Annotated in this window: 56 protein-coding genes and 1 tRNA gene (2 of these 57 cut by a window edge); 49 read left to right on the top strand and 8 right to left on the bottom strand. The window is 69.0% G+C overall.

The window, feature by feature from the left end; genetic code table 11:
- On the bottom strand, positions 1-957 hold the 5' portion of the coding sequence (locus J2W21_RS11265; RefSeq protein ID WP_307114608.1) for a pyridoxal phosphate-dependent aminotransferase. Its footprint begins 249 nt before the window's first position; 957 of the gene's 1,206 nt are visible here — the first part of the coding sequence; its start codon is at positions 955-957; the stop codon falls past the left edge of the window.
- Between the two features lie 232 nt (positions 958-1,189).
- Between J2W21_RS11265 and J2W21_RS11270 the strand changes: the two genes are divergently transcribed.
- The 15 genes from J2W21_RS11270 to rplL all read left to right on the top strand — a co-directional run bounded on the left by J2W21_RS11270 (position 1,190) and on the right by rplL (position 17,615).
- Positions 1,190-1,262, top strand: a tRNA-Trp gene (locus J2W21_RS11270).
- Between the two features lie 99 nt (positions 1,263-1,361).
- On the top strand, positions 1,362-1,622 hold the full coding sequence (gene secE, locus J2W21_RS11275) for a preprotein translocase subunit SecE (protein ID WP_307114609.1): 261 nt from the start codon (positions 1,362-1,364) through the stop codon (positions 1,620-1,622).
- 113 nt (positions 1,623-1,735) lie between these two features.
- Positions 1,736-2,668 (top strand): transcription termination/antitermination protein NusG, encoded by a 933-nt coding sequence (nusG, locus tag J2W21_RS11280; RefSeq protein ID WP_307114610.1) that lies wholly within the window; start codon positions 1,736-1,738, stop codon positions 2,666-2,668.
- 156 nt (positions 2,669-2,824) lie between these two features.
- Positions 2,825-3,256, top strand: a complete 432-nt coding sequence (gene rplK, locus J2W21_RS11285) for a 50S ribosomal protein L11 (RefSeq protein WP_066499596.1) — start codon at positions 2,825-2,827, stop codon at positions 3,254-3,256.
- Positions 3,257-3,380: 124 nt separating this feature from the next.
- Positions 3,381-4,088 (top strand): 50S ribosomal protein L1, encoded by a 708-nt coding sequence (gene rplA, locus J2W21_RS11290; RefSeq protein ID WP_307114611.1) that lies wholly within the window; start codon positions 3,381-3,383, stop codon positions 4,086-4,088.
- A gap of 102 nt (positions 4,089-4,190) precedes the next feature.
- Complete coding sequence (locus J2W21_RS11295) at positions 4,191-5,303, top strand: GNAT family N-acetyltransferase (RefSeq protein ID WP_307114612.1); 1,113 nt, start codon at positions 4,191-4,193, stop codon at positions 5,301-5,303.
- Positions 5,300-6,421, top strand: a complete 1,122-nt coding sequence (locus J2W21_RS11300) for a hypothetical protein (protein ID WP_307114613.1) — start codon at positions 5,300-5,302, stop codon at positions 6,419-6,421. The genes J2W21_RS11295 and J2W21_RS11300 overlap by 4 nt, the downstream gene beginning before the upstream one ends.
- A gap of 85 nt (positions 6,422-6,506) precedes the next feature.
- Positions 6,507-10,262 (top strand): nitrate reductase subunit alpha, encoded by a 3,756-nt coding sequence (locus tag J2W21_RS11305; protein WP_307114614.1) that lies wholly within the window; start codon positions 6,507-6,509, stop codon positions 10,260-10,262.
- Positions 10,263-10,290: 28 nt separating this feature from the next.
- Positions 10,291-11,982, top strand: a complete 1,692-nt coding sequence (gene narH, locus J2W21_RS11310; protein WP_307114615.1) for a nitrate reductase subunit beta — start codon at positions 10,291-10,293, stop codon at positions 11,980-11,982.
- A complete protein-coding gene (gene narJ / locus J2W21_RS11315; RefSeq protein ID WP_307114616.1) occupies positions 11,969-12,661 on the top strand; it encodes a nitrate reductase molybdenum cofactor assembly chaperone in 693 nt (230 codons plus the stop codon). Before narH ends, narJ begins: the two co-directional genes overlap by 14 nt.
- Entirely contained in the window at positions 12,661-13,410 is a 750-nt protein-coding gene (gene narI, locus J2W21_RS11320) for a respiratory nitrate reductase subunit gamma (RefSeq protein WP_307114617.1), read from the top strand. The genes narJ and narI overlap by 1 nt, the downstream gene beginning before the upstream one ends.
- Positions 13,411-13,426: 16 nt before the next feature.
- A complete protein-coding gene (locus tag J2W21_RS11325) occupies positions 13,427-14,674 on the top strand; it encodes a nitrate/nitrite transporter (RefSeq protein ID WP_373423102.1) in 1,248 nt (415 codons plus the stop codon).
- A gap of 61 nt (positions 14,675-14,735) precedes the next feature.
- Positions 14,736-16,271 (top strand): ATP-dependent DNA ligase, encoded by a 1,536-nt coding sequence (locus tag J2W21_RS11330; RefSeq protein WP_307114618.1) that lies wholly within the window; start codon positions 14,736-14,738, stop codon positions 16,269-16,271.
- Positions 16,272-16,566: 295 nt separating this feature from the next.
- Positions 16,567-17,160, top strand: a complete 594-nt coding sequence (rplJ, locus tag J2W21_RS11335) for a 50S ribosomal protein L10 (RefSeq protein ID WP_307114619.1) — start codon at positions 16,567-16,569, stop codon at positions 17,158-17,160.
- Between the two features lie 77 nt (positions 17,161-17,237).
- Positions 17,238-17,615: a 50S ribosomal protein L7/L12 gene (rplL, locus tag J2W21_RS11340; RefSeq protein ID WP_307114620.1), complete on the top strand. Its 378-nt coding sequence runs from the start codon at positions 17,238-17,240 to the stop codon at positions 17,613-17,615.
- A 141-nt stretch (positions 17,616-17,756) separates the two neighbouring features.
- Here the strand turns inward: rplL and J2W21_RS11345 are convergent, their stop codons facing one another.
- On the bottom strand, positions 17,757-18,176 hold the full coding sequence (locus J2W21_RS11345; RefSeq protein ID WP_307114704.1) for an aminoacyl-tRNA deacylase: 420 nt from the start codon (positions 18,174-18,176) through the stop codon (positions 17,757-17,759).
- Positions 18,177-18,294: 118 nt separating this feature from the next.
- Entirely contained in the window at positions 18,295-19,482 is a 1,188-nt protein-coding gene (locus tag J2W21_RS11350) for an acetyl-CoA C-acetyltransferase (RefSeq protein WP_307114621.1), read from the bottom strand.
- A gap of 410 nt (positions 19,483-19,892) precedes the next feature.
- Here J2W21_RS11350 and rpoB point away from each other — a divergent pair, with 410 nt between their 5' ends.
- The 6 genes from rpoB to tuf all read left to right on the top strand — a co-directional run bounded on the left by rpoB (position 19,893) and on the right by tuf (position 32,416).
- The gene (gene rpoB, locus J2W21_RS11355; RefSeq protein ID WP_307114622.1) at positions 19,893-23,393 is read left to right on the top strand and encodes a DNA-directed RNA polymerase subunit beta; all 3,501 of its coding nucleotides are present in this window, start codon (positions 19,893-19,895) and stop codon (positions 23,391-23,393) included.
- Between the two features lie 56 nt (positions 23,394-23,449).
- The gene (locus J2W21_RS11360; protein ID WP_307114623.1) at positions 23,450-27,349 is read left to right on the top strand and encodes a DNA-directed RNA polymerase subunit beta'; all 3,900 of its coding nucleotides are present in this window, start codon (positions 23,450-23,452) and stop codon (positions 27,347-27,349) included.
- A 643-nt stretch (positions 27,350-27,992) separates the two neighbouring features.
- Positions 27,993-28,367, top strand: coding sequence for a 30S ribosomal protein S12 (rpsL, locus tag J2W21_RS11365; RefSeq protein WP_043119407.1), 375 nt, complete (start codon positions 27,993-27,995; stop codon positions 28,365-28,367).
- Positions 28,367-28,837 carry a 30S ribosomal protein S7 gene (rpsG, locus tag J2W21_RS11370; protein ID WP_066499554.1) on the top strand — a complete coding sequence of 157 codons (471 nt, stop codon included), beginning with the start codon at positions 28,367-28,369 and terminating at the stop codon, positions 28,835-28,837. Before rpsL ends, rpsG begins: the two co-directional genes overlap by 1 nt.
- A gap of 74 nt (positions 28,838-28,911) precedes the next feature.
- Positions 28,912-31,026 (top strand): elongation factor G, encoded by a 2,115-nt coding sequence (fusA, locus tag J2W21_RS11375; RefSeq protein WP_307114624.1) that lies wholly within the window; start codon positions 28,912-28,914, stop codon positions 31,024-31,026.
- Between the two features lie 199 nt (positions 31,027-31,225).
- Positions 31,226-32,416, top strand: coding sequence for an elongation factor Tu (gene tuf / locus J2W21_RS11380; RefSeq protein WP_066499550.1), 1,191 nt, complete (start codon positions 31,226-31,228; stop codon positions 32,414-32,416).
- Between the two features lie 110 nt (positions 32,417-32,526).
- Here the strand turns inward: tuf and J2W21_RS11385 are convergent, their stop codons facing one another.
- The gene (locus J2W21_RS11385; RefSeq protein WP_307114625.1) at positions 32,527-33,945 is read right to left on the bottom strand and encodes a GH1 family beta-glucosidase; all 1,419 of its coding nucleotides are present in this window, start codon (positions 33,943-33,945) and stop codon (positions 32,527-32,529) included.
- Positions 33,946-34,407: 462 nt separating this feature from the next.
- Between J2W21_RS11385 and rpsJ the strand changes: the two genes are divergently transcribed.
- The 25 genes from rpsJ to J2W21_RS11510 all read left to right on the top strand — a co-directional run bounded on the left by rpsJ (position 34,408) and on the right by J2W21_RS11510 (position 49,902).
- Positions 34,408-34,716: a 30S ribosomal protein S10 gene (rpsJ, locus tag J2W21_RS11390; RefSeq protein ID WP_043119398.1), complete on the top strand. Its 309-nt coding sequence runs from the start codon at positions 34,408-34,410 to the stop codon at positions 34,714-34,716.
- Between the two features lie 21 nt (positions 34,717-34,737).
- Positions 34,738-35,388 (top strand): 50S ribosomal protein L3, encoded by a 651-nt coding sequence (gene rplC / locus J2W21_RS11395; protein ID WP_307004519.1) that lies wholly within the window; start codon positions 34,738-34,740, stop codon positions 35,386-35,388.
- A gap of 4 nt (positions 35,389-35,392) precedes the next feature.
- Positions 35,393-36,013 carry a 50S ribosomal protein L4 gene (gene rplD / locus J2W21_RS11400; RefSeq protein WP_307114626.1) on the top strand — a complete coding sequence of 207 codons (621 nt, stop codon included), beginning with the start codon at positions 35,393-35,395 and terminating at the stop codon, positions 36,011-36,013.
- Positions 36,010-36,318 carry a 50S ribosomal protein L23 gene (gene rplW / locus J2W21_RS11405; RefSeq protein ID WP_307114627.1) on the top strand — a complete coding sequence of 103 codons (309 nt, stop codon included), beginning with the start codon at positions 36,010-36,012 and terminating at the stop codon, positions 36,316-36,318. Before rplD ends, rplW begins: the two co-directional genes overlap by 4 nt.
- 30 nt (positions 36,319-36,348) lie before the next feature.
- Complete coding sequence (gene rplB, locus J2W21_RS11410) at positions 36,349-37,188, top strand: 50S ribosomal protein L2 (RefSeq protein WP_307004514.1); 840 nt, start codon at positions 36,349-36,351, stop codon at positions 37,186-37,188.
- Positions 37,189-37,200: 12 nt separating this feature from the next.
- Positions 37,201-37,482: a 30S ribosomal protein S19 gene (gene rpsS, locus J2W21_RS11415; protein WP_307114628.1), complete on the top strand. Its 282-nt coding sequence runs from the start codon at positions 37,201-37,203 to the stop codon at positions 37,480-37,482.
- A gap of 53 nt (positions 37,483-37,535) precedes the next feature.
- Positions 37,536-37,901, top strand: a complete 366-nt coding sequence (rplV, locus tag J2W21_RS11420; protein ID WP_066499533.1) for a 50S ribosomal protein L22 — start codon at positions 37,536-37,538, stop codon at positions 37,899-37,901.
- A complete protein-coding gene (gene rpsC, locus J2W21_RS11425) occupies positions 37,902-38,732 on the top strand; it encodes a 30S ribosomal protein S3 (RefSeq protein ID WP_307114629.1) in 831 nt (276 codons plus the stop codon).
- A complete protein-coding gene (rplP, locus tag J2W21_RS11430) occupies positions 38,733-39,149 on the top strand; it encodes a 50S ribosomal protein L16 (RefSeq protein WP_307114630.1) in 417 nt (138 codons plus the stop codon).
- 2 nt (positions 39,150-39,151) lie between these two features.
- Positions 39,152-39,472, top strand: coding sequence for a 50S ribosomal protein L29 (gene rpmC / locus J2W21_RS11435; RefSeq protein WP_307114631.1), 321 nt, complete (start codon positions 39,152-39,154; stop codon positions 39,470-39,472).
- Entirely contained in the window at positions 39,469-39,759 is a 291-nt protein-coding gene (gene rpsQ / locus J2W21_RS11440; protein WP_066499517.1) for a 30S ribosomal protein S17, read from the top strand. The genes rpmC and rpsQ overlap by 4 nt, the downstream gene beginning before the upstream one ends.
- Positions 39,760-40,265: 506 nt before the next feature.
- Entirely contained in the window at positions 40,266-41,297 is a 1,032-nt protein-coding gene (locus J2W21_RS11445) for a hypothetical protein (RefSeq protein ID WP_307114632.1), read from the top strand.
- 419 nt (positions 41,298-41,716) lie between these two features.
- Positions 41,717-42,085, top strand: a complete 369-nt coding sequence (gene rplN, locus J2W21_RS11450) for a 50S ribosomal protein L14 (RefSeq protein WP_003803789.1) — start codon at positions 41,717-41,719, stop codon at positions 42,083-42,085.
- 3 nt (positions 42,086-42,088) lie between these two features.
- Positions 42,089-42,451 carry a 50S ribosomal protein L24 gene (rplX, locus tag J2W21_RS11455; RefSeq protein WP_307114633.1) on the top strand — a complete coding sequence of 121 codons (363 nt, stop codon included), beginning with the start codon at positions 42,089-42,091 and terminating at the stop codon, positions 42,449-42,451.
- The gene (gene rplE, locus J2W21_RS11460; protein ID WP_307114634.1) at positions 42,451-43,029 is read left to right on the top strand and encodes a 50S ribosomal protein L5; all 579 of its coding nucleotides are present in this window, start codon (positions 42,451-42,453) and stop codon (positions 43,027-43,029) included. The genes rplX and rplE overlap by 1 nt, the downstream gene beginning before the upstream one ends.
- Before the next feature lie 73 nt (positions 43,030-43,102).
- On the top strand, positions 43,103-43,501 hold the full coding sequence (gene rpsH, locus J2W21_RS11465) for a 30S ribosomal protein S8 (protein ID WP_066499502.1): 399 nt from the start codon (positions 43,103-43,105) through the stop codon (positions 43,499-43,501).
- A gap of 18 nt (positions 43,502-43,519) precedes the next feature.
- A complete protein-coding gene (rplF, locus tag J2W21_RS11470; protein ID WP_307114635.1) occupies positions 43,520-44,056 on the top strand; it encodes a 50S ribosomal protein L6 in 537 nt (178 codons plus the stop codon).
- A gap of 2 nt (positions 44,057-44,058) precedes the next feature.
- A complete protein-coding gene (rplR, locus tag J2W21_RS11475) occupies positions 44,059-44,442 on the top strand; it encodes a 50S ribosomal protein L18 (RefSeq protein ID WP_066499495.1) in 384 nt (127 codons plus the stop codon).
- Between the two features lie 26 nt (positions 44,443-44,468).
- Positions 44,469-45,131 carry a 30S ribosomal protein S5 gene (gene rpsE / locus J2W21_RS11480; RefSeq protein WP_307114636.1) on the top strand — a complete coding sequence of 221 codons (663 nt, stop codon included), beginning with the start codon at positions 44,469-44,471 and terminating at the stop codon, positions 45,129-45,131.
- 3 nt (positions 45,132-45,134) lie between these two features.
- Entirely contained in the window at positions 45,135-45,341 is a 207-nt protein-coding gene (gene rpmD / locus J2W21_RS11485; RefSeq protein ID WP_307114637.1) for a 50S ribosomal protein L30, read from the top strand.
- Entirely contained in the window at positions 45,341-45,820 is a 480-nt protein-coding gene (rplO, locus tag J2W21_RS11490) for a 50S ribosomal protein L15 (protein WP_307114638.1), read from the top strand. The genes rpmD and rplO overlap by 1 nt, the downstream gene beginning before the upstream one ends.
- 301 nt (positions 45,821-46,121) lie before the next feature.
- Positions 46,122-47,438 (top strand): preprotein translocase subunit SecY, encoded by a 1,317-nt coding sequence (gene secY, locus J2W21_RS11495; RefSeq protein ID WP_307114639.1) that lies wholly within the window; start codon positions 46,122-46,124, stop codon positions 47,436-47,438.
- Complete coding sequence (locus J2W21_RS11500) at positions 47,435-48,016, top strand: adenylate kinase (protein ID WP_307114640.1); 582 nt, start codon at positions 47,435-47,437, stop codon at positions 48,014-48,016. The genes secY and J2W21_RS11500 overlap by 4 nt, the downstream gene beginning before the upstream one ends.
- Before the next feature lie 82 nt (positions 48,017-48,098).
- A complete protein-coding gene (map, locus tag J2W21_RS11505; protein ID WP_307114705.1) occupies positions 48,099-48,929 on the top strand; it encodes a type I methionyl aminopeptidase in 831 nt (276 codons plus the stop codon).
- A gap of 49 nt (positions 48,930-48,978) precedes the next feature.
- Positions 48,979-49,902: an NADP-dependent oxidoreductase gene (locus tag J2W21_RS11510; protein WP_307114641.1), complete on the top strand. Its 924-nt coding sequence runs from the start codon at positions 48,979-48,981 to the stop codon at positions 49,900-49,902.
- An 80-nt stretch (positions 49,903-49,982) separates the two neighbouring features.
- Here the strand turns inward: J2W21_RS11510 and J2W21_RS11515 are convergent, their stop codons facing one another.
- The 3 genes from J2W21_RS11515 to J2W21_RS11525 are packed head-to-tail and all read right to left on the bottom strand — an operon-like array spanning position 49,983 to position 53,219.
- Positions 49,983-51,329 (bottom strand): ABC transporter substrate-binding protein, encoded by a 1,347-nt coding sequence (locus tag J2W21_RS11515; RefSeq protein ID WP_307114642.1) that lies wholly within the window; start codon positions 51,327-51,329, stop codon positions 49,983-49,985.
- 43 nt (positions 51,330-51,372) lie between these two features.
- Entirely contained in the window at positions 51,373-52,272 is a 900-nt protein-coding gene (locus tag J2W21_RS11520) for a carbohydrate ABC transporter permease (protein WP_307114643.1), read from the bottom strand.
- Positions 52,269-53,219, bottom strand: coding sequence for a carbohydrate ABC transporter permease (locus tag J2W21_RS11525; RefSeq protein ID WP_307114644.1), 951 nt, complete (start codon positions 53,217-53,219; stop codon positions 52,269-52,271). The genes J2W21_RS11520 and J2W21_RS11525 overlap by 4 nt, the downstream gene beginning before the upstream one ends.
- A 267-nt stretch (positions 53,220-53,486) precedes the next feature.
- Here J2W21_RS11525 and J2W21_RS11530 point away from each other — a divergent pair, with 267 nt between their 5' ends.
- Together J2W21_RS11530 and J2W21_RS11535 are read left to right on the top strand one after the other, a co-directional pair.
- Entirely contained in the window at positions 53,487-54,545 is a 1,059-nt protein-coding gene (locus J2W21_RS11530) for a P1 family peptidase (RefSeq protein ID WP_307114645.1), read from the top strand.
- A 76-nt stretch (positions 54,546-54,621) separates the two neighbouring features.
- The gene (locus J2W21_RS11535; protein ID WP_307114646.1) at positions 54,622-55,521 is read left to right on the top strand and encodes an SRPBCC family protein; all 900 of its coding nucleotides are present in this window, start codon (positions 54,622-54,624) and stop codon (positions 55,519-55,521) included.
- Positions 55,522-55,525: 4 nt separating this feature from the next.
- On the opposite strand, the gene J2W21_RS11540 is transcribed toward J2W21_RS11535, so the two are convergent.
- Positions 55,526-56,371 (bottom strand): type IV toxin-antitoxin system AbiEi family antitoxin domain-containing protein, encoded by an 846-nt coding sequence (locus J2W21_RS11540; RefSeq protein WP_307114647.1) that lies wholly within the window; start codon positions 56,369-56,371, stop codon positions 55,526-55,528.
- A 455-nt stretch (positions 56,372-56,826) separates the two neighbouring features.
- Here J2W21_RS11540 and infA point away from each other — a divergent pair, with 455 nt between their 5' ends.
- Positions 56,827-56,857, top strand: partial view of a translation initiation factor IF-1 gene (gene infA / locus J2W21_RS11545; protein WP_011775571.1) — the beginning only. It continues 191 nt past the right edge of the window; only the first 31 of its 222 coding nucleotides appear in the window; its start codon is at positions 56,827-56,829; the stop codon falls past the right edge of the window.

The raw sequence follows: 56,857 nt of genomic DNA on the forward strand, positions 1-56,857 counted from the left end.
GCAGTTCACGCCCTCGATGGCGGAGAGCATGCCCACCATCGTCTTGCGCCGGCGGTCGAACGCGACCTTCATCTCCTCGACCGCGTCGAGGGGGCCCGAGACAGCGGCGAGGGCCGCCATCTGCGAGACGTTGGCCACGTTGCTGGTCGCGTGCGACTGCAGGTTCGTGGCGGCCTTGATGACATCGGCGGGGCCGATCATCCAGCCCACACGCCAGCCGGTCATCGCGTAGGTCTTGGCGACGCCGTTGAGGACCACGACCTTGTCCCCGAGCTCCGGGGCCGCGGTCGCGATCGAGGTGAACGGCACACCGTCGTACGTGAGGTGCTCGTAGATCTCGTCGGTAACCACCCACAGGCCCTTGGACGCGGCCCACTGGCCGATCTCCTTGACCTGCTCGGGGGAGTACACGGCCCCGGTGGGGTTGGACGGCGAGACGAACAGCAGGATCTTGGTGCGCTCGGTGAGCGCGGCCTCGAGCTGGTCCACGGTGACGAGGTACCCCTGCTCGGGCCCGGCGAAGACCTCGACCGGGACGCCGCCGGCGAGGCGGATGGCCTCAGGGTAGGTGGTCCAGTACGGGGTGGGGAGCAGCACCTCGTCGCCCGGGTCGAGCAGCGTCGCGAACGTGTTGTAGACGGCCTGCTTGCCGCCGTTGGTGACGAGCACCTGGGACGGCTCGGCCTCGTAGCCGGAATCCCGCTTGGTCTTGGCGGCGATGGCCGCCTTGAGCTCGGGCAGGCCCCCGGCGGGGGAGTACCGGTGGAACCGCGGCTGGCGGGCCGCCTCGATGGCGGCGTCGACGATGTACTGCGGCGTCGGGAAGTCGGGCTCGCCGGCTCCGAACCCGATCACAGGGCGCCCCGCGGCCTTGAGGGCCTTCGCCTTCGCGTCGACGGCCAGGGTGGCGGATTCGGCGATGGATCCGATGCGCTGGGAGACGCGGGCGGAGGTCATGGGGCATTCCTTCTTCTCGGGAGGCTGGTGGTACCCACTCTAGGCGCTCGCGCCCGGCCGTGACTGGCCGGCCGCGGCCCGGTTCGACGGCGGCCGCGATTGTGCGTAGACTTGATCCTCGGCGCCGGAAACGGCGCGTGGTCTCCTCTGCCGGGATGCTGCTGGGCGCGGCCCCGCGGGATCCTTGGTAAGGTAGTCCACGGCGATTCCGCCGTCAGGTGGTTTCCACCGAAGGGCAGTGGCGCAATTGGTAGCGCAGCGGTCTCCAAAACCGCAGGTTGCAGGTTCGAGTCCTGTCTGCCCTGCGCAGGAACGCAGCCCGGCTCCGTCCGGGTTGTTCCAGCACCCACAGAACGGATCCGGCGGGGAAGTCCTGCGGGCAGAGCGAGTGAGCGAGGAATCGGTTGACCGAAACAGCTTCAAGCAGTTCGGGCCGCCCCAAGCAGGCCAGGAAGCTTGGCTTCTTCGGCCGGATCGCGCTCTTCGTCCGGCAGGTGATCGGCGAGCTCCGCAAGGTCGTCACGCCGACCCGTCAGGAGCTGTTGAACTACACGCTCGTGGTGCTGGGGTTCGTCATAGTGATGATGGTGGTCGTGTTCGTCCTCGACTTCCTCTTCGGGACCGGCGTCGGCTGGGTCTTCGGCGGGACGTCCACCACCAAGTAGGCCTGGGTCCGCAGACTTCTGGCCCGGAACCGGGAGACCGGGACGGGGCAGGGTGTGCGGATGAGCCATTTAAGTCGCAACGAGTAAGTCGCACGAGGAAAGCAGGAGACTAAGTGTCTGAGCACGAGCTCGAGGATCGCGGGACCGAGCACGAGGAGTCGGCATTCGAGCCGGCCTTCTCCGACGCCGCTGCGCCCGTTGCCCCTGCCGCTTCCCACGACGAGGCCGGCGACGACGAGGTCCTCTCCGACGCGGCCGAGTCCGCAGCCCCGGCCGAGGCCGAGGAGGCTCCGGCTGAGGAGGCCGAGGAGGTTCCGGCTGAGGAGGCCGCCCCCGCCGAGGAGGCCGCGCACGACGACGCCGCCCCCGCGGGCGAGGACGTCGCCGAGGGCGCGGAGGCCGCCGAGGAGATCGACCCGGCCGAGGCCGCCGCGAAGGCTGCCGAGGACTTCCGGGCCAAGCTGCGCCGCCAGCCGGGCGACTGGTACGTCATCCACTCCTACGCGGGCTACGAGAACCGCGTGAAGTCGAACCTCGAGACCCGCATCCAGACGCTGGACATGGAAGACTACATCTTCGAGATCCAGGTCCCGATGGAGGAAGTCGTCGAGATCAAGAACGCCCAGCGCAAGATCGTGAACCGGGTCCGCATCCCGGGCTACGTGCTCGTGCGCATGGACCTCACCGACGCCTCGTGGGGCGCCGTCCGCCACACCCCGGGCGTCACCGGCTTCGTGGGCAACGCCCACAATCCGGTCCCGCTGACCCTCGACGAGGTCTTCTCGATGCTCGCCCCGGTGTTCGAGCAGGAGCAGGCCGCCGAGGCGAAGGCCGCGGGCAAGGCGGGCCAGAAGGCCCAGGCCGCCCCGGTCGCCGTCGACTTCGAGGTCGGCGAGTCGGTCATCGTCAAGGAGGGCCCGTTCGAGACCCTCCCGGCGACCATCTCGGAGATCAAGCCCGAGTCGCAGACCCTCGTGGTCCTCGTCTCGATCTTCGAGCGCGAGACCCCCGTGACGCTGGCGTTCAACCAGGTCGCGAAGATCTAGGACGCTGCACAGCGGCGCGGGCCGTACAATTGAAGACTTCGCCCCGGGACCGGATGCCTACCGGTGCCGGGGCGGTGGACTGCCTCGCCATGGCGGTCACCACCTGGGCGGCGCTCCTGCTGCTCCAGGAAGCGTAAGGAAGAAAAGGACCCTACATTGGCTCCCAAGAAGAAGGTCACCGGCCTCATCAAGCTGCAGATCCAGGCAGGCGCCGCCAACCCGGCCCCGCCGATCGGTCCTGCGCTCGGCCAGCACGGTGTGAACATCATGGAGTTCTGCAAGGCGTACAACGCCGCAACGGAATCCCAGCGCGGCAACGTCATCCCCGTGGAGATCACGGTCTACGAGGACCGCTCCTTCACGTTCATCACCAAGACCCCGCCGGCCGCCGAGCTGATCAAGAAGGCTGCGGGCGTCCAGAAGGGCTCCGCGACCCCGCACACCGTGAAGGTCGCCAAGCTCTCCGACGCCCAGGTCGAGGAGATCGCCAAGACCAAGCTCGAGGACCTCAACGCGAACGACGTCGAGGCCGCGAAGAAGATCATCGCCGGCACCGCCCGCTCCATGGGCATCACCGTCGAGGGCTAGACCCTCACTGACCGGGGTTTCGGCTCCGCTCAACCACCGGGGCCATCGCCCCACCTGAGAAGTCCGTGGCAGGGCCGAGCGCGGCCCACAATGACCACACCTGCACAAGGAGATCAAGAGCAGCATGGCAAAGCGCAGCAAGGCATACCAGGCAGCGGCCGAGAAGATCGAGGCCGGCAAGGTCTACGCACCGGCCGAGGGCGTCGCCCTGGCCAAGGAGATCAACCCGTCGAAGACGGACGCGACCGTTGAGGTCGCGTTCCGCCTCGGCGTCGACCCGCGCAAGGCGGACCAGATGGTCCGCGGCACGGTCATCCTCCCGCACGGCACGGGCAAGACCGCCCGCGTCGTCGTGTTCGCGACCGGCGACAAGGCGGCGGCCGCCGAGGCCGCCGGCGCCGACGTGGTGGGCTCGGACGACCTGATCGAGCGCATCCAGGGCGGCTGGACGGACTTCGACGCCGCCGTTGCCACCCCGGAGCTCATGGGCAAGGTCGGCCGCCTCGGCAAGATCCTCGGCCCGCGCAACCTCATGCCGAACCCGAAGACCGGCACGGTGACCCCGGACGTGGCCAAGGCCGTGAACGAGATCAAGGGCGGCAAGATCGACTTCCGCGTCGACAAGCACTCGAACCTGCACTTCATCATCGGCAAGACCTCGTTCGACGCGCGTCAGCTCGCCGAGAACTACGCGGCCGCGCTCGACGAGGTGCTCCGCCTCAAGCCGTCCGCCTCGAAGGGCCGCTACATCCAGAAGGCCACCGTCGCCACGACGTTCGGCCCCGGCGTCCCGGTCGACCCGAACGCCACCAAGGTGATCATCGAGGGCTGACCCGGCTCACTCGCACCCCTGACGAGGGCCCCCTTCCCGCTGTGGAAGGGGGCCCTCGTGCGTTCCCGCGCGGCCGGTCGGAGCGCGGCTAGACTGGCGCACATGAGCGCTGACTACCGCATCGAGCGGCTGCGCCTGCCCCCGAGCCTCGCGGGGCCGGGGGCCGAGGAGTTCTTGGAGTTCTCGCGCCTCACGGACGCCGTGCAGCGGCAGATCTGGGGCCACGAGGACCGCTGTTCGCCGCCGGAGTACCGGCTGCGGGTGTGGCGGGACTCGCCGTACGACGAGACGGTCCTGCTCTTCGCCCGCGCGGGCGGGCGGATGGCCGGCCGCGCCTGGTGCCGGGTCTCCCTCAAGGAAGACCGGGACCGGGCCACCGTCCGCGCCGAGGTCCTGGACGAGTTCTCGCGACGGGGGCTGGGACGGGCCCTGCTGGAGGCCGCCCTCGAGGAGGCACGACGTCGGGGCCGCACCGTCGTGGATGCGTTCACCGAGCACCCCGTCCCTGCCTCGCGCCGGACCGGCGTCGGCGCGACCCCGGCCGATCCCGGCGCGGTGGTGCCCTCGACCGGCACGGGGGCCCTCGCCGTCGGGGAGCGGCCGGTGCGGTTCGCCCGCGCGGCCGGGTTCTCGCTGAACCAGGTGGTGCGCTTCAGCGAGCTGGACCTCGCGGCGCACGACGGCGCGTGGCCGGCCCTCGCGGCGGCGGCCTCCGCGAGGGCGTCGGAGGAGTACGAGCTCATGACGTGGGAGGGCGTCCCGCCAGAGCACCGGGCGGGGATGGCGGAGCTGTTCGCCCGCATGTCGGTGGACGCGCCCCAGGGGGAGTCGCGGACCGACGCCGCGGTGTGGGACGCCGAGCGCGTCGCGGCGCTGGACCGCATGCTCGCCGAGGCCGGGACGGTGCCGCTGTACGCGGCTGCGCGCCACCGGGTCACCGGGCGATTCGCCGCCTACACCTCGCTGTGGGTCCGCCGCGGCAAGGAGGCCGTCGCGGACCAGGACGACACGCTGGTGGCCAGCGGCCACCGCGGCCGGTCCCTCGGGATGTGGATCAAGCTCGCGAACCTCGCCCAGTACCGCGCCAAGTACCCGGCCGCGCGGAAGGTCGTGACCTTCAACGCCGAGGAGAACGCGCACATGCTCGCGATCAACGAGGCCATCGGCTTCCGCCCCGCCGGGCACGATGGCGAGTGGTACCGGAGCCTGCCGTGAACCGCCGCGGTGCCGAGCCCGCGCAGCGGCCGCCGCGCGAGCGGCTGCGGCCCGAGCCGACCGCCACAGCGGTGGAGGCGCGGGCGCTCGCCACGGGCCTCGTGGCAGCGGCGGCGGGCCTGGCGCTGGCGCTCGTCGCGTTCGCCGGGCGCCGGCCCGCGCTCTCGGGAGACCACGGCGTGGGGGACGTCGCCGCACTCGTGGCCGGGGCCGCGGCCCTCCTCGCCTTCCCGGTCGCCTACCGTCTCTCGTACGCCGATCCGGACCGGCGCTGGCTCGCCGACCGGCCGCTATGGCGGCGGCTGTTGGGCACCGTGGCCCTCGCGTTCGCGCAGGCCGCGATCGCGTTCATGGTCGCGTGGGCCAGCTTCCAGATCTTCCAGCGCGCGTTCACGGGGCTGACGCTGGACACCTTCGCGGCGTCCCTCCTGACCGCTGTGTCGGCGGCGCTCGCGGCCTACACCGCCTACCAGTCGGGCTCGCGCATGGACAGCTACGCGCTCTCGAACCTCCTCGCGACCTTCCTGGGCGCAGGGATCCTCACCTCGATGGTGACGACGAGCCGCTCCAACTGGTGGGAGGTCAACTTCAGCGTGCTCGGCGCCGCCGACTACGGGGTGGCGCTGGCCTTCAACGCGACCCTCGTGACGGCCGGGGTCGTGATCGCGCTCCTCGCGGAGTACATGACGCGCGACCTGCGCGCCCTCGATGCACACCGGAGGCGGGCCGGCCTTGCCACCGCCCCCACGCGTGAGCGGCCGCTGCTGACGTGCCTGGTGCTGATGGGTGCCCTCCTCGTGTGCACCGGCCTCATTCCCGTGGACGTGTTCATGGGGGCGCACAACACGATGGCGACGTCCATGGCCGCGGCCTTCACGCTGCTCCTCGTCCGGACCCCGGCGTGGGTCCCGGGGCTCAGCCGGACGTTCTACGCGGCAGGCTACGCACTGCTGGGCGCGGCCGTGGTCTCGGTCATGCTCTGGTGGCCGCTCGGGTACTACAACATGACCGCGATGGAGCTCGTGATCGCCGGCGTCGTGCTGGCCTGGCTCGTCCTCTTCACGCGCAACGTCGCGGCCGCGGTCGAGGACGTGCGGCACGAGGACGTCGCGTCCTGAAATCCGCCTCGGATTAGCGCATATTTCCCTTCGCTAGCAGACGTCCCCTTCACGGGCCGCTCGGGGCCTCCCTAGAGTGTGGCCCATGGCAGCCGGACCGATCCGACCAGGGCTCGATGGCAGTGCCTCCGACGCGATGCTCGCGATGGGGCGCTTCTTCACGCGGTGGGAGGAGACAGACGACGCCAGGGCGGTCTTCCGAGAGGGCGGCCGCGCGGGCGACGTGTTCTACCGGGACCGATGGAGCCACGACAAGGTGGTCCGCTCGACCCACGGCGTCAACTGCACCGGATCGTGCTCGTGGAAGGTGTACGTCAAGGACGGCATCATCACGTGGGAGTCGCAGCAGACCGACTACCCCTCCGTTGGCCCTGACCGGCCCGAGTACGAGCCGAGGGGCTGCCCGCGCGGCGCCGCGTTCTCCTGGTACACGTACTCGCCGACCAGGGTCCGCTACCCGTACGTGCGCGGGCCGCTGCTGGAGATGTACCGCGAGGCCAAGCAGCGTCTCGGCGATCCGGTGGCCGCGTGGGCGGACATCGTCTCGGACCCCGAGCGGCGCCGCCGGTACCAGCAGGCCCGCGGCAAGGGCGGCCTCGTGCGCGCGAGCTGGGCCGAGGCGGTCGAGATCGCCGCCGCGGCGCACGTCCACACGATCAAGGCCTACGGCCCGGACCGCTGCTCGGGCTTCTCCCCCATCCCGGCGATGTCGATCGTGAGCCACTGCGTGGGCACGCGCTTCATCCAGCTCATCGGCGGGGTCATGACGAGCTTCTACGACTGGTACGCGGACCTGCCCGTGGCGAGTCCGCAGGTCTTCGGGGACCAGACGGACGTCCCCGAGTCCGGCGACTGGTGGGACTCGACCTACCTCATGATGTGGGGCTCCAACGTGCCGGTCACCCGCACGCCGGATGCGCACTGGATGGCCGAGGTCCGCTACCGGGGCACCAAGGTGGTCACGGTCAGCCCCGACTACGCGGACAACACCAAGTTCGCGGACGAGTGGATGGCGCCGCAGGCGGGCACGGACGCGGCCCTCGCGATGGCGATGGGGCACGTGATCCTCAAGGAGTTCTACGCGGACCGCGAGGTGCCGTTCTTCACCGACTTCGCCAAGCGCTACACCGACCTGCCGTTCCTCGTCACGCTCGTCCCCTCGCCGGACGGGACCGGCCTCGTGCCCGGCAAGTTCCTCACCGCCGCCGACGTCCCGGGCCACGAGGATGAGGCCGACGCCGCGTGGAAGACCGTCCTGCTGGACGCGGCCACCGGCGCCCCGGTGGTGCCGAATGGCTCCATCGGCTTCCGCTACAACTCCACCGACGAGGGGCGCTGGAACCTCGATCTGGGCGACGTAGACCCGCTGCTGACCCTGCACCCGCGCCAGGAGGCCGACGGCGGCGGCCCCGCCTCGCCGTCGTCCGTCCGGGACGCCGCCGAGGTGATGCTGCCGTGCTTCGAGGCGGCCGACGGCACCGGCTCGGTGCTGCGGCGGGGCGTCCCCGTGCGCGCGGTCGCCGGGAAGACGGTCACCACCGTGTTCGACCTCATGCTCGCCCAGTACGGCGTGGGCCGCCCCGGGCTGCCGGGGGAGTGGCCCGAGGGGTACGGCGACGCGTCCGCGCCCTACACCCCGGCGTGGCAGGAGGGCATCACCAACGTCCCGATGGCCCAGTGCGAGCGGATCGCGCGGGAGTTCGCCCGCAACGCCGAGCAGTCGGGCGGCCGGTCCATGGTGATCATGGGCGCGGGCATCTGCCAGTGGTTCCACGGCGATGTGACATACCGCGCCGTCCTCTCGCTCCTGCTCCTGACCGGCTCGATGGGCCGCAACGGCGGCGGGTGGGCGCACTATGTGGGCCAGGAGAAGACGAGGCCGCTCACGGGGTGGGTCTCGCTCGCGAACGCGCTCGACTGGTCGCGGCCGCCGCGGACCATGACGGGCACCTCGTACTGGTACATGCACACCGGGCAGTGGCGCAACGACGGCTACTCGGCCGCCTCGCTCATCTCCCCCCTCGCGGAGGGGAACCTCGAGGGCATGCATACCGCGGATGCCATCGCCCAGTCGGCGCGCCTCGGCTGGATGCCGTTCTATCCGCAGTTCGGCCGCAGCCCCCTCGACGTCGCGGACGAGGCCGTCGCGGCCGTCGAGGCCGGCGTCGCGGAGTCCGAGGCCGCGTACGTGGCCGCCCAGCTCAAGGGCGGCACCCTGCGCTCGGCGATCGAGGACGTCGACGCGCCCGAGAACTGGCCGCGCACCCTCGTGCTGTGGCGGTCGAACCTCCTCGGCTCCTCGGCCAAGGGCAACGAGTACTTCCTCAAGAACCTGCTCGGCACGCACCACAACGTCATGGGCACCCAGCTCGAACCGGGCATGCCGCGACCCCGGGACGTCGCCTGGCACGAGCAGACGCCCGAGGGCAAGCTCGACCTGCTGATGTCCGCGGACTTCCGCATGACCTCCACGACGCTGCTCTCCGACGTCGTCTTCCCCGCCGCGACCTGGTACGAGAAGCACGACCTCTCCTCGACCGACATGCACCCGTACGTGCACGCGTTCAGCCCGGCGATCGACCCGCCGTGGGAGACGAAGACGGACTTCGAGATGTTCCACCTCCTCGCGCAGGAGTTCTCCCGGCAGGCCCGGACGCACCTGGGCGTGCGCCGGGACCTGGTTGCCGTCCCCCTCCAGCACGACACCCCGGGCCAGCTCGCCCAGCCCGGGGGAGTGGTGCGCGACTGGCGGGATCCGGACGTTCCCGCGGTGCCGGGCGCGACGATGCCGCAGGTGACCGTCGTGGAGCGGGACTACACCGCGATCGGGGAGAAGATCGCGGCCATCGGCCCCCTGGCGGCCGAGAAGGGATTCACGGTCAAGGGCGTCACGTTCGAGCTCGACCACGCGCTCAACCGGCTCGCCCATGCCAACGGGGTCATGTCCCACGGCGTCGCGGCCGGCCTGCCGGCGATCGACACCGACGCAAAGCTCGCCGAGGCGATCCTGACCTTCTCCGGGACCACGAACGGCGAGCTCGCGGTCCAGGGCTTCAAGCACCTCGAGCGGCGCACCGGCCGGCGGCTCGCGGATCTCGCGGGGGGCTCGGAGGAGAAGGCGATCCGCTTCGCCGACACGCAGGCGGGCCCGGTCCCCGTCATCACCTCGCCCGAGTGGTCAGGCTCCGAGACCGGCGGGCGCAGGTATGCCCCGTTCACGATCAACGTCGAGCGGCTCAAGCCCTGGCACACGCTCACGGGGCGCATGCACTTCTTCCTCGACCACGACTGGGTGCGCGACCTCGGCGAGGCGCTGCCGATCTACCGGCCCCCGCTGGACATGCACCGGCTCTTCGGCGAGCCCCGCCTCGGCCAGGACGGCATGGAGGTCACGGTCCGGTTCCTCACCCCGCACAGCAAGTGGTCCATCCACTCCGAGTACCAGGACAACCTGTTCATGCTCTCGCTCTCCCGCGGCGGCCCCACGTGCTGGATGAGCGCCGAGGACGCCGCGGCGCTCGACGTCTCGGACAACGACTGGATCGAGTGCGTCAACGCGAACGGGGTGTTCGTGGGGCGGGCGATCGTGAGCCATCGCATGCCGGCCGGCGTCGTGTACGTCTACCACGCCCAGGAGCGCACCATCGATGTGCCCAAGTCCGAGGCAACGGGCCGCCGCGGCGGGATCCACAACTCGGCGACGCGCCTCCTGGTCAAGCCGACCCACCTCGTCGGCGGGTACGCGCACCTCGCGTACGCCTTCAACTACCTCGGCCCGACGGGCAACCAGCGCGACATGGTCAGCACGATCCGCAAGCGTTCGCAGGAGGTCACGTACTGATGGGAACCCCGATCCGGAAGGCGGCACCATGAGGGTCATGGCCCAGGTGGGCATGGTGATGAACCTGGACAAGTGCATCGGCTGCCACACATGCTCGGTCACGTGCAAGCAGGCGTGGACGAACCGGGCGGGCACCGAGTACGTGTGGTTCAACAACGTGGAGACCCGCCCCGGGCAGGGCTACCCGCGCCAGTACGAGGACCAGGAGCGGTGGCGCGGCGGCTGGGAGCTCAACCGGCGCGGCAGGCTCCGGCTCAAGGGCGGCGGCCGCGTCAAGAAGCTCCTGGGCATCTTCGCGAGCCCGGTCCAGCCCGAACTCGAGGACTACTACGAGCCCTGGACCTACGACTACCGGACCCTCATCGAGGCCCCGCTCGGGGACGACTTCCCGGTGGCCCGGCCCAAGTCCCTCATCACGGGGGAGGACACCAAGGTCACGTGGAGCGCGAACTGGGACGACGACCTCGGCGGCGCCCCGCAGAAGGGCGAACTCGACCCGATCGTCGCCAAGCTGCGGCGCAGCGCGGAGCTGCGCGAAGAGGCCAGCGAGAAGATCAGGTTCGAGTTCGAGAAGACGTTCATGTTCTACCTGCCGCGGATCTGCGAGCACTGCCTGAACCCCTCGTGCATGGCCTCGTGCCCCTCGGGGGCGATCTACAAGCGGGCCGAGGACGGGATCGTGCTCGTGGACCAGGACCGCTGCCGCGGGTGGCGCCAGTGCATCACCGGCTGCCCGTACAAGAAGATGTACTTCAACCACAAGAGCGGCAAAGCCGAGAAGTGCACCTTCTGCTATCCGCGCGTCGAGATCGGCCTGCCGACCGTGTGCTCCGAGACGTGCGTGGGCCGGCTGCGGTACCTCGGCATCTTCCTGTACGACGTCGACGCCGTCACCGCCGCGGCGTCGACCCCCGACCCGCAGGACCTCTACCGGGCCCAGCTCGACCTGCTCCTGGACCCCTCCGACCCGGAGGTCATCGCCGCCGCCCGGCGGGACGGGATCCCCGAGGACTGGCTCGATGCGGCCCGGCGCTCGCCGATCTACCAGCTCGCCAAGGTCTACCAGGTCGCGCTGCCGCTGCACCCCGAGTACCGCACCATGCCGATGGTCTGGTACGTCCCGCCGCTCTCGCCGATCGTGGACCTGCTCTCCAGCCAGGGCCACGACGCCGAGGACGCCGGCACCCTCTTCGGCGCCATCGACGCCCTGCGGATCCCCTCCGAGTACCTCGCCGAGCTGTTCACCGCCGGGGACACCGCGGTCATCGACGGCGTGCTCCGCCGGCTCGCGGCCATGCGCGCCTACATGCGGGGCATCTCCCTCGGCACGGGCGCGGACGAGTCGATCGCCGAGAGCGTCGGCATGGACGGCCGGACGATGCAGGAGATGTACCGGCTCATGGCCATCGCCAAGTATGCCGAGCGCTACGTCATCCCGAAGGCGCACGTCGAGCAGGCCCACAACCTCGAGGAGATGGGCTGCTCGCTGGACTTCGAGGAGGGACCGGGCATGTACCCCTCGGACTCCTTCGGCGAGGGCAGCGGCAGGCCCGTGCCGGTCGCCGTCGAGACCTTCCACGCCCTCAAGCAGCGCCAGAGCTCCGACGGCGAGGTCCAGCCGGGGACCCTCCGCGGGCGCGTGAACCTGCTCAACTGGGACGGCCGCGGCGTCCCGGAGGGCATCTTCCCGCCGAAGGGAGACGGCGATGCGGACCACTGAGGCCCGGGTCCTCTACGCCGCCGCCGCGGTGCTGCTCGACTACCCGGACGCCCGCGTGCGGGACGCGCTGCCCACGCTTCGGGCGGCGCTCGCGGAGCAGCCGGGCCCGCTGCCGCGGCTCCTCGGGGCCACCGCCGCGCAGATCGCGGACGACGCCGAGCCGGTCGCCTGCCGCCGCTACGTGGACACCTTCGACCTCTCCCGTCGTCACGCCCTGCACCTGACCTACTGGACCGACGGGGACACGCGGCGCCGCGGCGAGGCGCTGGCCCGCTTCAAGCAGACGTACCGGGACAGCGGCTGGCTCGTGGACCTCGGCGGCGAGCTGCCCGACTTCCTCCCGCTCGTCCTCGAGTTCACCGCCCGGGTCGACTACGCCGTGGGCCGGTCCCTCCTAGCTGAGTACCGGGCCAGCCTCGAGCTCCTGCGGCTCGAGCTCGCCGCCGATGCTCCCGTCTACGCGCCCGTGCTCGAGGCGGTGTGCGCGACCCTGCCCGGCCCGTCCCCGGCGACCCGGGCCGAGGCGATGGCCCTCGCCGGGCCGCCCCCGGCCGAGCAGGTGGGCCTCGAGCCGTTCGATCCCCGCCTCCTGCCCCTGACGACGGTGGCCGCGGCCAGCACGGTGGTTGAGCGGAGCGCAGCGGAGTCGAAACCCGCACTCCGAGAAGGGGCCCGCTGATGGACGTCCTGCTCTGGGGAGTCGCCCCCTACCTCATGGTGCTGATCCTCGTCGGCGGCAGCATCTGGCGGTACCGGTACGACCAGTTCGGGTGGACCACCCGCTCCTCCCAGCTCTACGAGTCGCGACTGCTGAGGATCGGGTCGCCGCTGTTCCACTACGGGCTCGTGTTCGTCATCGCCGGGCACTTCGTGGGCCTCGTGATCCCCAAGTCCTGGACCGAGGCGGTCGGCATGTCCGAGACGCTCTACCACGGGCTCGCCCTGTCCGTGGGCCTCATCGCGGGGGTCTCCACACTGCTCGGCATCGTGCTGCTCATCGTGCGGCGGCGCCGCACCGGTCCGGTCTTCATGGCCACCACCCGCAACGACAAGGCCATGTACATCTTCCTCGTCGGCGCGATCGCGCTCGGGGTGTGGACCACCCTCGTCTCCGCAGCCCAGCCCGGCTCGGCCGCGTTCGACTACCGCGAGACCGTGAGCCCCTGGTTCCGCTCGCTGTTCGTGTTCCAGCCGGACGTCGCGTCGATGGCGGCGGCGCCGATGGAGTTCAAGTGGCACACCGTGGTGGGGATGGTCCTGTTCGCGCTGTGGCCGTTCACCCGGCTCGTCCACGCGCTCACGGCGCCGTTCCACTACCTGTTCCGCCCCTACATCGTCTACCGCACCCGCGACGAGGGCGCGGCGCCCGGCGCCCGGGGGACCCGGCGGGGCTGGGAGACCACAGGGACCCGCGACCGCGACCGCTGAGCCCACAGGAGGAGCCGTGAGCACCGCACCCGATCCGTCCGCCCGACCCATCTCGGATGCCGCGGCGCCCGGCGCACCACGGCCCGGCGCCGCCCGGAACCTGACCCTGGCCACCCTTGCCTCGGTGGTGGGCTTCTGGGGCTGGACGGTCATCGCGCCCCTGGGCACGCGCTACGCGCACGATCTGGGGCTCAACGCGGCACAGACCGGGGCTCTCGTCGCGATGCCCGTGCTCGTGGGCGCCGTCGGCAGGGTGCCGGTGGGCGTCCTGACCGACAGGTTCGGGGGCAGGCGGCTGCTGACCGTCATCCTCGTGGTGACGGCCCCACTGGTCCTGCTCGTCGCGCTCGCCGGGAGCCTGAAGTCCTACGCGCTCCTGCTCGTCGTCGGGTTCTTCCTCGGGGTCGCGGGAACGGTGTTCACCGCCGGGATCCCCTTCTCGGCGGCGTGGTATCCGAGGGCCAGGCAGGGGTTCGCGACCGGGATCTTCGGGATGGGCATGGGCGGCACGGCGCTCTCGGCATTCCTGACCCCCCGGCTCGTCACCTCGGTCGGGTACTGGACCACCCACATCGTCATCGCCGCCCTGCTCCTGGCCATGGCGGCGGTCGTCTTCTTCTTCATGCGCGAGTCTCCGACGTGGACCCCGGTCACGCACGGCAGCTTCGGCAAGCTGGTCGCCGCCGCCAGGATGCCCGTGACCTGGCAGCTCTGCTTCCTCTATGCCGTCGTCTTCGGCGGCTTCGTCTCGTTCAGCACGTACCTTCCCACGTACCTGAGGGACATCTACAGCTTCGACCTCACGGCCGCGGGGACGCGCACGGCGGGCTTCGCGCTCGCGGCTGTCATCGCGCGGCCGATCGGCGGCATCATCGCGGACCGCATCGGGCCGAGGTCGGTGGTGCTCGTCTCGCTCGCCGGAGTCGCGGTCCTCGCCTTCGTCGTGAACATGCAGCCGCCCCCCGAGGTCCCCACCGGTCTGACCTTCCTGGCCATGGCGGCGGCCCTCGGCTTCGGCACCGGTGGCGTCTTCGCCTGGGTCGGGACGCAGGCTCCCGCCGGCACCGTGGGCGCGGTGACCGGTGTGGTCAGCGCGGCCGGCGGCCTCGGCGGCTACTTCCCGCCCCTCGTCATGGGCGCCACGTACAACGCGCAGCAGCACTCGTACGCGATCGGGCTCCTGCTCCTCGTCGCCACGGCGCTCGCGGCCCTCGTGCTGGCGGCCCTCATGGGCCGGAAGCGGCGCGCATCCCCCACCCGTTGAGGGGTCATGTCCCTGCGCTGAGGGGTCATGTCCCTGCGCTCCCGAGTGCGAGACTGGGGCCATGCTGCTCGACGAGCTCGTCTCCACCGCCGAGGCGGTCGCGTCCACCCGGTCCCGGAAGGCCAAGGTCGAGGCGCTCGCGGGACTCCTGCGCCGCCTCGGCGCCGAATCGCCGGACGAGCTCGCCATCGCGGTCGGCATGCTCGTCGCGAAGCCCCGCCAGGGCAGGGTCGGCGTCGGCTGGCGCGGGCTCGCCCGCACCCGCGGCGCGGTGCCGGCCTCCGAGCAGCCGTCGATCACGGTGGGAGAGTTCGACGCGCTGCTCGACCGCCTCGCCGGCACGTCCGGGGCCGGGTCGCAGGCGGCGCGCACCGACCTGCTGTCGGCCGCCCTGCGGCGCGCCACGGAACGTGAGCAGCGCTTCATCGTCGGGGTGCTGCTCGGCGAGCTGCGCACCGGAGCCCTCGAGGGCGTGCTGGTGGACGCCCTCGCCGCCGCCGGCGGCCGGCCACTCGCCCTCGTCCGGCGGGCAGCGATGCTCTCGGGGGAACTGGGCGAGACCGCCCGGATCGCGGTCACGGGAACCGAGGACGAGCTCTCCGGCCTCGGTCTGCTCGTCGGCAGGCCCGTGCTGCCCATGCTCGCCGCCTCGGCGGCGACGCCCACCGAGGCGCTGGCCACGACGGGGGAGGCCTCCGTCGAGTTCAAGCTCGACGGCGCGCGCATCCAGGTCCATCGCGCAGGGGAGAGCGTGCGGGTCTTCACCCGGAGCCTGGCCGAGATCACGCACCGGGTGCCCGAGATGGTCGAGGCGGTGCGGACGCTGCCCGTGCGGGACGTCATCCTCGACGGCGAGACGCTCACCCTCGATGAGGGCGGAATGCCCCGGCCGTTCCAGGAGACGATGTCCCGCTTCGGCGCCGAGCGGGCGGGGGAGGCCGTCCTGCGGCCCTGGTTCTTCGACGTCCTGCACGTCGACGGCAGGGACCTCCTCGACGAGCCCCTGGCCGTGCGCCGCGCGGAGCTCGCGAGGTTCGCCCCGGGGCTCATCGTCCCGGGCGAGGTGACCGGCGACCCGGATGCGGCCGAGCGGATCTCCCGCGAAGCTCTCGCCGCGGGCCACGAGGGCGTGGTGGTGAAGGCCATCGGCTCCCTGTACTCGGCCGGGCGGCGGGGCTCGAGCTGGATCAAGGTCAAGCCGGTAGCGACGTACGACCTCGTGGTGCTCGCCGCCGAGTGGGGCAGCGGCCGGCGGCAGGGCTGGCTGTCCAACCTGCATCTGGGCGCCTACGATCCCACAGGCGAGTTCGGCGAGCCCGGCGGCCTCGTGATGGTCGGGAAGACCTTCAAGGGCCTCACCGACGACCTCCTGCGCTGGCAGACCGAGCGGTTCCTCGACATCGAGGCGCGCAGGGACGGCCACACGGTCTTCGTCGAGCCCACCACGGTCGTCGAGATCGCCATCGACGGCGTGCAGCGGTCGAGCCGCTACCCTGGCGGAGTCGCGCTGCGCTTCGCCCGGGTGAAGAGGTACCGGGACGACAAGGCGCCGGCGGCCGCCGACACCATCCAGTCTCTGCGGGCCCTGCTGCGGTAGGCGGGCCGGCCGCGGCGGCCGCGTGGCCGGCGTCGTCCGTCCCCCGATTTGGGCCGGCCGAGCATCGTCCCGTACAGTTGAAGCACCAAAGACCGCCGGTCGTTGGATCGTGCGTGCCGAGAAGCGGCCCGCACCTCCACCGAAGGTCCCCGATTTCGTGGGGCGGCCTGCGCAGGTGAACTGAGCGAACGCTCGCGGCCCACGGCCGCGCAGACCACGCCCCGTGCACTTGCGCGGGGCGTTTGACGTTTCACGGGCCCGCCCCCACCGGCTTCTGTTCCCCGGAAGGAGGGTTATGGCAACGCCTACCAAGGTGGCAGCTGTCGAGGAGATCACCAAGGATTTCCAGGAGTCGAACGCTGCAGTCCTGACCGAATACCGTGGGCTCTCCGTCGCGCAGCTCAAGCAGCTGCGTCGTTCGCTCGGCACCGACAACAAGTTCTCGGTCGTCAAGAACTCCCTGACCGCCATCGCTGCCAAGGAAGCGGGTGTCGACGCGTTCGACGGCCAGCTCGCCGGCCCCACCGCGATCGCGTTCATCAAGGGTGACGCCGTTGCGGCTGCCAAGAGCCTGACCGACTTTGCCAAGGACAACAAGCAGCTGGTCATCAAGACCGGCTTCTTCGAGGGCAAGGCGCTCGACGCGAGCGAGGTCGCCGCACTGGCGGCCCTGGAGTCCCGCGAGCTGCAGCTCGCACGGGTTGCGGGTGTCCTCAAGGCGCCCATGGCCGCGGCTGCGCGCATCATCGACGCCCTGCGTCTCAAGCTCGAGGAGGAGGGCGGCGCTCCGGCTGCTGCCGAGGCTCCCGCTGCTGAGGCCGAGGCCCCCGCTGCTGAGGAGGCTGCGGCTGACGCCGACGCCGCCCCGGCCGCTGCCGAAGAGAACTGATTCTCTTCCCCCACCCCCATACTCTCGGCGCCCCGCCCACTGCGGGCGGACGCCACCCAAGTGAAAGGACGCCAACCATGGCGAAGCTCACCCAGGACGAGCTGATCGAGGCCTTCAAGGAGCTCTCCATCATCGAGCTCTCCGAGTTCGTGAAGAAGTTCGAGGAGGTCTTCGAGGTCACCGCTGCTGCGGTCGCCGTCGCCGGCCCCGCGGGCGGTGGCGAGGCCGCTGCCGAGGAGGAGAAGACCTCCTTCGACGTCATCCTCGAGGCCGCTGGCGACAAGAAGATCGCGGTCATCAAGGAGGTGCGCGCCCTTACCTCCCTCGGTCTGAAGGAGGCCAAGGACCTCGTTGACTCCGCTCCCAAGGCCGTCCTCGAGGGCGCGACCAAGGAAGCTGCCGACAAGGCCAAGGAGACCCTCGAGGCCGCCGGCGCCACCGTCACCCTCAAGTAGGTTCTTCCCGCTTGACCCAGGGCCCAGGCTCTGGAACCAGGGCCCCGCAGTCCGCCACGGACTGCGGGGCCCTTCCGCGTCTCCGCCCCCGGCTCACCCCGCCGAGGTCACCCCGTGGGGGCGCGAGGTCACCCCGTGGGATCAGGCGGGCTCGCTGATGTCGGCCACGGTCGCGCCGAGCGCGGCGAACAGCTCCTCGGCGTCCACGAACGCACTGAGCCCGTGCGCGCCGGCACCGAGGGACACGCGGCCCGAGACCGACGCGTCGGCCCACACCGGCCACGCCGTGGAGGATCCGAGCGGCGTGATCGTGCCGCGTTCGTAGCCGGTCGCCGCGAGGGCCACGTCGGCCGGCGGCATCGAGAGCCGGTTGACCCCGAGCAGGCCCCGCAGCTTGGGCCAGGAGATCTGCCGGTCGCCCGGGATGAGCGCGAATAGGAACGTGCCGTCGGGGTGCTTGACCACGAGCGACTTCACGATCTCCCGCGGCTCGATCCCGAGGTTCGCCGCGGCCTCCTCGAGGCTCCGGGCGCGCCCGCGCGGGGCCACCTGGACGTCCAGCCCGTGGGCGGCGGCGCCGGCGAGGAACCTCGCGTGCCCGTCGCCCGAGGCGGCCGACGCTGGCCTCTCGCCTGCCGCGGGAGGCGACCCCGCGCCGTCGTGCGTCACTGCTGCCCCCTCAGTCCCGGTAGAGGAGGAGTGCCTCGCCCTGGCCGCCGCCGCCGCAGAGCGCCACGGCCGCCCTGCCGGAGCCGCGCCGGGCGAGCTCGTGGGCGGCATGGCCGGCGAGCCGGGCGCCCGAGGCGCCGATGGGGTGGCCGAGGGCGATCGCCCCGCCGTGGATGTTGCACTTCTCGAGGGGGTAGTCGAGGTCCTTGAGCGACTGGACGGCGACCGAGCCGAACGCCTCGTTGATCTCGATGAAGTCGAGGTCTGCGGTGGTCCACTGCGCGCGGGAGAGGGCCTGGGAGATGGCGTGGGACGGCTGCGAGTGGAGCGAGTTGTCCGGGCCGGCCACCTGCCCCGGCCTGCCGGCCACGGCGAGCCACTCCAGGCCGTGCTCCTCGGCGTAGGCGCGGCTGGTCAGGACCAGGGCGGCGGCGCCGTCGGAGAGGGGCGAGGAGTTGCCCGCGGTGATGGTGCCGTCGGCGGCGAAGGCGGCCCGCAGCGGGGCGAGGGTCTCGCGGGACGTGTTGGGCCGGACCCCCTCGTCGGCGGACAGGAGGATCGGGTCCCCCTTGCGCTGCTTGACCTCGATGGGGGCGATCTCCTCGTCGAAGACGCCCTCCTTCTGCGCGACCGCGGCGCGCACGTGCGAGGCGGCGGCGACCTCGTCCTGGGCTGCGCGGCCGATCCCGAGGGCGAGGTTCCGCATCTCCGTGGACAGGCCCATCGACTGCCCGTCGAACGCGTCCGTGAGGCCGTCGTGCGCGGCGACGTCGAGGGCGCCGACGGTGCCGTAGGTCCAGCCCTGGCGCGATCCGGGGAGCACGTGCGGGGCCCGGGACATCGACTCCTGGCCGCCTGCCACCACCACGGTGGCGTCCCCGGCGCGGATCATCCGGGCCGCGTCGATCACGGCCGTGAGGCCGGAGAGGCAGACCTTGTTGATGGTCACGCACGGCACGTCCCAGCCGACGCCCGCGCCGATCGCGCTCTGCCTCGCGGGGTTCTGCCCGGCGCCCGCCTGGAGCACCTGGCCCATGATCACCGCGTCCACGGCTTCGGCGCCCACGCGGGCGCGCGCGATCGCGGCCGAGATCGCGTGGGTGCCGAGCTCCACTGCGGTGAAGGAGACGAGCTGGCCGTTGAGGCGGCCCAGCGGCGTGCGCGCTGCGGACAGGATGACAACGTCGTCGTTGCTCATGGTGCTTCGCTCCCGGATCTGACGTGCCTGCGGTGCCTGGGGGTGCCCTCAGGCCCCTGTGGTGTCCATCAGGCTACAGCCCCAGACCCCCGGCAGCGCCAGAGGCCGCCCCGCGGGCCCCGGGTGTACAGTGTGGTTCGCGACCTGTTCGTAGGGCGGCCGGATCGACGGCGATTCCGGCCAACGCCACGGGGACACTTGACCCGACGCGCGGTGTGCGGTAGACACGTGCGCCCATCTGCGGTAGGATAAATCTTTGCGTTCTCCCTTTTAACAGCTGTTAACCGGTGGTGCCTTCATATAGCGGTGGGCTCTCGGGACGGTCACGCGGTCAACCATGAGGTTCTGCGGGCCAAGGCCCCGTCGGGGGAGGGTGCGGACAATCCTGAAGGTCTGTGGAAGGATCCCTCTTGGTCGCCTCGAGCACCTCTGAAACCCAAACCGCTACCACCGACGGTGCAAACCGCCGGCTCTCATTCGCCAAGATTCACGAACCGCTGGATGTTCCGAATCTCCTCGCCCTCCAGACCGAGAGCTTTGACTGGCTCGTCGGCAACGAGCGCTGGCAGGCCCGCGTGGCCGAGGCCCAGGCGAAGGGCGACGACAGCGTAGCGACGACGTCCGGCCTCTCGGACATCTTCGAGGAGATCTCCCCGATCGAGGACTTCCAGGGCACCATGTCCCTGAGCTTCTCGGACCCGGAGTTCGCCGATCCGAAGTTCACCATGGCGGAGTGCAAGGACCGCGACGCCACCTACTCGGCCCCGCTGTACGTCAAGGCCGAGTTCATGAACAACAACACGGGCGAGATCAAGCAGCAGACCGTGTTCATGGGCGACTTCCCGCTCATGACCGACAAGGGCACGTTCGTTGTCAACGGCACCGAGCGCGTCGTCGTCTCGCAGCTCGTCCGCTCCCCGGGCGCGTACTTCGAGCGCACCGCGGACAAGACGAGCGACAAGGACATCTTCACCGCGAAGATCATCCCCTCGCGCGGCGCCTGGTTCGAGCTCGAAATCGACAAGCGCGACCAGGTCGGCGTCCGCCTCGACCGCAAGCGCAAGCAGTCCGTGACCGTGCTGCTCAAGGCGCTCGGCTGGACCGAGGGCCAGATCCTCGAGGAGTTCGGCGAGTACGACTCGATCCGCGCCACCCTCGAGAAGGACACCACGGAGACCCGCGAGGACGCCCTCCTCGACATCTACCGCAAGCTCCGTCCGGGCGAGCCGCCGACGGTGGACGCCGCGCAGTCCCTCCTGGACAACCTTTACTTCAATGTCAAGCGCTACGACCTGGCGAAGGTCGGCCGCTACAAGATCAACCGCAAGCTCGGCATCGACCGCCCGCTCTCGGACCCGACGGCGTCCATCCTCCACATCGAGGACATCGTCGCCATGATCAAGTTCCTCGTGGCGCTCCACGCCGGCGAGAAGTCGATCAAGGGCACCCGCGACGGCGAGGAGATCGACGTCCGCGTCGAGGTCGACGACATCGACCACTTCGGCAACCGCCGCATCCGCGCGGTGGGCGAGCTCATCGAGAACCAGGTCCGCACCGGCCTGTCCCGCATGGAGCGCGTGGTCCGCGAGCGCATGACCACCCAGGACGTCGAGGCCATCACGCCGCAGACCCTGATCAACATCCGCCCGGTCGTCGCTGCGATCAAGGAGTTCTTCGGGACCTCGCAGCTCTCGCAGTTCATGGACCAGAACAACCCGCTCTCGGGCCTGACCCACAAGCGCCGCCTCTCGGCGCTCGGCCCCGGCGGCCTGTCCCGCGACCGCGCGGGCATGGAGGTCCGCGACGTGCACCCGTCGCACTACGGCCGCATGTGCCCCATCGAGACCCCTGAAGGCCCGAACATCGGCCTCATCGGCTCGCTCGCCTCCTACGGCCGCATCAACCCGTTCGGCTTCATCGAGACCCCGTACCGCAAGGTGTCCAACGGGATCGTCTCCGACCAGGTCGACTACCTCACGGCTGACGACGAGGCCGAGGTGCAGATCGCCCAGGCGAACTCGCCGCTGAACGAGGACGGCTCCTTCGCCGAGGAGATGGTCCTGGTCCGGCAGCGCGGCGGCGGCGGCGAGCCCACGCTCGTCCCGGCCGACGAGGTCGAGTACATGGACGTCTCCCCGCGCCAGATGGTCTCGGTCGCGACGGCCCTCATCCCGTTCCTCGAGCACGACGACGCCAACCGCGCCCTCATGGGTGCGAACATGCAGCGCCAGGCCGTGCCGCTCGTCCGCTCCGAGGCGCCGTTCGTCGGCACCGGCATGGAGCGCTCGGCCGCGGTGGACGCGGGCGACGTCGTCGTGGCCAAGAAGGCGGGCGTCGTCACCGAGGTCTCCGCGGACCTCGTGGTGATGCTCAACGACGATGGCACGGAGACGAACTACCGCATCGGCAAGTTCTCCCGCTCCAACCAGGGCAACTGCTACAACCACCGTGTTCTCGTGAACGAGGGGGACCGCCTCGAGCTCGGCGGCATCATCGCCGACGGGCCGGCCACCGACCAGGGCGAGCTCGCCCTCGGCCGGAACCTCCTCGTCGCGTTCATGTCGTGGGAGGGCCACAACTTCGAGGACGCGATCATCCTCAGCCAGCGGATCGTGGCCGAGGACGTCCTGTCCTCGATCCACATCGAGGAGCACGAGATCGATGCCCGCGACACCAAGCTGGGTGCCGAGGAGATCACGCGCGACATCCCGAACGTGTCCGAGGAGGTGCTTGCCCAGCTCGACGAGCGCGGCATCATCCACATCGGCGCCGAGGTCGAGGCCGGCGACATCCTGGTCGGCAAGGTCACCCCGAAGGGCGAGACCGAGCTGACCCCGGAGGAGCGCCTGCTGCGCGCGATCTTCGGCGAGAAGTCCCGCGAGGTGCGCGACACGTCCCTGAAGGTCCCCCACGGCGAGTCCGGCACGGTCATCGGCGTGCGCGTGTTCGACCGCGACAACGACGACGAGCTGCCCCCGGGCGTCAACCAGCTCGTGCGCGTCTACGTGGCCGCCAAGCGCAAGATCACCGACGGCGACAAGCTCGCCGGCCGCCACGGCAACAAGGGCGTCATCTCCAAGATCCTGCCGGTCGAGGACATGCCGTTCCTCGCCGACGGGACCCCGGTCGACGTCGTCCTGAACCCGCTCGGCGTCCCCGGCCGCATGAACGTCGGCCAGGTCCTCGAGCTGCACCTGGGCTGGATCGCCAAGACCGGCTGGAAGGTCGAGGGCGAGCCGGACTGGATCAAGAACCTGCCGAACATGCCGCGCGAGACGGGCCCGAACCAGAACCTGGCCACCCCCGTGTTCGACGGCGCCCGCGAGGAGGAGATCTCGGGCCTGCTCGACTCCACCAATGTCACGCGTGACGGCCAGCGGCTGATCGGCGCCTCCGGCAAGGCCCAACTGTTCGACGGCCGCTCCGGCGAGCCGTTCCCGGACCCGGTCTCGGTCGGCTACATGTACATCCTGAAGCTGCACCACCTCGTGGACGACAAGATCCACGCCCGTTCCACTGGTCCGTACTCGATGATCACCCAGCAGCCGCTCGGTGGTAAGGCGCAGTTCGGCGGCCAGCGCTTCGGCGAGATGGAGGTGTGGGCCCTCGAGGCCTACGGTGCGGCGTACACGCTCCAGGAGCTCCTGACGATCAAGTCGGATGACATCCACGGCCGCGTGAAGGTCTACGAGGCGATCGTCAAGGGCGAGAACATCCCCGAGCCGGGCGTCCCTGAGTCCTTCAAGGTCCTCATCAAGGAAATGCAGTCGCTGTGCTTGAACGTGGAGGTCCTCTCCGCCGACGGCCAGACGATCGAGATGCGCGACGCCGATGATGCAGTCTTCACTGCCGCGGAGGAACTGGGCATCGACCTCTCCCGCGACGAGCCCAGCTCCGTCGAAGAGGTCTGACCCTCCACCGCCACCGGCAGCCAAGACTTTCCAGACACGAGAGATAAGGGACCACATTGTCCAACGAATCCTCCTTCGGCCTCATGCAGATCGGCCTGGCGACCGCGGATGACATCCGCACCTGGTCGCACGGCGAAGTGAAGAAGCCGGAAACCATCAACTACCGCACCCTCAAGCCCGAGAAGGACGGACTCTTCTGCGAGAAGATCTTCGGCCCGTCCCGGGACTGGGAGTGCTACTGCGGCAAGTACAAGCGCGTCCGGTTCAAGGGCATCATCTGCGAGCGCTGCGGCGTCGAGGTCACCCGCGCCAAGGTCCGCCGCGAGCGCATGGGCCACATCGAGCTCGCCGCGCCCGTCACGCACATCTGGTACTTCAAGGGCGTGCCGTCGCGCCTCGGCTACCTGCTCGATCTGGCACCGAAGGACCTTGAGAAGGTCATCTACTTCGCGGCCTACATGATCACCCGGGTCGACGAGGAGCGCCGCCACGAGCAGCTGCCCAACCTCCAGGCCGAGCACGACCTCGAGCGCAAGCGCCTCGTCGACAACCGCGACTCCGACATTGCCGCTGTCGCCCGCGACCTCGAGGAGGAGCTCGGCAAGCTCGAGGCCGAGGGTGCCAAGGCCGCGGACAAGAAGAAGGCCCGCGACCTCGCCGACAAGACGATGGCGACGATCCGCAAGCGTGCGGACGCCGACATCGAGCGCCTCGAGGCCGTGTGGGACCGCTTCAAGAACCTCAAGGTCGCCGACCTCGAGGGCGACGAGGCTCTCTACCGCGAGCTCCGTGACCGCTACGGGATGTACTTCGAGGGCTCGATGGGCGCCGAGGCGATCCAGAAGCGCCTCCAGTCCTTCGATCTGGAGGCCGAGGCCGAGTCGCTCCGCGACATCATCCAGTACGGCAAGGGCCAGCGGAAGACCCGTGCGCTCAAGCGCCTCAAGGTCGTCAACGCGTTCCTCACCACGGAGAACAAGCCGACCGGCATGGTCCTGGACGCCGTCCCGGTGATCCCGCCGGAGCTGCGCCCGATGGTCCAGCTCGACGGTGGCCGCTTCGCGACCTCCGACCTGAACGACCTGTACCGCCGTGTGATCAACCGCAACAACCGCCTCAAGCGCCTGCTTGACCTCGGTGCGCCGGAGATCATCGTCAACAACGAGAAGCGCATGCTGCAGGAGGCTGTGGACTCGCTGTTCGACAACGGCCGCCGCGGCCGTCCGGTGACGGGTCCGGGCAACCGCCCGCTCAAGTCGCTCTCCGACATGCTCAAGGGCAAGCAGGGCCGGTTCCGCCAGAACCTGCTCGGCAAGCGCGTCGACTACTCGGGCCGTTCGGTCATCGTCGTCGGCCCGCAGCTGAAGCTGCACCAGTGCGGCCTGCCGAAGCAGATGGCGCTCGAGCTGTTCAAGCCGTTCGTCATGAAGCGGCTCGTGGACCTCAACCACGCGCAGAACATCAAGAGCGCCAAGCGCATGGTGGAGCGGTACCGCCCGCAGGTCTGGGACGTGCTCGAGGAGATCATCACCGAGCACCCGGTGCTGCTCAACCGTGCACCTACCCTGCACCGCCTCGGCATCCAGGCGTTCGAGCCGCAGCTCGTGGAAGGCAAGGCCATCCAGCTGCACCCGCTCGTCTGCGCGGCGTTCAACGCCGACTTCGACGGCGACCAGATGGCTGTGCACCTGCCGCTGAGCCCCGAGGCCCAGGCCGAGGCGCGCATCCTGATGCTCTCCTCGAACAACATCCTCAAGCCGTCGGACGGCCGTCCGGTCACCCTGCCCTCGCAGGACATGATCATCGGCCTGTACCACCTCACCACCAAGCGTGAGGGTGCCGTCGGCGAGGGCCGCGTGTTCTCCTCGGTCGCCGAGGCGATCATGGCGCACGATGCGCGCGAGCTGCACCTCAACGCGCAGGTCAAGATCCGGCTTGAGGGCTTCGTGCCCTCGGCAGACCGCCCCGCCCCCGAGGGCTGGGAGCCCGGCGCGCCGGCGCTCGTGGACACCTCGCTGGGCCAGGTCGTGTTCAACCAGACCCTGCCCGAGGACTACCCCTGGGTCGAGTCGGTGGCGGACAAGGGCCAGCTCTCCAAGATCGTCAACGACCTCGCGGAGCGCTACCCGAAGGTCGTCGTGGCGCAGACCCTCGACAACCTCAAGGACGCCGGCTTCCACTGGGCCACGCGTTCGGGCGTCACGGTCGCGATCTCCGACATCGCCGTCCCCGAGGCCAAGCCGGAGATCCTGGCCGGCTACGAGGACCGCGCGGCGAAGATCCAGAGCCAGTACGACCGTGGTCTCATCGACGACGAGGAGCGCCGCTCCGAGCTCATCGAGATCTGGGACAAGGCGACCACCGAGATCGCGTCGGTCATGCGCGAGTCCATGCCGAAGATGAACACCATCAACCGCATGGTCTCCTCCGGCGCCCGAGGCAACTGGATGCAGGTCCGCCAGATCGCCGGTATCCGCGGCCTCGTGGCGAACCCGAAGGGCGAGATCATCCCGCGCCCGATCAAGTCCTCGTACCGCGAGGGCCTGTCGGTGCTCGAGTACTTCATCGCCACGCACGGCGCCCGCAAGGGCCTGGCGGACACGGCTCTCCGTACCGCCAACTCGGGGTACCTGACGCGTCGTCTCGTCGACGTCTCGCAGGACGTGATCGTGCGCGAGGAGGACTGCGGCACCGAGCGCGGCCTGATGGTCACGATCGCGGTCGCGGACCACAACGGCGAGCTCACGCGCGAGGAGAACGTCGAGAACACGGCGTACACCCGCACGCTCGCGGTGGACGTCACGGACTCCGAGGGCACCGTCCTCGCCGAGGCCGGAGCCGACCTGGGCGATGTGCTGATCAACCAGCTCATCAACGCCGGCATCACGGAGATCCGGGTCCGCTCGGTCCTCACGTGCGAGTCCGCGGTGGGCACCTGCGCGAAGTGCTACGGCCGCTCGCTGGCCTCCGGCAAGCTCGTGGACATCGGCGAGGCCGTCGGCATCATCGCCGCCCAGTCCATCGGCGAGCCCGGCACCCAGCTCACCATGCGTACGTTCCACACCGGTGGCGCCGTGTCGGCCGGCGGTGGCGAGGACATCACGCAGGGTCTGCCCCGTATCCAGGAGCTCTTCGAGGCCCGCACCCCGAAGGGTGTGGCCCCGATCTCCGAGGCTGCCGGCCGCGTGGCGATCGAGGACACCGAGAAGCAGCTGCGCATCGTCCTCACTCCGGACGACGGCACCGAGGAGATCGCCTACCCGGTCTCCCGCCGTGCACGTCTCCTGGTCGAGGACGGCGACCGCGTCACCGTCGGGCAGAAGCTCGTCAACGGCCCGGTCGACCCCAAGCAGGTCCTGCGCATCCAGGGCCCGCGCGAGGCGCAGAAGTTCCTCGTCGACGAGGTCCAGGGCGTGTACCGCAGCCAGGGCATCGGCATCCACGACAAGCACGTGGAGGTCATCGTCCGCCAGATGCTGCGCCGCGTCACGGTCATCGAGTCCGGCGACACGGACCTGCTGCCGGGCGAGCTCGCGGAGGGCCGTCGCTACCGCGACGAGAACCGCCGCGTGGTCTCCGAGGGCAAGCGTCCGGCCTCCGGCCGTCCCGAGCTCATGGGCATCACCAAGGCGTCGCTCGCCACGGAGTCCTGGCTCTCGGCCGCGTCCTTCCAGGAGACCACCCGCGTGCTCACGCAGGCGGCCATGGAGGGCAAGAGCGACCCGCTGCTGGGCCTCAAGGAGAACGTCATCATCGGCAAGCTCATCCCGGCCGGTACGGGTCTTCCCCGCTACACGGACATCACGGTCGAGCCCACCGAGGAGGCCAAGGCGACGCTCTTCACCGGTCCGAGCGCGTTCAGCGATTTCGCCTACGATCCGCTGAACGGCGACGGGGTCCAGGAGTTCCACGCGATCCCGCTGGACGACTACGACCTCGGCGGCGACTACCGCTGATCCGTAGCACGGCACAGACCGGACGGCCGGCACCCCTCGCGGGTGCCGGCCGTCCGGCATCCCCCCGTCCCTCCTCCGCCGAAGTCACCCCGTGGGGCCGCGACGTCACCCCGTAGGGCCGCGAAGTCACGCCGTGGGGCCGCGACGTCACCCCGGGGGAGCGTGACGTCACCCCGTGGACCGCGACGTCACCTCCGCGACGGACGACGCCGGCACTCGCCGTGGCTGCCGACCCGCTCGGTGCGGCGGGCGTCACCGCGGAAGGCGACCGGGCGTCGTCGTGCATCGCGACGGGCGGACCGGGGGCCCCGACCTCGCGCGTCCACGGGGTGACCTCGGCGGACCGGAGGCGGCTGCCGGGGGAGGGCGATTCGGTCCAGCCGCTGGCCCGTGATAGGCTTTCTTCGATTGTTTCTGTGTGGCAGTGGATGAAGGCCGTCGGGAAAGTCCCTTGGGGCTCAGCGGCGACGGGGCCTGTTTCCGGGTTGCGGGGTTGGTGCGCAACGGATGCCACACTTTTGCACGCCTACGGTCGGTTGCCGCGGAAGTGCGAAGCAACCGACAGCGTCCACCGAATCCCTCCATCACGGGGCGACGTGGGCGGAAGTTCAACGACGTACGCAAGTACAAAGACGGAGCGATAGTGCCTACTATTCAGCAGCTGGTCCGGAAGGGCCGCACGCCGAAGGTCTCCAAGACCAAGGCCCCTGCCCTCAAGGGCAGCCCCATGCGTCGTGGCGTGTGCACCCGTGTGTACACCACGACCCCGAAGAAGCCGAACTCCGCGCTCCGCAAGGTCGCGCGCGTCCGCCTCAACGGCGGCGTCGAGGTCACGGCGTACATCCCCGGCGTCGGCCACAACCTCCAGGAGCACTCGATCGTGCTCGTGCGCGGCGGCCGCGTGAAGGACCTTCCCGGTGTCCGCTACAAGATCGTCCGCGGTGCCCTCGACACCCAGGGTGTCAAGAACCGCCAGCAGGCCCGCAGCCGCTACGGCGCCAAGAAGGAGAAGAAGTAATGCCTCGTAAGGGCCCTGCCCCGAAGCGTCCTCTCGTCGTCGACCCGGTCTACGGTTCGCCGCTCGTGACGCAGCTCATCAACAAGGTCCTCGTGGACGGCAAGAAGTCCACCGCCGAGCGCATCGTCTACGGTGCCCTTGAGGGCGCCCGCCAGAAGACGGGCAACGACCCCGTCGCTGCGCTGAAGAAGGCCATGGACAACGTCCGCCCGACCCTCGAGGTCCGCTCCCGCCGCGTCGGCGGCGCGACCTACCAGGTTCCGGTCGAGGTCAAGCCCGGCCGCGCCACCGCGCTGGCCCTCCGCTGGCTCGTCGGCTACTCGAAGGCCCGCCGCGAGAAGACGATGACCGAGCGTCTCCAGAACGAGATCCTCGACGCCTCGAACGGCCTCGGTGCCGCTGTGAAGCGCCGCGAGGACACGCACAAGATGGCCGAGTCCAACAAGGCCTTCGCCCACTACCGCTGGTAATGCCAGGGTTCGCCGCCGGCCCCACGAGGGCCGGCGGCGAACGTGCAGCCATTTAGGACAAACAGGGAGACACCGTGGCACTCGACGTGCTTACCGACCTCAGCAGGGTCCGCAACATCGGCATCATGGCGCACATCGATGCCGGCAAGACCACCACGACCGAGCGCATTCTCTTCTACACGGGCATGACGCACAAGATCGGCGAGACGCACGACGGCGCCTCGACGACCGACTGGATGGAGCAGGAGAAGGAGCGCGGCATCACCATCACGTCTGCCGCCGTGTCCTGCTTCTGGAACAACAACCAGATCAACATCATCGATACGCCCGGCCACGTGGACTTCACGGTCGAGGTCGAGCGCTCCCTGCGCGTGCTCGATGGCGCCGTCGCCGTCTTCGACGGCAAGGAGGGTGTCGAGCCGCAGTCCGAGACGGTGTGGCGCCAGGCTGACAAGTACGACGTCCCGCGCATCTGCTTCGTCAACAAGATGGACAAGCTCGGCGCCGACTTCTACTTCACGGTCGACACCATCGTGAAGCGCCTCGGTGCCAAGCCGCTCGTCATGCAGCTGCCCATCGGCTCCGAGAGCGAGTTCATCGGCGTCGTCGACCTGCTCACCATGAAGGCCCTCGTCTGGCCTGGCGACGCCAAGGGCGACGTGACCATGGGTGCCTCCTACGAGACCCGCGAGATCCCCGCGGACCTGCAGGAGAAGGCCGAGCAGTACCGCCACGAGCTCGTCGAGGCCGTCGCCGAGGCGTCCGAGGAGCTCATGGAGAAGTACCTCGAGGGCGAGGAGCTCACCCTCGAGGAGCTCAAGGCCGGCATCCGCAAGCTCACGGTCAACTCGGAGATCTACCCCGTGTTCTGTGGCTCCGCGTTCAAGAACCGCGGCGTCCAGCCGATGCTCGACGCGGTCATCGACTACCTCCCGTCCCCGCTCGACGTGCCCGCCATGATCGGCCACGACCCGAAGGACGAGACGGTCGAGATGACCCGCAAGCCGAGCGAGGACGAGCCGTTCTCCGCTCTGGCGTTCAAGATCGCGGCGCACCCGTTCTTCGGCCAGCTCAACTTCATCCGCGTGTACTCGGGCAAGGCGACCTCGGGCATGCAGGTGCTGAACTCGACGAAGGGCAAGAAGGAGCGCCTCGGCAAGCTCTTCCAGATGCACGCCAACAAGGAGAACCCCGTCGAGGAGCTCCACGCTGGCCACATCTACGCGGTGATCGGCCTCAAGGACACCACGACCGGCGACACGCTGTGCGACATGGCGAACCCGATCGTCCTCGAGTCGATGACCTTCCCCGAGCCCGTGATCTTCGTGGCCATCGAGCCGAAGACCAAGGGCGACCAGGAGAAGCTCTCCACCGCCATCCAGAAGCTCTCCGCTGAGGACCCGACGTTCACCGTCTCCCTCAACGAGGAGACCGGCCAGACCGAGATCGGCGGCATGGGCGAGCTCCACCTGGACATCCTGGTGGACCGCATGCGCCGCGAGTTCAAGGTCGAGGCCAACGTGGGCAAGCCGCAGGTGGCCTACCGCGAGACCATCAAGAAGAAGGTCGAGAAGGTCGACTACACGCACAAGAAGCAGACTGGCGGTTCCGGCCAGTTCGCGAAGGTGCAGGTCACGTTCGAGCCGCTCGACACGGCCGAGGGCACGTTCTACGAGTTCGTGAACGCCGTCACCGGCGGTCGCGTCCCGCGCGAGTACATCCCGAGCGTGGACGCGGGCATCCAGGACGCCATGCAGTTCGGCATCCTGGCGGGCTACCCGATGGTGGGCGTGAAGGCGTCGCTCACCGACGGTGCCTACCACGACGTCGACTCCTCGGAGATGGCGTTCAAGATCGCCGGTTCGCAGGTGTTCAAGGAGGGCGCACGCCGCGCCAACCCGGTGCTCCTCGAGCCGCTCATGGCCGTCGAGGTCCGTACGCCCGAGGAGTACATGGGCGACGTCATCGGCGACCTGAACTCCCGCCGTGGCCAGATCCAGGCCATGGAGGACGCTGTCGGCGTCAAGGTCATCCGCGCCCTCGTGCCGCTGTCCGAGATGTTCGGCTACATCGGCGACCTTCGCTCGAAGACCCAGGGACGTGCTGTCTACTCCATGCAGTTCGACAGCTACTCCGAGGTCCCGAAGGCCGTCGCCGACGAGATCATCCAGAAGTCGCGCGGCGAGTAGTTCACCGATCGCGGCTCGCCGCCGCCGGCACCGGTCCTCAGGGGCTGGGACGCACGACGGCGGCGGGTCGCCCTCCGCGCGGGAGCCGACTTCCGCGTGATTTCACGAAAAAACACAGCCCACAGTAGACTTGCACAAGTTTCAGTTGCGACAGTCGCGGCTGGAAGCAGTCTTCTGAATCCAGTTCTAGGAGGAACAAGTGGCGAAGGCAAAGTTCGAGCGGACTAAGCCGCACGTCAACATCGGCACCATCGGCCACGTTGACCACGGCAAGACGACGCTGACTGCTGCCATCTCGAAGGTGCTTGCCGACAAGTACCCCGACCTCAACGAGAAGCGCGACTTCGCGCAGATCGACTCCGCTCCTGAGGAGCGCCAGCGCGGCATCACCATCAACATCTCCCACATCGAGTACCAGACGGAGAAGCGCCACTACGCTCACGTCGATGCTCCGGGCCACGCTGACTACATCAAGAACATGATCACGGGTGCGGCGCAGATGGACGGCGCCATCCTCGTGGTTGCGGCGACTGATGGTCCGATGGCTCAGACCCGCGAGCACGTTCTGCTCGCCCGCCAGGTCGGCGTGCCGTACCTGCTGGTCGCGCTGAACAAGGCCGACATGGTCGACGACGAGGAGCTCCTCGATCTCGTCGAGATGGAGGTCCGTGAGCTCCTGTCCTCGCAGGGCTTCGACGGCGACAACGCTCCGGTCATCCGCGTCTCGGGCCTCAAGGCCCTCGAGGGTGACCCGAAGTGGGTCAAGTCGGTTGAGGACCTCATGGAGGCCGTCGACGAGAACATCCCGGACCCGGTCCGTGACCGCGACAAGCCGTTCCTCATGCCGATCGAGGACGTCTTCACGATCACCGGCCGTGGCACGGTCGTGACCGGCCGCGCCGAGCGTGGCACCCTCGCCCTCAACTCCGAGGTCGAGATCGTCGGTATCCGTCCGGTCCAGAAGACCACGGTCACCGGTATCGAGATGTTCCACAAGCAGCTCGACGAGGCGTGGGCCGGCGAGAACTGTGGCCTCCTGCTCCGCGGCATCAAGCGCGAGGACGTCGAGCGTGGCCAGGTCGTCGTGAAGCCGGGTTCGATCACCCCGCACACCGACTTCGAGGCGAACGTCTACATCCTCTCGAAGGACGAGGGCGGCCGTCACAACCCGTTCTACTCGAACTACCGCCCGCAGTTCTACTTCCGTACCACGGACGTGACCGGCGTCATCACCCTCCCCGAGGGCACCGAGATGGTCATGCCCGGCGACAACACTGAGATGACCGTCCAGCTCATCCAGCCCATCGCCATGGAAGAGGGCCTCGGCTTCGCCATCCGCGAGGGTGGCCGCACCGTTGGCTCGGGCCGCGTGACCAAGATCATCAAGTAGTTCCTCGCGGAACTGCTGGCCTGAGGGCCGGATCTGGAAGGACCCCGTCGCACCTAGTGCGGCGGGGTCCTTCTGTCTCTGTCGGCGGTCGGGCGCCAGCGGCCCGCCGGTCAGGCGCTGACCGCCGGCCTGTGCCGGGCGCGGGCGAGCCGCCGCAGCCAGTAGTAGGAGGCCTTCGGCGTCCGCTCGAGCGTGGCGAAGTCCGTGTGCACGAGCCCGAACCGCTGCGTGTAGCCCGCCGCCCACTCGAAGTTGTCCATGAGCGTCCACACGTACCACCCACGCAGGTCGACGCCCTCGGCGGGGCCACCCGGCTCCACGGCGGCGAGCGCCGCCTCGAGGTGCGAGGCCAGGTAGGCGATCCGCTCGTCGTCGTACACCATCCCGTCTGCCTGGGCGGGCTCGGGGAAGCTCGCCCCGCTCTCGGTGATGTAGATCGGGGGAAGGGCGTCGCCGTAGCGCTTCTTGAGCTCGGACAGGACCACCCCGCAGTACTTGGGGGAGATGGGCCAGCCGAAGCCCGTGCTCGCGTACTCGGGGAAGTCCGCGAGGTGGAACGGCACCTTCGTCATGGCCTTCGTGGGCTTCACGCCCTCCGGCGTGGGCCCCGGCCCGGAGCGGATCCGAGCGGGGTAGTAGTAGTTGACACCGTAGAAGTCGAGCGGCTGGTGGATCGTGGCGAGGTCCTCCGGGCGCGGGTCGCGCAGCGCGTGGAAGAACCGGCGCGCGAGGAAGGGCGGCTTGGGGTAGCGCCCCAGGAGGATCGGGTCCGCGTAGAGGCGGTTGACCATGAGGTCGACGACGCGGGCATGGATCCAGTCGAGCGGATGGACGCCCGCCGGGTGCACGGGGGCGTGCATGTTCGTCACCCCGATCGAGCCCCGGGCGCCCGAGGCACGGAGGGCCTGCACGGACAGGCCGTGGGCCAGGAGCTGGTGGTGCACGGCGGGCATGGCCTCGAACAGGAGCTGCTTGCCCGGGGCGTGGATGCCCACCGCGTAGCCGTTCAGGGTGACCGACACCGGCTCGTTGAGGGTCACCCAGCGGTCCACACGGTCGCCGAAGCGGCGGCCGGCCTCAGCGGCGAAGGCAGCGCACCGTTCGGCGGTCTCGCGGCTCAGCCACCCGCCGTCGTGCTCGAGGGGGAGCGGCGTGTCCCAGTGGTACAGCGTGGCCATGGGGGAGAGGCCGCAGGCGAGCATGTCGTCGATGAGCCGGTCGTAGAAGTCCCAGCCCTTCTCATTCCACGCCCCCCGGCCGTCCGGCTGCACGCGCGGCCAGGCGATCGAGAAGCGGTAGGAGTCCACCCCGAGGTCCGTGAGCAGCGCCAGGTCCTCATGGCTGCGGTGGTAGTGGTCGCACGCCACGGCGGGGGAGTCCCCGTGCGCGATCATCCCCGGGCGCGCGGCGAACTCGTCCCACCCCGAGGGGCCGCGGCCGTCCTCGTCGAGTGCCCCCTCGATCTGGAATGCCGCCGTCGCCACCCCGAGCGTGAAGCCGTCCGGGATGCGGCCGGCCAAGGCCTCCACGGCCGAGGCGGCGGGACTGACAGGAGTTGTGGGACCATGGTCGGGGCCCGGAGCCGGTGACTGGTCCGCGGGGAGCATGGGACTATGATCCTCAGCACAGTCCCCGAGGGCAATGGGGCGCCGTCCGCCGGTCTTCGAGGGCCCGATTGGCGCATGGCGCAGATGTCTGGCAGACTAGATGAGTTGTTCAAGCGCTCCTTCGTGTCCCGATCCGGATAATGCCGGGTGCAGGGTCCAGGCTGGAGCCCAAATATGACCCACCTTCGCGAAAGAGGCTAGGGGACCGTGTGCGCCAGCGGCGCGACACGCCCGACCGCGGGGGTCGGAGAGGCCGGCTGTCTGAGGAACCCGGGATACCGGATTCAGGCAGTGCTGCCGGTGGTGGTCGTGACCTTGAATGCTTCGGCAGCCACAGCCAACAGAACAGTGCAGTGCTAAGACGACGAAAGCGAGTCAGGCGATATGGCGGGACAGAAGATCCGCATCCGGCTGAAGTCGTATGACCACGAGGTCATCGATACTTCGGCTCGGAAGATCGTTGAGACGGTCACGCGCGCAGGCGCAACGGTGGTGGGCCCCGTCCCGCTCCCCACGGAGAAGAACGTGTACTGCGTCATCCGCTCTCCGCACAAGTACAAGGACAGCCGCGAGCACTTTGAGATGCGCACGCACAAGCGGCTGATCGACATCATCGACCCGACGCCCAAGGCTGTCGACTCGCTCATGCGTCTCGACCTGCCGGCCGACGTCAACATCGAAATCAAGCTCTAAGAGGGAGGTGCTGAGAGAACTATGACCGCAACCCGCAATGTGAAGGGCCTGCTGGGCACGAAGCTCGGCATGACCCAGGTCTGGGACGAGAACAACAAGCTCATCCCCGTCACTGTCGTTAAGGCCGACGCCAACGTCGTCACCCAGCTCCGCAACGCCGAGACCGACGGCTACACCGCCGTCCAGATCGGCTACGGCCAGATTGACCCGCGCAAGGTCAACAAGCCGCTCACCGGCCACTTCGAGAAGGCCGGCGTGACCCCGCGCCGCCACCTCGTCGAGGTCCGCACCGCCGACGCCGAGTCCTACGAGCTGGGCCAGGAGCTCTCCGTGGAGACCTTCGAGGCCGGCCAGAAGATCGACATCGTCGGCACCACCAAGGGCAAGGGCTTCGCCGGTGTCATGAAGCGTCACGGCTTCTCCGGCGTCGGTGCCTCCCACGGTGCCCACAAGAACCACCGCAAGCCCGGTTCCATCGGTGCCTGCGCCACCCCGGGCCGCGTCTTCAAGGGCCTCCGCATGGCCGGTCGCATGGGCAATGTGCGCCAGACGACCATGAACCTCACCGTCCACGCCGTGGATGCCGAGAACTCGCTGCTCCTCATCAAGGGCGCCCTCCCCGGTGCCCGCGGCTCGGTCGTCCTCGTCCGCACCGCCGTGAAGGGAGCCTGAACTCATGGCTAACGCAACTGTCAAGGTCGATCTCCCCGCCGAGATCTTCGACGTCCAGACCAACGTCCCGCTTCTGCACCAGGTTGTCGTCGCCCAGCTGGCCGCTGCACGCCAGGGCACGCACAAGGTGAAGAGCCGCGGCGAGGTCTCCGGCGCCGGCCGCAAGCCGTTCAAGCAGAAGGGCACCGGCCGCGCCCGCCAGGGCTCGATCCGCGCCCCGCACATGACCGGCGGCGGCGTCGTGCACGGTCCCGTGCCGCGCGACTACAGCCAGCGCACCCCCAAGAAGATGAAGGCCGCTGCCCTCCGCGGCGCCCTCTCGGACCGGGCCCGCAACGGCCGGATCCACGTCGTCGAGTCCCTCGTCTCCGGCGAGAAGCCGAGCACGAAGGGCGCCCTCGAGACGCTGCGCGGCCTCTCCGAGCGGAAGAACCTGCTCGTCGTGATCGACCGCGCGGACGAGCTGGCCGCCCTCTCGGTCCGCAACCTCGCCGAGGTGCACGCGATCTACGCCGACCAGCTGAACACGTACGACGTTCTCGTCTCCGACGACGTGGTCTTCACGAAGGCTGCATTCGACGCGTTCGTGGCGTCCAAGTCCAAGAATGAGGAGGGCTCCAAGTGAGCGCATCCAGCTACAAGGACCCGCGCGACGTCATCCTCGCGCCGGTCGTCTCCGAGAAGAGCTACGGGCTGATCGACGAGGGCAAGTACACCTTCCTGGTGGACCCGCGCTCGAACAAGACCGAGATCAAGATCGCGATCGAGCGCATCTTCTCGGTCAAGGTCGACTCGATCAACACGCTCAACCGCCCGGGCAAGCGCAAGCGCACCAAGTTCGGCTGGGGCGAGCGCAAGAGCACCAAGCGTGCCATCGTCACTCTCAAGGACGGCAGCACGATCGACATCTTCGGCGGTCCGCTCGCCTGAGCGGAGACCACTTTAACGAGGAACAGGTAAATGGCAATCCGTAACTACAAGCCGACTACCCCGGGCCGTCGCGGCTCGAGCGTGGCCGACTTCGCAGAGATCACGCGCTCGACGCCGGAGAAGTCGCTGGTTCGTCCCCTCCCCAAGAAGGGCGGCCGCAACAACTCCGGCAAGATCACCACGCGCCACAAGGGTGGTGGGCACAAGCGCCAGTACCGTCTGATCGACTTCCGTCGTCACGACAAGGACGGCGTCAACGCCAAGGTCGCGCACATCGAGTACGACCCGAACCGCACCGCGCGCATCGCGCTGCTGCACTTCGTGGACGGCACCAAGCGCTACATCATCGCGCCGAACAAGCTCTCCCAGGGCGACATCGTCGAGTCCGGTCCGGACGCCGACATCAAGCCCGGCAACAACCTGCCGCTGCGGAACATCCCGGTCGGTACGGTCATCCACGCCGTCGAGCTCCGCCCCGGTGGCGGCGCGAAGATGGCCCGCTCGGCCGGTGCCTCCGTCCAGCTGGTGGCGAAGGAGGGCAAGTACGCCCAGCTCCGCCTCCCCTCGGGCGAGGTCCGCAACGTCGACGTCCGCTGCCGCGCGACGGTCGGCGAGGTCGGCAACGCCGAGCAGTCCAACATCAACTGGGGCAAGGCCGGCCGCATGCGCTGGAAGGGCGTCCGCCCGACCGTCCGCGGTGTGGCCATGAACCCGGTCGACCACCCGCACGGTGGTGGTGAGGGCAAGACCTCCGGTGGCCGTCACCCCGTCAACCCGAACGGCAAGCCCGAGGGCCGCACCCGCCGCCCGAACAAGGCGAGCGACAAGCTCATCGTCCGTCGTCGTCGTACTGGCAAGAACAAGCGATAGGAGCCTGGACACATGCCACGCAGCCTGAAGAAGGGTCCTTTCGTTGACCAGCACCTCTTTGTGAAGGTCGCCAAGGAAAACGAGAAGGGCACCAAGAACGTCATCAAGACCTGGTCCCGCCGTTCGATGATCGTCCCCGACATGCTCGGGCACACGATCGCCGTGCACGACGGACGCAAGCACATCCCGGTCTTCGTCACCGAGTCGATGGTCGGGCACAAGCTCGGCGAATTCGCCCCGACGCGGACTTTCCGCGGCCACGTGAAGGACGACAAGAAGGGCAAGCGCCGCTGATTCCTGCCGCAAGGCAGCAGCAGCGCTGAGCTCTGAGAAAGAGAAGGAAAGCAATGGAAGCCAAGGCAATTGCGCGTCACATCCGCGTAACGCCGATGAAGGCCCGGCGCGTCGTCAACCTTGTTCGTGGCAAGCAGGCGAATGAGGCTCTGGCGATCCTGAAGTTCGCCCAGCAGGCGGCTTCGGAGCCGGTGTACAAGGTCCTCGCGTCCGCGGTGGCCAACGCCCGTGTCCTCGCCGACCGCGACGGTGTCGCGTTCGACGAGAGCGACCTCTACATCTCTGAGGCGTTCGTTGACGAGGGTCCGACCATGAAGCGGTTCCAGCCGCGTGCCCAGGGCCGCGCCTACCGCATCAAGAAGCGCACCAGCCACATCACCGTGGTCGTCGCGACGCCCGAGAACGAGGAGGTCCGGTAAATGGGACAGAAGGTCAACCCCCACGGGTTCCGACTCGGCATCACCACCGACCACGTCTCGCACTGGTTTGCCGACAGCAACAAGCCCGGTCAGCGCTACAAGGACTTCGTCCGTGAGGACGTCAAGATCCGCCAGCTCATGACCAACGGCATGGAGCGCGCCGGCATCGCCAAGGTCGAGATCGAGCGCACCCGCGACCGCGTCCGCGTGGACATCCACACGGCGCGCCCGGGCATCGTGATCGGCCGCCGCGGCGCCGAGGCCGACCGCATCCGCGGCGAGCTCGAGAAGCTCACCGGCAAGCAGGTCCAGCTGAACATCCTCGAGGTCAAGAACCCCGAGGTCGAGGCACAGCTCGTCGCCCAGGGCGTCGCGGAGCAGCTCTCGAGCCGTGTCGCGTTCCGCCGTGCCATGAAGAAGGCCATGCAGTCCGCGCAGCGCGCCGGTGCCAAGGGCATCCGCATCGCCTGCTCGGGCCGTCTCGGCGGCGCCGAGATGTCCCGCTCGGAGTTCTACCGCGAGGGCCGTGTGCCGCTGCACACGCTCCGCGCGAACATCGACTACGGCTTCTACGAGGCCAAGACCACCTTCGGCCGCATCGGCGTGAAGGTCTGGATCTACAAGGGCGATGTGACCTCCAAGGAGCTGGCTGCCCAGGCTGCCGCCGCTCCGTCCCGCGGTCGTGGTGACCGCGGCGACCGTGCGGGCCGCCCCGGTGGCGAGCGCCGCCGTCGTCCGTCTGGCGACCGCCAGCCGCAGGCCGCCCCGGCGGCCGCTGAGGCTCCGGTTGCCGAGGCCGCTGCTCCGGCAGCAGAAGGAGGAGAGGCTTAAATGCTTATCCCGCGTCGTGTGAAGCACCGCAAGCAGCACCACCCGGGTCGCTCGGGCGCTGCCACCGGTGGCACCAAGGTCACCTTCGGCGAGTACGGCATCCAGGCCCTCTCCCCGGCGTACGTGACCAACCGTCAGATCGAGTCCGCTCGTATCGCGATGACCCGTCACATCAAGCGTGGCGGCAAGGTCTGGATCAACATCTACCCGGACCGTCCGCTGACCAAGAAGCCTGCCGAGACCCGCATGGGTTCCGGTAAGGGCTCGCCGGAGTGGTGGATCGCCAACGTCAAGCCGGGCCGCGTGCTCTTCGAGCTCTCCGGTGTGTCCGACGAGGTGGCGCGCGAGGCCCTGCGCCTCGCCATCCACAAGCTCCCGTTGAAGGCGCGCATCGTGCGCCGCGAAGGTGGTGAATGAGAATGGCAGTCGGTTCGAAGGACATGACGGCTGAGAAGCTCGACCAGCTGGACAGCGAGCGCCTCTTCGAGGAGCTCAAGAAGGCCAAGGAAGAGCTGTTCAACCTGCGCTTCCAGTCGGCCACCGGCCAGCTCGAGAACCACGGCCGCCTCCGCGCGGTCAAGAAGGACATCGCCCGCATCTACACGATCCTTCGCGAGCGCGAGCTCGGCATCCGTGCCGAGGCCGCCCCCGTGGTCGCCGAGACGAAGGACACGAAGAAGGCGGCTAAGAAGGCTGCCAAGGCCGAGCCGGCCGAGGCTGCCGAGGAGGACGCCAAGTGAGCGAAGAGAAGAACCTGACGGAGAACGCTGCCGAGCAGCGCGGCCACCGCAAGACGGCCCGCGGCTACGTCGTGTCCGACAAGATGGACAAGACGATCGTCGTCGAGGTCGAGGACCGCGTGAAGCACTCGCTGTACGGCAAGGTCATCCGCCGCACCGAGAAGCGCAAGGCCCACGACGAGAACAACACCGCCGGCATCGGCGACCTCGTTCTCATCGCGGAGACCCGTCCGCTGTCCGCCACCAAGCGGTGGCGCCTCGTCGAGATCCTCGAGAAGGCCAAGTAACCACCTGGCCCCTCGCGGTTATCGCACCCGCACCGACGGCCCGTCCCCTTTCGAGGGGGCGGGCCGTCGCCGTTGGTCTCGCCCGGGTTGCGGCGTGGGCTCGGGCTGGCGGGGCGCACGACGGCGGCCGGTCGCCGCGCGCTGCCCCGTGGCCCACCGCCGCGGGCTGCCCAGTGACCGGTCGCCGCCGACGGTTCCGGCCCAGAAGCGCATGTTCGGCACGGAGCTCCCACGGACAGTTCACCTCTCGCCGTCCAGTCCTCCTTCCGCGGCCCTGGAGGCGAGAAGTCCACTTCTCGCCGGGGCCATGGGCTGAACCTGCACTTCCCGGGGGCCGAGCCCCCACAGGATCAGGACTTCACGGAGACCTGCGAACTTCGGGAGCACGGCTGGGATCCCCATGGGGTCTTGGAATTCGTCCTCCACAGGCGGTGGTCACGGCCTGTCGCCCACATAGAACAGTGCACGGGGGTCGAGAGCCTCAGGAGGGCGGCCAGCATGGGTCCATGAGTGCACCCGGAAAGGCCGCAGACACGGCCATCCTCGACCTGCTCGCCCGAGACTCGGATCCGCGGAGGGCCTTCGCTGCCGGAGACCTCGTGAGGATCCGGCGAGGCTGCTACTACCCGACCGAGGTCTGGCTGGCCCTGAGCGGCGTCGAACGCTTCCGCCTCGCGGTGGCAGCGCACGCGTGGGCCAATCCGGGAGCCGTGTTCTGCGGCGAGACGGCGCTGTTCCTGAGGGGCGTCCCTGTCGTCAAGGTGCCTCCGACCATCGACATCGCGACCTCGTCGACCACGCGCTTGGGAATCAGGCCGTCGTCGTTCGCGGTCCGGGGCCCCGCGGAACGTTCGGCCCATGCGCTCGCTTCGGCGCCGCCGCCCGTCCGACACCACTTCCACCCGGCGCCCGCACCACAGCGGACGGCCGGCTACCTCACCGTGCCGGTTGCGGAGGCGCTCGTCGAGACCCTCGTGCACGCGAAGTATGCCCGTGCGCTGACTGTTGCCGACGGAGTGCTCCGCCTGGATGCCGGGGTGCCGCTCCTCGACCGCGCACCTGTCGTGGAGGCCGCCGGTGCCCTGCGGTACGGGACGCACCGGCGCCGCTGCGAGGCGATTGCACGGTTCGCTCGGGCCGGAGCCGAGTCGCCCGGCGAGTCGGTGAGCCGGGCTCTCATGCTTCGGTTCGGCTTCCCCGAACCCGTGCTGCAGCGCGAATATGTGGATGCCCAGGGCCTCATCGGCAGGACTGACTTCACGTGGCCGCCCGGGCCGCTGGCCATTCCGACACCCTCAGAGAAGGAACGGGTGGGGGAGTTCGATGGGTGGGGCAAGTACTTCGACTCCGAGCTCACCGGAGGCGAGGATCCGGTCGCCGTCATCAAACGCGAGAAGAAGCGCGAGAACAGGCTCCTCATGCTGGGCCATCCGGTGCTCCGCTGGACGTGGGCGGAGCTCGAGCAGCCGGCGCGATTCCGTTCGATGCTCGTCAGCGCCGGGCTGCAGGCCTCCCGCGGCGCGGCGTTTGTCATGTAGAGCGGCGAGAGAAGTGCACTTCTCGCCGTGCAGTCCACGAAAGGTGGACTTCATGGCGAGACGTGGACTGCAGAGCGCGGGCCGGCCACGAATGGGGCGTTGGCCCCCGACGCGGGGGCGCCCGGGGGATTCGGGCTGGACACCGGCGCCGTGCTACGATATTGAGCTTGTACGGCTGGCTTCGCCATGCCGTCGAAAACCTCGTGAACCATCGTGCCACCGCATAATGCCCTTCTGCCGAAGGGGAGCGCCCCGGCGCTGCCCTCGGGCAGGAAGGGGACAGATGCGCGCGGCACGGCGATTCAGGCCCGTTCTGGCAACATCCAGACGGGTCGAGAGACGCCCCATCAACCGTTCCGCAAGGCTCGTTCTGCAGCAGGACCGCAGGTGCGAGAACCAGCGAGACGTTAGGAGTAGAAGTGATTCAGCAGGAGTCGCGGCTCAAGGTCGCCGACAACACGGGTGCGAAGGAAATCCTCACCATCCGCGTTCTCGGTGGTTCGGGCCGCCGCTACGCAGGTATCGGCGACGTCATCGTCGCCACCGTCAAGGATGCAATCCCTGGCGGCAACGTCAAGAAGGGCGACGTGGTCAAGGCCGTCATCGTCCGCACCAAGAAGGAGCGCCGCCGCGCGGACGGCTCCTACATCAAGTTCGACGAGAACGCGGCAGTCATCCTCAAGAACGACGGGGATCCCCGTGGCACCCGTATCTTCGGCCCGGTCGGCCGCGAGCTGCGCGACAAGAAGTTCATGAAGATCGTCTCGCTGGCTCCGGAGGTGCTCTGACTCATGGCCGCAAAGATCAAGAAGGGCGACCTCGTCCAGGTCATCACCGGCACCAAGCAGGACAAGGGCGGTGACAAGGGGAAGCAGGGCAAGGTCCTGAAGGTGTTCCCCGAGGACAACCGTGTCCTGGTTGAGGGCATCAACCGCGTGACCAAGCACACCAAGGTGGGCCAGTCCCAGCGCGGTACCAAGACCGGCGGCATCGAGCAGATCGAGGCCCCGATCCACATCTCGAATGTGGCCCTCGTGGACCCCGAGACCAAGAAGCCCACTCGCGTCGGCTTCCGTCTCGAGACCGTGGAGAAGGACGGCGTGCAGAAGACCGTCCGCATCCGCTACTCCAAGGCCACCGGGAAGGACATCTGATGACTGAGACTGTCGAGACTCCGGTCAAGGTCGTTCCTCGCCTCAAGGCGAAGTACGCGGAGACCATCAAGCAGGCCCTCCTCGAGGAGTTCAAGTACGAGAACGTGAACCAGGTCCCGCGCCTGGTCAAGGTTGTCGTCAACATGGGCGTCGGCGACGCCGCGAAGGACTCCAAGCTCATCGAGGGCGCCGTGCGCGACTTGACCCTCATCACGGGCCAGAAGCCGCAGGTCACCAAGGCCCGCAAGTCGATCGCCCAGTTCAAGCTGCGTGAGGGCATGCCCATCGGCGCCTTCGTGACGCTCCGCGGCGACCGCATGTGGGAATTCGTGGACCGCCTCGTCACCCTCGCGCTGCCCCGTATCCGCGACTTCCGCGGCCTCTCGGGCAAGCAGTTCGACGGCAACGGCAACTACACGTTCGGCCTCACCGAGCAGGTCATGTTCCACGAGATCGATCAGGACAAGATCGATCGCCTCCGTGGCATGGACATCACGGTTGTCACCACCGCGAAGACCGACGACGAGGGCCGTGCGCTTCTGAAGCACCTCGGCTTCCCGTTCAAGACCGAAGACTGAATCGCTACGTGACAGGTCCGCATCGGGCGCAGCCCGGCACGGAAACCGGCACGAGGAAGGGCATGAGCCCACAATGACTATGACTGATCCCGTCGCAGACATGCTTACGCGTCTGCGCAACGCCAATGCGGCCTACCACGACGACGTCACGATGCCGTCGTCGAAGCTGAAGGTCCGCGTGGCTGACATCCTGAAGGCCGAGGGCTACATCGCCGGCTGGAAGGAAGAGGACGCCGAGGTCGGCAAGAAGCTGACCCTCACGCTCAAGTTCGGTCCGAACCGCGAGCGTTCGATCGCCGGTGTCCGCCGCATCTCCAAGCCGGGCCTCCGCGTGTACGCGAAGTCCACGAACCTCCCGCACGTCCTGGGCGGCCTCGGCATCGCCATCCTGTCTACCTCTTCTGGGCTCCTGACCGACCGTCAGGCTTCCAAGAAGGGCGTGGGCGGCGAAGTCCTCGCATACGTCTGGTAAGGGAAGGAAGAAGAAGATATGTCCCGCATTGGACGTCTCCCCATCACCGTCCCGTCCGACGTTGAGGTCAAGATCGACGGACCCGTCGTGACCGTGAAGGGCGCCAAGGGCGAGCTGGTCCACACCGTGGCCAGCCCCATCGAGGTCTCCCTCGAGGACACCACCCTCTCGGTGACCCGTCCGAACGACGAGCGCCTCTCGCGCTCGCTCCACGGCCTGACCCGCACGCTCCTGTTCAACATGATCGAGGGCGTGACCAAGGGCTACGAGAAGAAGCTCGAGATCGTCGGCACCGGTTACCGTGTGCAGGCCAAGGGCTCGGACCTCGAGTTCGCCCTGGGCTTCTCCCACCCGGTGAACATCACTGCCCCTGAGGGCATCACGTTCGCCGTCGAGGGGCCGACGAAGTTCTCGGTCTCCGGCATCGACAAGCAGCAGGTCGGTGAGGTGGCTGCCAACATCCGCAAGCTGCGCAAGCCCGACCCGTACAAGGGCAAGGGCATCCGCTATGCCGGCGAGGTTGTCCGCCGCAAGGTCGGAAAGGCTGGTAAGTAACCATGGCTCTGGGCATCAACAAGAAGCGCGCCGCCAAGTCCAAGCAGCAGGCTCGGTCCCGTCGCCACTTCCGCCTCCGCAAGAAGGTCGTCGGCTCTGCCGAGCGTCCCCGTCTGGTCGTGAACCGCTCCTCGCGGCACGTGTTCGTCCAGGTTGTCGACGACAGCAAGGGCGTCACGCTGGTCTCCGCCTCCACGCTCGAGGCCGACCTCCGCTCGTTCGAGGGTGACAAGACCGCCAAGGCCAAGCGCGTCGGCGAGCTCATCGCCGAGCGTGCGAAGGCTGCGGGCATCGAGGCCGTCGTGTTCGACCGTGGTGGCAACAAGTACCACGGCCGCGTGGCTGCGATCGCGGACGGCGCACGTGAAGGTGGGCTGGCCCTGTGACCGCTGAGAACAACGAGAAGGTTAACGTGACCGAGCAGAATGCAACCGAGGCTGCCGGCTCCGCTCCCGCCACCGAGGAGCGCCGCGGCGGTCGTCGTGGCGAGGGCCGCGGCCAGGGCCGTGGCGATCGCGGTGGCCGTGGCGGCCGCGACAGCCGCGACGCCGAGAAGAGCCAGTTCATCGAGCGCGTGGTGACCATCAACCGCGTCGCCAAGGTCGTCAAGGGCGGCCGTCGCTTCAGCTTCACCGCCCTCGTGGTGGTGGGTGACGGCAACGGCATGGTCGGCGTCGGCTATGGCAAGGCCAAGGAGGTCCCCGCGGCCATCGCCAAGGGCGTGGAGGAGGCCAAGAAGTCCTTCTTCCGCGTCCCGCGCGTCGGCACCACCGTCCCGCACCTCGTGCAGGGCGAGGCCGCCGCCGGTGTGGTCATGCTCCGTCCGGCCGCCCCGGGTACCGGTGTGATCGCCGGCGGTCCGGTGCGCGCCGTGCTCGAGTGCGTCGGCATCCACGACGTGCTGTCGAAGTCCCTCGGGTCCTCGAACGCCATCAACATCGTCCACGCGACGGTGGAGGCGCTCAAGAGCCTCGAGGAGCCGCAGTCCGTGGCCGCCCGCCGTGGCCTGCCGCTGGACGAGGTTGCTCCGGCTGCGCTCGTGCGGAACCTCCAGAACACGAAGGCAGGTGCATGAGTCATGGCGAAGAACCTGGCTCCCTCCGACGCCACGTTGGAGATCACTCAGATCAAGGGCGTCATCGGCGCCAAGCAGAACCAGCGCGAGACCCTGCGTTCGCTCGGCCTCAAGCGGATCGGCCACACGGTCACCCGCAAGGCCGACGCCGTGACCGTGGGCATGATCAACACGGTTCCGCACCTCGTGAAGGTTGAGGAGGCGAAGTAATGGCAGAGAAGGCCCAGGAGCAGAGCTCCGAGAAGAACACGGCCCTCAAGGTCCACCACCTGCGTCCGGCCATCGGCGCCAAGACCGCGAAGACCCGTGTGGGTCGCGGTGAGGGCTCCAAGGGCAAGACCGCCGGCCGTGGCACCAAGGGCACCAAGGCCCGCTACCAGGTCAAGGCCGGCTTCGCGGGCGGGCAGCTTCCGCTGCACATGCGCCTGCCGAAGCTCCGCGGCTTCAAGAACCCGTTCCGCGTCGAGTTCCAGGTCGTGAACCTGGACCGCATCTCGGAGCTGTTCCCCGAGGGCGGCACCATCGCGGTCGAGGATCTGGTGGCCAAGGGCGCCGTTCGCAAGAACGAGCCCGTCAAGGTCCTCGGCTCCGGCGACATCACCGTCAAGGTCGATGTCACGGCGCACGCCTTCTCGGCCTCGGCCGAGGAGAAGATCGCCGCAGCCGGCGGCTCCACGACCGTCCTCTGAGACGTGACGGAGCGCGGCTGACGCCGTGAAGCGCAAGGCCCCGGCCGGCGTCGTGCTCAACGCATGACGTCGGCTGGGGCCCCTCGCGTTAAGGCGCGGCGAGCGTGCGGGGGGACCAGCGCGCCGGCCGGGGCCTTCGCGTTGACCGCACCGAGGCTGCCGCTCGGCGCAGGGAAGCGCGGCCAATTATCGGCTCGGCGGCGGCTGCCGCTAGAATCAAGAGCTGGACCTCAGACTCCGGAGCACTGACCCGTGTCTCGGAGCGTCGACTCTACATTCCTCGACACGGGGGAGGAGAAGCGTGCTTTCTGCGATCGGCCGGGCCTTCCGGACGCCCGACCTGCGGCGCAAGCTGCTGTTCACGCTGGGCATCATCGCTATTTTCCGGCTCGGGGCGTTCATTCCGTCCCCGGGCGTGAACTACCAGAACGTCAAGGCCTGCCTCTCTCCGGGTGTGAGCGGCCAGCAGACGGGCATCTACCAGATGCTGAACCTGTTCAGCGGCGGTGCGCTGCTGCAGGTCTCGATCTTCGCCCTCGGCATCATGCCCTACATCACGGCGAGCATCATCGTGCAGCTGCTGCGCGTGGTGATCCCGCGGTTCCAGGAGCTCTACGACGAGGGCCAGGCCGGCCAGACCAAGCTCACCCAGTACACGCGCTACCTCACGATCGCGCTGGGCCTGCTGAACGCGACCACGCTGGTCTCGCTCGTCCGCTCTGGCCAGCTGTTCCCGAACTGCCAGCTGCCGATCATCCCGGACACGTCGGTCATCGCGACGATCCTCGTGGTCATCACGCTGACCGCGGGCACCGGCCTGATCATGTGGCTGGGCGAGCTCGTGACCGAGAAGGGGATCGGCAACGGCATGTCGCTGCTGATCTTCACCTCGATCGCGGCGCAGTTCCCCGCCTCGCTGGGCGCCATCTGGACCTCGAAGGGCCCGGGGACGTTCTTCATCGTCCTGGTGGTCGGCCTGGTCACCATGGCGCTCGTCATCTTCGTCGAGCAGTCCCAGCGCCGGATCCCGGTGCAGTACGCCAAGCGCATGATCGGCCGCCGCACGGTGGGCGGCACGAGCACGTACATCCCGATCAAGGTCAACATGGCGGGCGTCATCCCGGTCATCTTCGCCTCGTCGATGCTGTACCTCCCCGCGCTCATCGCGCAGTTCAACACCCCGCACGACGGCTCGGCCCCGGCCGGCTGGGTCGAGTGGATCAACAACAACCTCACCCGCGGGGACCATCCGGTCTACATGGTCATCTACTTTGTGATGATCGTGTTCTTCACCTACTTCTACGTCGCGATCACCTTCAACCCTGAAGAGGTCTCCGACAACATGAAGAAGTACGGCGGGTTCATCCCCGGCATCCGTGCCGGCAGGCCCACTGCGGACTACCTGCAGTACGTACTCTCGCGCATCACGCTGCCGGGTGCCATGTACCTCGGCATCGTGGCTCTGATCCCGCTCATCGCCCTGGTGCTCGTCAATGCCAACCAGAACTTCCCGTTCGGTGGCACGTCGATCCTGATCGTGGTGGGCGTGGGCCTGGAGACGGTCAAGCAGATCGATGCGCAGCTCCAACAGCGACACTACGAAGGACTACTGCGATGACGAGAATGCTGCTCATTGGCCCTCCCGGTTCCGGCAAGGGCACCCAGGCGACGCGGATCTCGGACCGCCTCGGTATCGTTGCGATCTCCACGGGCGACATCTTCCGCTATAACGTCAAGGAGCAGACCCCGCTCGGCGTCGAGGCGAAGAAGTACATGGATGCCGGCGACTTCGTCCCGGACTCCGTGACGAACAAGATGGTGCGCGAGCGCCTCGCCGAGGGCGACACGGCGAACGGATTCCTCCTGGACGGGTACCCGCGCACCGTCGCGCAGGTCGAGTACCTCGACGGCATCCTGTCCGAGAAGGGGCAGTCGCTCGACGTCGTGCTCCAGCTCACCGCGGACGACGACGAGCTGGTCGCCCGCCTGCTCGGCCGCGCCAAGGAGACGGGCCGCAGCGACGACACCGAGGACGTGATCCGTCACCGGCTCGAGCTGTACCACACGCAGACCGAGGCGGTCGTGTCGCAGTACGCGGACCGCGGCACCCTGACCAAGGTCGACGGCATCGGCGCCATCGACGAGGTCACGGAGCGGGTCCTGGCGGCGATCGAGTCCGTCAAGTCCGCCTCGTAGGCGGTTCAGCAGTACGACGCGCGGCGCCGTCCGGTGGGAATCCCCCGGGCGGCGCCGCACGCACTTTGTGAGGAAGGGACCCATCGTGGGCAGCCAGCGGAAGATCGAGTACAAGAACAACGGGCAGCTGCGGATCATGGCCGAGGCCGGGGTGCTGCTCAGCCGCGCGCTCGACGCCGCCGTGGCCGCCGTGGCGCCCGGTGTGACGACGGACGAGCTCGACGCCGCATTCGCCGAGGTCGTGGACGCTGCCCGGGCCCAGTACAACTTCCTCGGCTACTACGGGTACCCCAAGCACATCTGCGTCTCGGTCAACGACGAGGTGGTCCACGGCATCCCGGGACCGCGCCGGCTCGCCGAGGGGGACGTCCTCTCGATCGACGGCGGCTGCGTGGTGCGCGGCTGGAACGCGGACTCGGCGCGGACGGTGATCGTGGGGGAGGGCGACCCTGAGGACGTGCGCCTGTCTGAGGTGACGCGCGCGGCGATGTGGGCCGGCATCGCGGCCTTCGCGCGAGCCTCCTACGTGGGCGAGATCGGCGACGCGATCGACGACTTCGTCTCCGCCCAGGAGGGCGCCCCGCTGGGCATCCTCGAGGACTACGTGGGCCACGGCATCGGGTCCGCGATGCACATGGCCCCGGATGTGCTCAACTACCGCACCGGCCACCGCGGGGCGAAGATCAAGCCCGGCATGGCCCTCGCGATCGAGCCGATGCTCGTGCGCGGCTCAATCGACACCAAGACGCTGGGCGACGAGTGGACCGTCGTCACGACGGACGGCTCGCGGGCCTCCCAGTGGGAGCACTCGGTGGCCCGGCACAGCGGGGGCATCTGGGTGCTCACCGCGCCCGACGGCGGAGCCTCCGAGCTTGCGCCCCTCGGCGTCACCCCGGTGCCGATCCCTGCCTGACGGCCCTGCTCGGGGAATACCGCCCGGTAGCCTGCTGTTGGCCCCGGGTATGAAGGCCATCGCATACGACCACTTCGGAACCGCCGACGTCCTCGAGCTCAAGGACCTGCCCGACCCGCACCCGGGCTCCGACTCGGTGCTCGTCCGCGTCAAGGCTGCGAGCCTGAACCCCGTGGACTACAAGGTGCGCGAGGGCCACCTGCAGGGCGTCATCGACACCGTCTTCCCCGCGGTCCCGGGCTGGGACGTGGCGGGGGTCGTCGTCAAGGCCGGGCTCGACACCCCCGAGTTCGCCGTCGGCGACGAGATCCTCGCCTACGCCCGCAAGGACGTCATCTCCGGCGGCACGCTCGCCGAGCTCGTCGAGGTGCCCGTGCGGACCGCCGCCCGCAAGCCCGAGGGCCTCAGCTTCGAGGACGCCGCCGCGCTCCCGCTCGCGGGCCTCACCGCGCTGCAGACCGTGCGCCGCGCCGGAGTCTCCGCCGGGTCGACGGTGCTCATCCACGCGGCGGCGGGCGGCGTGGGCTCCTACGCGACCCAGCTGGCCGTCCTCGCGGGCGCCCGCGTGGTGGGCACCGCCTCGGAGGGCAACCACGAGTACCTGCGCTCCCTCGGTGCCGAGCCCGTCGCCTACGGCGAGGGCCTCGTCGACGCCGCGCGCAAGCTCGCCCCGAGGGGCTTCGACGCCATCCTCGACTTCGTGGGGAACGGCGCCCTGGACACCGTCCCGCAGCTGCTGCGCGAGGGCGGCACCGTCGCCTCCATCACCGACCCCGCCGCCCGCGACGAGTACGGCGGCCAGTACGTGTGGGTCCGCCCCGACGCGGAGGACCTCGCCGAGCTCGCCCAGCTCGCCGCCGACGGCAGGCTCAAGGTCGAGGTCGCGGACACCGTCGAGCTCGCCCAGGCCGCCGACGCCTACCAGACCCTCGAGGGCGGCCACGTGCGGGGCAAGCTCGTGGTCCGCCTCTGACGTGGCGCGACCCGCCTGATGCACGACGGCGCCGCTCACCGTGGAAGGTGAGCGGCGCCGTCGTGCGTGGCCGGTCTCGGCTACGACTTGAGCTTGGGCTTCACGTCCTTGTCGTAGATGCCCTGCAGGGTCTTCTTGAGGTCGCCCATCGTCGACTTCACGTCGGCCTGCTGCGTGACGATCTTCGCGACCGCCTTGGCCATCTCCTGGTCCGCGCCCGGCAGGAACACGCGCGCGTTGTCCTGGACCTTGGTCACGGCGAGCTGGTCGATCGCCGTCTGGATCTGCGGGGTCTTGGCCAGCACAGCGGTCATGTCCGCGGACTTGTTGACCGGCATGTAGCCGGTCGCCCCCGAGAACGCGGCCGCGTTCTCGGGCTGGCCCACGAACTTGATGAACATCGCCGCGGCGAGCTGCTGCTCCTTGGAGATCCCGGACGGGATGCCCAGGCCCGCGCCGCCCGTGGGGCATACCGGCTTGGTCGCCTTCGGGCCGCCGGGGAGGAAGCCGACGCCCACGTTGAACTTGGCCGTCTTGAGCACGCCCACGAGGGAACCGGTCGAGGAGATCGTGGCGGAGGCGATGCCGCCGCCGAAGTCCGCGGAGGAGTCCTTCGAGGACACGCCCGCCCACTTGTCCTTGTAGACCGAGTCCTGGACCCACTGCATCGCGGCGACGGCGTCGTCCGAGTCGCACGTGATGTCCCAGCCCTTGGACCAGCCCGAGCCCCAGCCCCACAGGTTGTTCTGCAGGGTCCAGCCCGCGTAGTCGGCCAGCGCCGGGTACATGTACGCGTACTGGGCGCCCGAGGCCGCCTTGATCTTCGCGGCCCAGTCGCCGAACTCCGACCACGTGGCCGGGGCGCGGTCGGGGAGGCCGGCGGCCTTGAAGTGGTCCTTGTTGTAGTAGAACAGCGGCGTGGAGCGCGCGTACGGCATGGCCCACTGCTTGTTCGCGTACTGGTAGTCCTGCACGAGCGAGTCGCGGTAGTCGCTGAGCTTGATGTCCAGCTGCTTGATCGCGGAGTCCATCGGGATGATGTTGCCGTTGATGTAGTAGCGGAACCACCACACGTCCGAGAGGAGCACGACGCCGGGCAGGCCCGAGTTCGCGGCCTGCGCCGTCTGGAACTTCTGCGCGATCTCCTCGTAGTTCGCCCCCGCGGTGACGAGGTTGACCTTGATCCCCGGGTTCGCGGCCTCGAACTTGGCGACGAGCTGCTTCTCGATGTCCTCGGACTTGCCCGGGTGGCTGGACCAGAAGTCGATCGACGCCGCCGGCTTGACGTCCTTGAAGTCGATGTCCGCGACCGCGGAGGTCGCGCTGCTGCCGGAGGTGTCCGGGCCGCCGCACGCGGCGAGCGCCGCCGCGGACGCGCCGGCGCCGGCGAGGCCGAGGAAGTGGCGGCGATCGAGTCGGAATGCCATTGCTGTGCCTTTCGTAGGTGCTTGAGTGTGGTGAGATCGTCCGCTAGCCGGTGACGGAGCCCTGGGTGAGGCCGGCCACGATGTAGCGCTGGAGCATCGCGAAGACGATGAGGACGGGCACGATCACGAGCACCGCGCCGGCCATGAGGATGCCCCACGAACCGGTGCCGCTCTCGGAGTTCTGCAGGAGGGTCAGGCCCACCGGCAGCGTCATGACCTCGGGCTTGTCGGTGATGATGAGCGGCCAGATGTAGTCGTTCCACTCCGAGACGATGGTCACGAGCGCCACGGTGGCGATCGAGGGGACCGAGACGGGCACCACGATGCTCCAGAGCCGCTTCCAGTGGCCCGCGCCGTCGATCTCGGCGGCCTCGAGGATCGAGGCGGGCAGCGTCATGAAGTGCTGGCGCAGCAGGAACGTGCCGAACGCCGTGCCGAGGCCGGGCAGGATGATGCCCCACAGGGTGTTCTTGCCGCCGATGCTCGCGATGAGCACGTAGTTGGGCAGGATCGAGACCTGGGAGGGCACCATGAGCGCCACGAGGATCAGGATGAAGACGATGTTCTTGAACGGGAAGCGCACGAACACGAGCGCGTAGGCCGTCATGATCGCGAGGGTCACCTTCACGACAGCGCCGACCGCCGTGACGATCGTCGAGTTGAGGAAGAACCGCGCGAAGGGGACCGTGGTCATCGCGGTCGAGTAGTTGTCGAGGTTGACGGACTGGGGGAGGACCCTCAGGTCCGTCGTGACGATCTCGCCGGGGGTCTTGAACGAGCTGACGACCATCCACAGCAGGGGCAGCGCCACGATGAGCGTGGCGATGATGAGCGGCACGTAGCCGCCGGCGATGGTGCGGACCAGGTTCTGGGACGAGAACGGGCGGGGGCGCTCGGGGGCGCCGGCGGTCTCCGTGACGGTGACGGGTGCGGGGGCGGTCATGCGTAGTGCACCTTCCTCTCGACGAAGCGGATCTGCACGACCGTGATGACCAGCAGGATGGCGAACAGGATGACCGAGATCGCCGCCGAGTAGCCGGCCCGGTTGTAGGAGCCGAACGCCTGCATGTACGCCTCGTAGATGAGCGTGCTCGTGCCGTTGCCGAGCGGGGTCATGATGCGGATGAGGTCGAACGCCTGCAGGCTCGACAGGATCGTGGTGATGAGCAGGAAGAACGTGGTGGGGGAGAGCAGCGGGAGGCTGATGCTCAGGAAGCGGCGGGTGGCCCCGGCGCCGTCGATCGCGGCGGCCTCCATGACGTCGCCCGGGAGTGACTGCAGCCCCGCGAGGTACACGACCGCGCAGTAGCCGAGGTTCTTCCAGATGTAGACGATGATCACCATGGTCAGTGCGAGCTGGGGGTCGTTGAACCACTGCGGGCTCGCGACGCCGAACGTGCGCAGGAACCACGCGAGGGCGCCGTAGCCGGGGTCGAAGATGAACATCCACACGAGGCCCACGCCCACGCCGGAGAGGACGTAGGGGGCGAACACCGCTGAGCGGGCGAACGTGGTGCCGCGGACCTTCGCGTTCAGCGCGAGCGCCACCAGGAGCCCGAGCACCATGGACAGGCCCACGGTGAGGACGGTGAAGATCGCGGTGGTGCCGAGCACGCGGGGGGCGTCGTCGCTGCCGAAGAACGTCGCGTAGTTCTCGAAGCCGATGTTCCTCGCCGTCTTGGACCCGAGCGTCCAGTCGAGGAACGAGTACTGGAGGTTCGCGAACAGGGGCCGGTAGGTGAACACGGCGATCAGGATCAGGTTCGGCAGGGCGAACGCGAGGAAGACGAAGAAGTCGCGGCGGCTGCGGCCGGAGAAGCGCGAGCGTTTCCGCTCGGGCCGGGAGGTGGAGGAGGCGCCCTGGTGACGCTCCAAGGTCGACTCGCTCATGGATGAATCCTGCAAGCGGGATGGGACATTGACAAGCATTCCTTCAAGATCTGGGGTATGGGCGTGAAACCCCCGCGTAGTAGTGGACCACGGCCCGGCGGGGGCGCCGACCCGAATCCGCCCCGACCCCCGGCGAATTCCGTCCCGCGTATCCAAGAGTTCACACTGCGTTAGCGTAATGAGTGGTGTGGGTCACGCCGAGGGGGGCGCGCCGCTGGTAGTGCGTGCGCGGTTGAGCCGGGGCAGGGGCCAGCGTTGAATGGGCGCATGGGTTCCCTTCTCGACGTCCCCGGCCTCCGCGTCGGCCACGCCCAGCGCACGGAGGACGGGTGGCTGAGCGGAGTGACCGCCGTCGTGCTTCCTCCCGGCAGCGCCGGCGGGGTCGACGTCCGCGGCGGCGGGCCCGGCACGATCGAGACCGATGCCCTCGACCCGTCCACCCTCGTGCAGACCGTGGACGCGATCGCGCTGTGCGGCGGGAGCGCCTATGGGCTCGCGGCGGCGGCCGGCGTGCAGCTGTGGCTCGAGCAGCAGGGACAGGGGCACCCCGTGATCGGCGGGGTGGTCCCGATCGTGGCCGGGGCCGTGATCTTCGACCTCGGCCGCGGCGGGGACTTCGGCGCCCGGCCGGATGCGGCGATGGGCTTCGAGGCGGCCGCCGCGTGCGTGGGCCTCGAGGACGCGCCCGACGGCGGGCTCCGCGGCTGCGTCGGCGCCGGCACGGGCGCGGCGGTGGGCCGGTCCATGTACAAGGGCGGCGTAGGAATGGCGTCGGTCAGGGTGCCCGGCGGGACGGTGCCCGGGCCGCCCGGGGGCGCGGCGGTGGTCCTGCCCGAGGGGATCGTGGTCGGTGCGCTCGCCGTGGTCAACGCCGCCGGGGTGCCGGTGTTCCCGGGGGCCGGTGCCGGTGACGTCGGGGCGGCCGAGGGCGAGGCGGAGATTGCCCAGGAGGTGGCGTCGGCCGGTGAGGGCGGTGGCCCCGGGGCGCCGAGTGCGCCCGGCGCGCTCAACACGACCCTCGTGGTCGTGGCGACGAACGCGTCCCTGACCCCCGCCGAGTGCAAGCGCCTGGCCACGGCCGCGCATGCCGGCCTGGCCCGCGCCCTGGACCCGAGCCACACGCTCGTGGACGGGGACACCGTCTTCGGGGTCTCGACCCGGGGCATCGAGTTCGACCGCTCCTCGGAGGCGGGGCGCGTCGTCGGCCTCATGTCGGTTCAGGTGGCCGCGGCCAACGCGGTCAGGGAGGCGATCCTCGACGGCGTGCGTTCGGCGACGGCCGTCACCACACCGGCAGGGACGTGGGAGCGCTTCCCCGTGCCGTGACCTTCTCCTCTGGGCCGACCCGGCGCCGCTCGGTTGACTGGGGCAATGATCCCGGTCGGGAGAGGGGCTGGAAGCGATGGTTGAGAATCTCGTGAAGACGGCGGAGATCAATGCGCCGGTGGACTCCGTCTTCACCTTCCTCAGCGACCCGACGCGATGGATGCTCGCGTTCCCCGGCGACAGCGAGGTCACGGACGTCCAGATCGCCCCGGACGGCGTGGGCACGTCGGCGAAATGGGCGGCGAAGATCTTCGGCGTCCACATGTCCGTCACTCACGAGTACCGGGAGGTGGAGCGCAACCGGCGGATCGTCTCGAAGGCCTCGGCAGGCCCCGTCCTCACCTTCTCCCTCGAGTCTCAGGGCGACCGAACCGTGCTCAGTGTCGAGCAGGGCTTCGACATCCAGACCCCGCTCGTGCGGGTCCCGCTCCAAGCGCTCTTCACCCGTTGGGCCGAGGACGACATCGAGGGACTGGTCGCCAACATCAAGAGCCTCGTGGAGACCGGGCAGAAGGCCGTCCTCGAACCCGAGAAGAAGCTCGGCCACACGCTGACCTGGTCCGGCGCCGTCAGCATCCACGCCCCGGTGGAGCGCGTGTTCGACCTCGTGAAGGACCCGGCGGTGTGGCTCGGGCCCGACGTGCGGATCTCCGACCTCCACGTCGCGCCCGAGGGCGTCGGGACGACCTTCGAGGCGTCGTGGCGCTTCCTGGGCATCCCGCTCCGGACCACCCACGAGTACACGGAGTTCGTCCCGAACGAGCACTTCACGTCGAAGGCCGCGCTCGGGCCGGTGTTCGTGGTCGCGGTGGCGCCCGAGGACGGCGGGACGCGCCTGAGCATGCGCTCGGACGTCATCCCCTCGAACTGGGCGGACGCCGCCGTCGACTCGCTGGCCATCAAGCTCACCGAGCGCAGCCAGGACGAACTGTTGGCCGGCATCAAGGCCAGGGCCGAAGCCGGTGCGGGGCAGTAGCTCGTCAGTACACGGGCAGGCTGCCCTGGGCCAGACGGGCGGAGACGACAGCGCCCACGCGGCGCACCACCTGCGCCGTCCGGTGGACCACGTCGCCGTAGCTCACACGCAGGGTGGCAAAGCCGCGGGCTTGGGCTGCCCCGTCCCGCAGGTAGTCGCTGTACCGGCTCTCGGGTTGCTGGTGCGTCCTGCCGTCGATCTCAAGATCGAGGCAGCGCTCCACGATGTGGTCCATCGACCCCACGCCGTCGACCAGCACTTGGGGCTCGACGAAGAACCCGGCCCTGCGCAAGTGCTCCCGCGCCAAGGTTTCGGCCGGAGAATCCGCACCGCGGTCCACCATGGCGAGCACGGCCCGGGCCGGCCCGTTGCGGGGACCGCGAAGCAGGCTCGCCACGAGCTCCATCGGGAGGCCCTTCTTGAGTGCGGATTCGACGATCACGAGCGCTTCGAGATCGGGCAGGCAGTGCAGGGCATGCATCACGGTGTCGAGCACCGACGCCGTCCGGGCAGCAGGGGCAGCCGGCGCCCAGGACCCGCGGTGCACCACGGCCCTGTCGGAGGCCAGCCGACCGTCCGCCCTCTGGAGATGGATCTCCTCGTGCTCCTTCAGCACCCACAGCCCGTGCCTCCTCGCCGCCGAGACGCACGTGAGCAGGGAGTTGGTCGTCAGGCAGCGGACCAGGAGCGGATCGGCGTCGGGCAGCGCAAGGATGCCCCGGGCGGGTCGGAGCACTGCTCCTGTCCGGATGGCAGACACGAGATCGTGCCGGGTCACGCCCGCCGCCAGCAGCTCCGAGCGGCGCGCCGCCCCGTGGTTCTCCCGGAGGGCCCTGACTATCCGGTCCATGCACCGATGGTCGCGGAGCTGGAGGCCGCTGCGCCGTGGATCGGAGGGCTATGTGGACAGGGCAGCCCTGGGACTGGCGCTGGATCGGATGGGCGTGCTGCACCCGTCCCCAGTTCTCTTTGCGCTCCTCCCCACGAATGGGGCCTGGATGCGAGGTCCGCGGGCCCGCGTGGCCGTGCTGTCGCGCCGCACTGCTCCGATTGCTGGGGAGGAGTGCACCCAAGGCTGGGGAGGAGTGCAGATGGGGCACAGCGCTCCGGGCGTGCGGAGCCCGGGACCGGCGCGGCGTGTACCATGGGCCGATTTAACTTCCGCGCCCACGTGGCGTACAGTTGTGTGTTGGCTGTCGGCCCTTCCATGCCCATTTGGGGCGTGCCGGAACGCCAGTCGTCAAACCATACACGTCCGCCGGGGAGCTCCATGCGCCCGGGCGGCAGAGAAAGTTAGCGGAGGCTATGGCCAAGAAGGACGGTGTCATCGAGATCG

The organism is Sinomonas atrocyanea (genome assembly GCF_030811715.1).
In the GTDB taxonomy this organism is placed as follows: domain Bacteria; phylum Actinomycetota; class Actinomycetes; order Actinomycetales; family Micrococcaceae; genus Sinomonas; species Sinomonas atrocyanea_A.

Bases quoted from the DNA above. Each gene is read 5' to 3' on its own strand.
- rplA (WP_307114611.1), top strand. From the start codon at position 3,381: ATGGCAAAGCGCAGCAAGGCATACCAGGCAGCGGCCGAGAAGATCGAG.
- J2W21_RS11295 (WP_307114612.1), top strand. From the start codon at position 4,191: ATGAGCGCTGACTACCGCATCGAGCGGCTGCGCCTGCCCCCGAGCCTC.
- J2W21_RS11305 (WP_307114614.1), top strand. From the start codon at position 6,507: ATGGCAGCCGGACCGATCCGACCAGGGCTCGATGGCAGTGCCTCCGAC.
- narH (WP_307114615.1), top strand. From the start codon at position 10,291: ATGAGGGTCATGGCCCAGGTGGGCATGGTGATGAACCTGGACAAGTGC.
- narJ (WP_307114616.1), top strand. From the start codon at position 11,969: ATGCGGACCACTGAGGCCCGGGTCCTCTACGCCGCCGCCGCGGTGCTG.
- narI (WP_307114617.1), top strand. From the start codon at position 12,661: ATGGACGTCCTGCTCTGGGGAGTCGCCCCCTACCTCATGGTGCTGATC.
- J2W21_RS11330 (WP_307114618.1), top strand. From the start codon at position 14,736: ATGCTGCTCGACGAGCTCGTCTCCACCGCCGAGGCGGTCGCGTCCACC.
- rplJ (WP_307114619.1), top strand. From the start codon at position 16,567: ATGGCAACGCCTACCAAGGTGGCAGCTGTCGAGGAGATCACCAAGGAT.
- rplL (WP_307114620.1), top strand. From the start codon at position 17,238: ATGGCGAAGCTCACCCAGGACGAGCTGATCGAGGCCTTCAAGGAGCTC.
- J2W21_RS11350 (WP_307114621.1), bottom strand. From the start codon at position 19,482: ATGAGCAACGACGACGTTGTCATCCTGTCCGCAGCGCGCACGCCGCTG.
- rpsG (WP_066499554.1), top strand. From the start codon at position 28,367: ATGCCTCGTAAGGGCCCTGCCCCGAAGCGTCCTCTCGTCGTCGACCCG.
- rpsJ (WP_043119398.1), top strand. From the start codon at position 34,408: ATGGCGGGACAGAAGATCCGCATCCGGCTGAAGTCGTATGACCACGAG.
- rplC (WP_307004519.1), top strand. From the start codon at position 34,738: ATGACCGCAACCCGCAATGTGAAGGGCCTGCTGGGCACGAAGCTCGGC.
- rplD (WP_307114626.1), top strand. From the start codon at position 35,393: ATGGCTAACGCAACTGTCAAGGTCGATCTCCCCGCCGAGATCTTCGAC.
- rplB (WP_307004514.1), top strand. From the start codon at position 36,349: ATGGCAATCCGTAACTACAAGCCGACTACCCCGGGCCGTCGCGGCTCG.
- rpsS (WP_307114628.1), top strand. From the start codon at position 37,201: ATGCCACGCAGCCTGAAGAAGGGTCCTTTCGTTGACCAGCACCTCTTT.
- rplV (WP_066499533.1), top strand. From the start codon at position 37,536: ATGGAAGCCAAGGCAATTGCGCGTCACATCCGCGTAACGCCGATGAAG.
- rpsC (WP_307114629.1), top strand. From the start codon at position 37,902: ATGGGACAGAAGGTCAACCCCCACGGGTTCCGACTCGGCATCACCACC.
- rplP (WP_307114630.1), top strand. From the start codon at position 38,733: ATGCTTATCCCGCGTCGTGTGAAGCACCGCAAGCAGCACCACCCGGGT.
- rpmC (WP_307114631.1), top strand. From the start codon at position 39,152: ATGGCAGTCGGTTCGAAGGACATGACGGCTGAGAAGCTCGACCAGCTG.
- J2W21_RS11445 (WP_307114632.1), top strand. From the start codon at position 40,266: ATGAGTGCACCCGGAAAGGCCGCAGACACGGCCATCCTCGACCTGCTC.
- rplX (WP_307114633.1), top strand. From the start codon at position 42,089: ATGGCCGCAAAGATCAAGAAGGGCGACCTCGTCCAGGTCATCACCGGC.
- rplE (WP_307114634.1), top strand. From the start codon at position 42,451: ATGACTGAGACTGTCGAGACTCCGGTCAAGGTCGTTCCTCGCCTCAAG.
- rpsH (WP_066499502.1), top strand. From the start codon at position 43,103: ATGACTATGACTGATCCCGTCGCAGACATGCTTACGCGTCTGCGCAAC.
- rplF (WP_307114635.1), top strand. From the start codon at position 43,520: ATGTCCCGCATTGGACGTCTCCCCATCACCGTCCCGTCCGACGTTGAG.
- rplR (WP_066499495.1), top strand. From the start codon at position 44,059: ATGGCTCTGGGCATCAACAAGAAGCGCGCCGCCAAGTCCAAGCAGCAG.
- rpmD (WP_307114637.1), top strand. From the start codon at position 45,135: ATGGCGAAGAACCTGGCTCCCTCCGACGCCACGTTGGAGATCACTCAG.
- rplO (WP_307114638.1), top strand. From the start codon at position 45,341: ATGGCAGAGAAGGCCCAGGAGCAGAGCTCCGAGAAGAACACGGCCCTC.
- J2W21_RS11500 (WP_307114640.1), top strand. From the start codon at position 47,435: ATGACGAGAATGCTGCTCATTGGCCCTCCCGGTTCCGGCAAGGGCACC.
- J2W21_RS11510 (WP_307114641.1), top strand. From the start codon at position 48,979: ATGAAGGCCATCGCATACGACCACTTCGGAACCGCCGACGTCCTCGAG.
- J2W21_RS11515 (WP_307114642.1), bottom strand. From the start codon at position 51,329: ATGGCATTCCGACTCGATCGCCGCCACTTCCTCGGCCTCGCCGGCGCC.
- J2W21_RS11520 (WP_307114643.1), bottom strand. From the start codon at position 52,272: ATGACCGCCCCCGCACCCGTCACCGTCACGGAGACCGCCGGCGCCCCC.
- J2W21_RS11525 (WP_307114644.1), bottom strand. From the start codon at position 53,219: ATGAGCGAGTCGACCTTGGAGCGTCACCAGGGCGCCTCCTCCACCTCC.
- J2W21_RS11530 (WP_307114645.1), top strand. From the start codon at position 53,487: ATGGGTTCCCTTCTCGACGTCCCCGGCCTCCGCGTCGGCCACGCCCAG.
- J2W21_RS11535 (WP_307114646.1), top strand. From the start codon at position 54,622: ATGGTTGAGAATCTCGTGAAGACGGCGGAGATCAATGCGCCGGTGGAC.
- J2W21_RS11540 (WP_307114647.1), bottom strand. From the start codon at position 56,371: ATGGACCGGATAGTCAGGGCCCTCCGGGAGAACCACGGGGCGGCGCGC.